We start from the raw sequence: 55642 nt of genomic DNA on the forward strand, positions 1-55642 counted from the left end.
CCGAGGATACCAGAGAATAGTGCGAGGCCTATGATGACGTACAGCCACTTCTCGACGACTTCACGGTCGATACCGTTGAGCTTGATCATCAGAAAGGCGAGAACCGAAGCCATGATCAGTTCCCAGACGCCCTCCACCCACAGATGGACGACCCACCACCAGTACATCTTGTCCAGCGCAAGGTTTGATGGATTGTAGAAGGAGAAAAGGAAGAAGATCGCCACGCCCCAGAGGCCGAAGAGCAGGATGTTTGTGATCGTCGTCTTGCGGCCCTTGAGCGCCGTCATCGTGACGTTGAAGAGGAAAATCAGCGCGACGACGACGATGCCGACCTTGATGGGGAAGGGCTGCTCGAGAAATTCGCGGCCCTCATGGATATGGAAGAGGTATCCGACGACCGCCACGCCCGCAGCGACGAAAAACAGCCAAAACTGCGCGATTGCCAGCTTGGGACTGTACAATTCCGTCTCGCATTCTTCGGGGAGAAGGAAATAGGTGGTTCCCATGAATCCCATCAGAAGCCAGACGATCAATGCGTTCGTGTGGATCATTCGGACGATGTTGAATGGCAGTGTCACCGAAAGGGTGTTCGGCAGCACGTAGATCGTGCCGGCCAGCACGCCGAACAGGAGTTGGGCCATGAAAAGGCCAAGAGCCCCGTAGAAATAGAGCATTGCGACGCTCTGTGTCTTATATCTCATGATTTTTCCTCTCGCGTCTCAGCCGGCCTGGTTCGGTGGCCAGTTCTGCGTCTTTGTCTTGCTGACCCATTCGAGGAAGTCGGCGAGATCGTTCACTTCTTGGTCCGTCAAGTTAGACTGGGGCATCTGCCTGCGGCCCTCGATGCCGGATGGCTGAGCTGCCATCCATGCATGCAGCGTCTCGCGGGCGCCGGCGGGATCCTTGTCCCCGCCCCAGCGGATCCACACGTTGGAAAGTTCGGGCGCGAAGTAGGCGCCTTCGCCATCGATCGTGTGGCAGTTGATGCAGGAATTTCGCTCCCAGATCCGCTTCCCGCGGGCGACGCCGTCCGTCAGCGTCGCCTCGTTGGTGGCAACGGTGCGGATGTAGTAGTGGCTGTGGGCCGTCAGTCCCACGAAGATTGCGAAGAAGAAGGCGGAACCGCCGTAAAAGACGTTGCGGGCCGCGGTTTTTGTCAGGCGTTCAGCCATCGATCACCCTTTCATGTCATTGGCGGAACCGCCGTGACGTCGTAGTTCGAGCCATCTGCTCGTGACCTCTGCATGCTTGAATTCGGGGGAGGGGTCTTTGTTAATTCGCAAGCACGCAGGCGAATGCGGTCGTGTCGCTGGTTATCGACGCTTCATTGCCAGACGGCGAGAGCCAGGGGCCTCGCGAGCGCAAGCAGCAGGATTGCCGCCGCCCAGGCAGTTAGAGCCGGACCAATGGGAGAGCGGCTTCTCCGAAGGTCCAAAAAGTCGAACACGACCAGTCTCACCTTCGCTACGATCATCGAGGCGATGAGGGCTGAGAGAAGATATTTGGGCATGGCTCCGGTCAAATATCGCGACGACGCGAAGACGCCGGCGGTCAGAAGCACGAGAAGTGCGAAGGTCTGCGTGAGCGCTGTCTTGTTCCGGCGAAATTTCATATCAGATACACCACGGGGAGCATCACCAGCCAAACGATATCGATGACATGCCAGAGCGTGCTGATGAGATGGGCGTTTTGCCGGTTGGGGAAACATGCCACGATCGTCAGGATCACGGATCCAAAGAAAACATGCGCGAGGTGGAACCCTGTCAGCAGCAGATAGAGCTGCGTGAAAGTGTCGGTCGCGACGATCGACATCCCCTCCACCTGGTATTCGTATAGTTTGATGACGACGAAGAGCAGGCCGCCCGCCGCGGCTCCGAAGAGTTGAAGTCTGCTTCGCGAGATCGGGTAGGCGGCGGAGGCCGCAAGCCAGCCGCTTGTCAGCAGAACTATGGTGTTCAATACAGGGATGCCCTGATGCAGATGCGCTCTTCCGGCTTCGAAATCGGCAGGATGGAGCCACCCTGCGGCAACGAATGCAGCGAGAAGTGCGCCGAATGCCACAAGCTCGCTCCAGGCGAGTATCCAAACGAGCAGGTCTCCCTCGTCGGTGTCCGCAACGTTCCCGGCCGGCTGTGATGTTGCTGTCGTGGTCATGGAAGAGCGGTATGTCCATCCGCCGCTTCCTTCTTTGCCGTAACGCAAATACGAACATTGTCGCCAACTGCTGAGAACCCAGAGTTGGTGGATCGTGACTGCCGGGGCTCCCGAAACCGATCGGTTTATTTGATCGATCGCAATGAAACGTCCGCCTAGCGCTCCTATGGTCGCCAGATTGGAGGCCCAATGACCGACGCACAGATTGGACTATCGATAGCGACTCCGGTGATCGTGGTGTTCGCGCTAGCGCTCTACCGCATGGGCGTTCTGCAACGCACGGGCGTTGTTTCCGCCGTTCTGGCCGCGGTCGCCATTGCGGCCAGCCTATTTATGCAGAGGTAGACATGCGACTTTCAGGCAATGGCATTCACGGCCTCGAAGGCTGCTATGACCAGCTTCTTTCTTGGTGCGATCTTCTGGAGGCGGTGGCCGACTTCCTGCCGTGCCACATCGATGATCGGTTTTGCGAAACGATCACGAAAGGATTGCTCACTTGTCTGAACAGCACCTACGATAGGGAGGAGCAGGAGATAGCTTCGCGCCTTTCTCTAATAATGACAGGCGAAGAGATGGCCGAAGAGATCGAACGTATGAAGATGAGCCGGGTGTTCGGCCGCAAGTCGGCGCAGGACGTGGTGGACGTACTTGTCGCATTGAAGAAGGGCAAGTGCCCGCTTTCGTGGGATGCTGTCGGGCACTTGCTGCGTTCGTTCTTCTGCCCGATGCGTAGTCACATCAAAGAGGAGCGACAACTCGTCGAACGAATCCGTAAAGCGCTCGAGGCCGCGGCATTAGCTCAACGGACCGACGTCGCCACCGAAGCCGCTTAATATCCGGGCTTTGAGTGCGTCAAACTGGACGATATCTCCCCGAGTACATGGGGACGCGATCGAAGCTCGGTCGCTGCCTCGGCTGCTGCCGTGCCTCTTTGGGAGCTAAAGGATCCCACCGCGAGTAATGCCAACCTGCCGGTGAATGCCTCGGCTACAGGCACAGAGCGCTCGGCGGGTCAGGGCGAGGAGAATTGGATCGTCATGATCGGCTCTTGCACACATCTGGGCCGCGTGCCGCTCGGTCAGGCGGGGGAATATGGCGGCTTGTTTTGTCCCTCCCACGGTTCGGTCTATGATACCGCTGGTCGCATCCGCAAGGGACCGGCGCCTCAGAATTTGGCGATCCCGCCATACGCGTTCGTGTCAAACACGGTTGTAAAGATCGGCTGAGGACGGATCCATGAGCGCGCATTCCAGCTATCAACCTTCGACCAAACTTGAGAAGTGGGTCGATTCACGACTTCCCCTTCCTCGGATGACGTATGACAGTTTCATCGCCTATCCGGTCCCGCGCAATCTGAACTATGCCTATATGCGGGCAAGTGATCGGTGGTGCGGCTCGTTCCTCATCAGGAGCGGGGCGCATCATAGACATGCTGTTCTCGCGAGTGACCGTTCCGTTGGTGAGGTTGCCAGAGCAAATCACAGCAGCGCGAGAACGGTACCAATATTTGCTAGAAAGTGAAACGGCTTCGGTGGCGAAGAGGACCGAGAAGCCGTGAACCGTCCAGATGGATTGATCGGCCCAAAGGAAGCGGCTTCCCCCGCATCCTCTGGGACATTTGATAGAGTTCCAGCACCAAACGCAAGCGATCCGCCGGCGGGTTGACCATCGGCGGATTCGACTTGGCAACTGGCGATCGCGGTATTGCTCGCAATCGAGACCTTGAGGTGCAGTCGGATTTTGGATTTAGAAGCGTCGGCCGTGCCCCCCGACCGACGCTTCCCCCCCATGTGAGGCTGCCCCGTACGAGCCTCACAGGTTCGTCTAAGTTCCAGTTCCTGTACGGGCTGGCGCAGGGGCCGCCCGCGTGAGTTTCGTTACGGAGTGGCCTTGGCGAGATCGGCATCCAGCCGCTTGCGAATCATCGGAGGAACCTGAGCAGTCTTGATTGCAGAGACGTTCGCCGGATTGTCGCCAACCTGAATCAGCGCGACCATGCCCATGCCGGCATGCGGCGTGCACTTCACGACATAATCGCCGGCTACGTCGAACTTCTGCTGGAATTGCTCGCTGGGCTTGGATTTGAACTCAGGGGCGCCGTCAGGAATCAGACCCTTATATGTTTCGACGTTGTGGCTCTTATCGGTGGGAACGAAGGTGACAGTATCGCCGGGAGCGATCTTGATGAAGCCGGGCTCAAATGCCATCGCACCGTCGGCACCCTTGTTGAGCAATTGAATCTGATGATCGGCGGCCATCAACGGAGCTGCCGATACAATGAGGGCAGCCGTTGTAGCGATAAGACCGACTTTGAAACGCATCTGGATATCTCCTATTCTATGGGGCCTCGTTGGCCTCGAGAACGTTTCTAAGAGATATGGACGGTGCGTTCTTTGACGCTCGTCAATTTGGGAAGGGATTTAAGTTTTTTGGAAATGATTCAAGAGTTTCGCGGGTCCGGAATTGTTCGAGGCTGCCTTAATCGCCCGTGGGCCGGCAAGCGTTGCGTCATGGTGACGGAGACGACTTCCAGTGCAACGAGCACATCGTTCCTGGCTGGCCTCGCAACCGCCAGGCCGAGACACACCCTCTAGTTCGGATCATTTCCCTTCGATAAGTTCCCGGACCCTGGACGCCAGCTCGCGCGCCGTATAGGGCTTCCGCAGCCACTGTGCCCCGGCAATGATATCCTTTTCGGCAAGCCCCGGTTCCGAATATCCCGAGGTGAAGAGGACGGCGATTTCCGGCCTGATCTCGCGGGCCTCTCGCGCCAACTCGTCACCCGTCATGCCGCCGGTCATTACGATATCGGTGAAGAGTAGTTCGATTTCCTCATTTTCCTTGAGGATATCGAGTGCGCGATGGCCGTTTTCTGCTTCAAGCACCGAATATCCCATGTCCGAAAGCCGCGCGACGGCGACACGACGGACACGAGGATCATCTTCGACGACGAGGACCAGTTCATGGCCGCCCCGTAGGGCGCTCTCGGCCTTTGTTGCTCCGCCAGCGTCGCCAATCCGGGTGCCGGTTACCGCTGGAAGGTAGATCCGGATCGTCGTGCCCCGTCCGACCTCGCTGTAGATCTGCAGGTGTCCGCCGGACTGCTTGACGAAGCCATAGACCATGCTGAGGCCGAGGCCGGTTCCCGATCCCACCTCTTTGGTCGTGAAGAACGGCTCCATGGCGCGCTTCTGCACATCTGCGCTCATGCCGATGCCCGTATCCGTCATAGAAATAAGCACAAAGTTGCCACTGCGGACTTCGGGATACATCTTTGCATAGTCCGCATCGAGGTGGACGCGTGAGACTTCGGTGGTAAGGCTGCCGCCTCGCGGCATCGCGTCACGCGCGTTGAGCGCAATGTTCAGGATTGCATTTTGAAGCTGCGACGGGTCAACAAGGACGTTGAAGTCCGATCCGGACAGAACCGTGGAGAGCTTGATGTTCTCGCCGAGCGTCCGGCGCAATAGGTCGGAGAAACCGGTGACGAGTTGGCTAAGATCGGCTGGCTTGGGGTTGAGAGGCTGGCGTCGACCGAAGGCTAGTAATTGCCCTGTCAGCTTCGCACCATCCGCGGCCGCCGCCTGTGCCTCCCGCAGAAGATCCTTGAGCCGGCCTTCCGGAAGCTTGTCCTCGATCATCTCCAAATTTCCGCTGATAACGGTCAGGAGATTATTGAAGTCGTGGGCGAGGCCGCCGGTCAATTGTCCGACCGCTTCCATCTTCTGGGCCTGACGGAGGTCTTCTTCGATTTTGAAGCGGCTGGTCAGATCGCGCACGAAACCGGTGAATATCCGCTCGCCATCAGCCGTCGCTTCACCGACATGCAGTTCCATCGGAAATTCCGTGCCATCCGCCCGCTGGCCTGTGACGACGCGCCCGTAACCGATGATTCGCTTCTCGCCCGTATCGAGGTAATGGCTGATATAGCCATCGTGCGCGGATCGGTAGGGATTCGGCATCAGATTGCTGACGTTGCGGCCGCAGATTTCCTCTGCCGACATTCCGAAGAGCTGTTCGGCAGCCTTGCTGAAGGAGATGACGATGCCCTTCTGATCTATGACGACCATGGCGTCTGGAACGGTGTCGAGGATCGATCTCAAATGCGCCTCGCGAGCGCGGACGTCCTGTTCCGCCTTTCTGAGAGCGCTGACGTCGCTGTTGGTCTGGATGACCGCCGGCTCTCCGTCCGGCAGGTTCACCAGCACGCACCGGCTGGCGATGAAGATATCGTGGCCGGCTTTGTGACGCTGGACGATCTCGCCGCGCCAAAACCCACGCGACCGGAGCTGGGCACGGATTGAGTCCACCGGTTCCGAAGGACGCGTCGCGAGCAGATCGTAGACGTTCTCTCCAACGGCTTCCTCACGGGTCCAGCCATAAAGATTTTCGCTGCCGATCGACCAATGCGTGATGGTTCCCTCAAGGCGGTAGACGATGATGTCGGCCCCGTCGAGCACATGCACCAGCGCATCCAGTTCCTGTGGCGATGCGGTACGAGGCGAAATGAGGCGATGAGGCATGGCCACGATGTTCTTCGAGACGTTAATGGACACTCATCCTATGACAGGTTTCCGTCGAGAAATCATCAGCATTGCCGGATAGTTGCTGAAGGCGCGAGAAGCTCAGGATTCTGAGGTCGTGCCGCCCTTCGGAGGCGACGACATTCCTCGATGCCAGCTTGCTGATGGTGCGCGATACGGTCTCAATGGTCATTCCAAGGTAGTCGGCGATGTCCTGCCGGTTCATCGGAATGTGAAGGAGACCCTTCTGTGTCGTCCCGCGGCGGTTTGCCATCGCTATGATAAAGCTGCAGAGGCGTTCCTCGGCATTCTTCTTGGAGAGCAGAACCATTTGGTCGTGTGCGGCCATGGTCTCGCGACACAGTAGGTTGATATATTCTGGCCGCAGCGATTCGGAGCGGGCGACTTCCTCGTGAAAGCTCTTGCGTGAAATCCGGCGAATCTTACAGTCGGTGACCGCTTCGGCGGTGAAGAGGAAATCGTCCTGCAGGAAGGCGCCGATCACATCGCCGGCGAAATGGAATCCGGTGACGGCCCGGCGCCCTTCGCCGATGATGCGATGCAGGCGAACCACGCCTTGCTGGATGTGGAAGAAATGCTTCACGGCATCGCCCTCCCAACAGAGCGCCTTGCCAGCTTCCATTGTCTCAGTCGGCGCGGTTTGAAAAACTGATGCAAGCGGCTGCTGGCCGATTGTAATCGCTTCGTTCGCGATTTCCGCATGGTCGAATGCTTGGTTTCTCTGCATAAGCATCGTTGCGTCCCTTTGTTTGACTGTGACCGCAATAGATGCTGGTCCCGTCACAAGAGAATGAGCGCCGTGTTCGAAAGCGTGCGAAAGTGTAACGGTTTGTAACAAGCCCGGAAGCTGGGGCCGCGCGCTTTTCGTTGATCTAAATCAAGGAGCTGCGGCACGCTTCATGGCAGTCCTTCCCCAGAGTGCGGGGAAGCCGGCCGACACGCGGTCGCCAGCGCACTGGGGATGACACCATGAACTATACCGTCGAGACGATGGCGGTCGCCATCGCAGCGTTCGCGACTCTGGTGATGGCAGGGCTCGCGCACGACCATCTATTCGCCGTCCATATGGGCATAATCTGCTTCTGCCTAACCATCGGAACAGTCCTGCTCATTAGACGGGTCGACTTTTCTCCGGCGGGCCAAGTGCCGAAGGTCGAGGCATCGGGCTATTTCGACGAGGTCGTGCGGTATGGCTTGATCGCAACCGTTTTCTGGGGCGTCGTCGGTTTCCTTGTCGGTCTCGTGATCGCGCTGCAACTGGCGTTTCCCAATCTGAACTTCGCGCCCTATCTGAATTTCGGAAGGCTCCGGCCGGTTCACACGTCGGCAGTGATCTTTGCGTTCGGTGGCAACGGTCTGATCATGACCTCTTTCTATGTCGTCCAGCGCACCTGTCGCGCGCGTCTCTTCGGTGGCAGCCTGCCCTGGTTCGTCTTCTGGGGATATCAGCTTTTCATCGTCATGGCGGCCACCGGCTACGTCCTTGGAATCACGCAGGCGCGCGAATATGCCGAGCCGGAATGGTACGAGGACATCTGGCTTACGATGGTCTGGGTCGCCTATCTGGTCGTGTTCCTGGGGACTATCCTGAAGCGCAAAGAGCCGCATATCTACGTCGCGAACTGGTTCTATCTCGGCTTCATCGTCACCATCGCGATGCTCCACGTCGTGAACAACCTCGCGGTTCCGGTCTCTTTCCTCGGCACGAAGAGCTACTCGGTTTTTTCCGGTGTCCAGGATGCGCTGACCCAGTGGTGGTACGGTCATAACGCCGTCGGGTTCTTCCTGACAGCCGGCTTCCTCGGCATGATGTACTACTTCATCCCCAAGCAAGCCAATCGGCCGATCTACTCGTATCGGCTCTCGATCATCCACTTCTGGGCTCTGATCTTCATGTACATCTGGGCCGGTCCGCACCATCTGCACTATACGGCGCTGCCCGACTGGGCTCAGACGCTCGGCATGGTCTTCTCGGTAATGCTCTGGATGCCGTCGTGGGGCGGCATGATCAACGGCCTTATGACACTCTCGGGCGCCTGGGACAAAATCCGGACCGATCCAATCATCCGCATGATGATCGTCGCGCTCGCCTTCTACGGAATGTCGACCTTCGAAGGTCCGATGATGTCGGTGAAGACAGTGAACTCGCTCAGCCACTACACTGAATGGACCATTGGTCACGTGCATTCCGGCGCGCTTGGATGGGTCGGCATGATCACCTTCGGCGCGATCTACTACCTGACGCCGAAGCTGTGGGGCCGGGAGCGCCTTTATAGCCTGCGCATGGTCAACTGGCACTTCTGGCTCGCCACTCTTGGCATCGTTATCTACGCCGCCGTCCTATGGGTCGCCGGCATCCAGCAGGGCCTGATGTGGCGCGAATACAATGCGCAGGGCTTCTTAGTCTACTCTTTCGCGGAAACCGTGGCCGCCATGTTCCCATACTACGTCCTGCGCGCCGTCGGCGGCGGCCTCTACCTGGCCGGGGGCCTGGTCATGGCATGGAACGTCTTCATGACGGTCCGCGGTCATCTGCGGAACGAAGCTGCTCTTCCGACCTCTTACGTGCCTCAGGCACAGCCCGCCGAGTGAGGTGAAAAAATGGCATCGATACTAGACAAACATCAGTTCCTCGAGAAGAACGCCACGCTGCTTCTGCTGGGCTCGCTCCTCGTGGTCAGCATAGGCGGCATCGTCGAGATCGCTCCGCTGTTCTATCTCCAGAACACGATCGAGAAGGTGGAGGGGATGCGCCCTTACACGCCCCTCGAACTCGCCGGCCGCAACATCTACATCCGCGAAGGATGCTATCTCTGCCATAGCCAGATGATCCGACCGTTCCGTGACGAGGTCGAGCGTTACGGGCACTATTCGCTTGCCGCGGAGTCGATGTACGACCACCCGTTCCAGTGGGGATCTAAGCGGACGGGACCGGATCTCGCCCGCGTCGGAGGCCGCTATTCAAACGAATGGCACGTCCAGCACCTCTCGAATCCCAGAGCGGTCGTGCCTGAGTCGATCATGCCGACTTACGCCTTCCTTCGGGATCAGGAGGTGACCGTCAAGGACGTTGGGATGGATCTGAAAGCCAACGAGGACGTGGGTGTCCCCTACACCGACGATATGATCGCCAATGCCGAGGCGGACATGAAGGCGCAGGCCGACCCGAATGCGGACACGGCCAGCCTCCTCAAGCGCTATCCCAAAGCGAAAACCGGCGACTTCGATGGCGATCCAACCAAGCTCACCGAGATGGATGCGCTTGTCGCCTACCTGCAGATGCTCGGCACGTTGGTCGACTTTTCGACCTACGACGACGCCACCGGCTACCGATGAGGTGAAGCAATGGAAACGTACAACGCAATGCGGCACTTTGCCGACAGTTGGGGTCTTCTGGCCATGACCGCTTTCTTTGTGGGCGCGATCCTCGTCACGCTGCGGCCCGGTGGCAAGAAGGCCGCGGACGCCGCCGCCAACATACCCTTGGAGGATGACTGAGATGTCGGGAAAGCATGTAGACGAACTCAGCGGCGTCGAAACCACCGGACACGAATGGGATGGAATCCGCGAACTCAACAACCCCATGCCGCGATGGTGGGTATGGACATTCTATGCAACCATCGTCTGGGCAATAGGATACGCAATACTCTATCCGTCCATCCCGATGATCGCGTCGGCCACGAAGGGATACCTGAATTTCTCGAGCCGTGCAGCGCTCCAGCAGGATCTCGATCAGGCCAAGACGGCTCAGATGAAGTTCCACGACATGATCGCGGCGAAGACCGTCCAGGAGATTGACACCGACCCGAAGCTCCGCGAATTCGCAGTCGCCGGCGGCGCGTCTGCCTTCAAGGTGAACTGCGCGCCCTGCCATGGTTCGGGCGCGAGCGGTGGGCCGGGCTTTCCCAATCTCAACGATGACGATTGGCTCTGGGGCGGAGATCTCGATTCGATACAGAAGACGATCTCACACGGCATTCGATACGACGCCGATTCGGACACGCACCTGTCCGAGATGCCGGCTTTCGGCGAAATGCTCGACAAGAACCAGATCCGCCAGGTCGCGGCCTATGTCTGGGGGTTGACGAATACGCCTTCGGATCCGGCTCTGGCTTCGGCTGGCAAGCAGGTATTCATGGATAACTGCGCTGCCTGTCACGGAGAGGATGCGAAGGGCAAGTTCGAAGTCGGGGCGCCGAATCTTGCCGACGCCATATGGCTCAAGGGCAAAGGGGAAGACGCAATCATCCGCCAGGTCACCGCACCGAAGCACGGGGTGATGCCCGCGTGGTCCGCCCGGCTTGGCGACACGACCGTCAAGGAATTGACCGTGTTCGTCCACTCGCTGGGCGGCGGAAAATAGGGGGATTACATGATCAATCGCGAACACAACCCGCTTTTGGCGCTTTACGGAACACCGCGCGCGGTCGTCCATTCGAGGGTGTCCGCCCGGGCAAAAGCGATGGCACCCTCTTGCGATCAGGACGATCCGGAGAAGATCGGAAATCCCGTCGTCAGTTTGACCTCGCTGAAAGATCATAAATCGGAAAGCCGCTAAATTTGAATGCGGGGAAGGCGCCGGAACTTCTTTCTCTGCAATCCTCAGGGTCACGCCTCGGTAACCAGGGCGTGGCCTCATTTTAAGAGGCGCGAGTCCGCCGGATCGATTTTGTTTGATGCCGGCCAAATACGAAGCCCGCCCGTGCTGCTAACCAGATCCCGCACGACTCCTTAAGGCTGCGTCTTGGTTCCCCGGGCGCAGCCTCTTTTTTGATCGTCTGTTTCTTGACCTGGATCAAGGATGGCCGCCTCGGACGCTGGCAAAAGAGGTGGAAGAACAGCGGACGATTCTCATGAACCTCTATACTGCACCAGATCCAAAGGAAGTCGAACGGGTCAACGCGGAGCCCGTCAACGCGCGCAGAAACAGGCGCCCGCTATACGCTGCACGCAAGAAGGTGTTTCCGAAGCGGGCCGAGGGTCGTTTCCGTCGATTCAAATGGATCGTGATGCTGATAACGCTCGGCATCTACTATCTCGCGCCCTGGATTCGGTGGGATCGCGGACCTTATGCGCCGGACCAGGCCATTCTGGTCGATCTCGCGTCGAAGCGCTTCTTCTTCTTTTTCATCGAGATATGGCCGCAGGAGTTCTACTACGTCGCCGGCCTGCTGGTGATGGCCGGCTTCGGCCTTTTTCTCGTCACCTCCGCTGTCGGGCGCGCCTGGTGCGGCTACGCCTGTCCGCAGACCGTCTGGGTCGACCTGTTTCTGGTCGTGGAGCGTGCGATCGAAGGGGATCGAAACGCCAGGATGAAGCTCGATGCCGGCCCCTGGAGCTTCGACAAGATCAGGAAGAGAGTTCTCAAGCATTCCATCTGGCTCGTTATCGGCGTTGCGACCGGCGGCGCATGGATATTCTATTTCGCCGACGCACCGACGCTTCTGCATAGCCTCCTGGCCGGCGAGGCTCCCGCGGTCGCCTATGCCACCGTCGCAATCCTGGCCTCGACGACCTATGTTCTCGGTGGTCTGATGCGCGAACAGGTCTGCACCTATATGTGCCCGTGGCCGCGCATTCAGGGGGCGATGCTCGACGAGAACTCGCTCGTCGTCACCTACAACGACTGGCGCGGCGAACAGCGCTCACGCCATACCAAAAAGGCGCAGGCGATGGGCGAAGCCGTCGGCGACTGCGTCGACTGCAACGCCTGCGTGGCCGTCTGTCCGATGGGAATCGACATCAGGGATGGCCAGCAGATGGAGTGCATCACCTGCGCCCTCTGCATCGACGCCTGCGACGGCGTCATGGACAAGCTCGGAAAGCCCCGTGGCCTTATCGCATATGCAACGCTTAGCGAATATTCGGCCAACATGGCCCTTGCAACGGACGACGGAAAGACCCCTGTCCAGCCGGCAAGGGTGAGGAATGCGGACGGCACGTTTGTCGATGTGGTTCGCCACTTCAACTGGCGGATCATTTTCCGCCCGAGAGTGGTCTTCTATGCAGTGGTCTGGTCTGCAATCGGCCTCGCCATGCTGGCCCATCTGTCAATGCGCGAGCGCCTGGAGCTCAACGTCCTCCACGATCGCAATCCGCAATACGTCCTCGAAAGCGACGGGTCGATCCGGAACGGTTACACGCTGCGAATTCTCAACATGCTCCCGAGGCTCAGAAAGATCGAGTTGAAGCTGATCGGGATGGAGGACGCGACCATGCGCATCCCTGAGTTCGGCGTAAAGGATACCCGCAGTTTCATTGTCGACGCCTCGCCCGACGTGGCCAACACCCTCAAAGTCTTCGTCACCCGCAAACAGACCGGAGTTGCCGTCAACGAATTCCTGTTCTCGGTCGAAGATGCCGACCATTCAGACAGAGCAACTTACCGCGCGGCATTCAACGCACCAGGAGAGGTCAAATGAGCATTCGCGCCCAAGGGTTCACCGGCAGACACATGCTGCTGACGACCGTCGCGTTCTTCGGCGTCATCATTACCGTCAATGTTACAATGGCATGGCTGGCATCGTCGACCTGGAGCGGCCTGGTGGTGAACGACACCTACCTCGCCAGCCAGGAATTCAACAAGAACGCTGCGGCGATGAAGGCGATGACCGCATCCGGCATCGCGGGCAGCCTTTCGATCAAGGGCCGGGAGATCCATTACGACATCCGCGATCGTAACGGATCGCCGACCGCAGTCGACGCCGTTACCGCCAACTTCAAGAGGCCCGTCGGAGACCATGAGGACTTCATCGTCGCTCTCAAAAAGCTCTCCGAGGGTCACTTTCTAGCTGATCACGACGTCGCCACCGGCGACTGGATCGTCGAGATCGTCGCGAAACGAGGAGAGACCCTCGTCATGCACCAGGCCGTCCGCATCGACACCGCTGAGACAGATCAATGACCTGCTGTACGATGAGTGCTGAGGCCGCGATGGCAATGAGCCGCAGCAATCTGAGCGCCGAGGAGATTACCCTTGCCAGCCAGCCATTGGGCGGAGGTTTGAGGCAGCTCGACCTCAGCGCGCCGGATGTGCATTGTGGTGGCTGCATCTCGACGATCGAGAAAACCTTGACGGCGCTTCCTTATGTGCGAAAGGCCAGGGTCAACCTCACCTCGAAGAGGGTGACCTGTGTCTACGCCGAGCAGACGGCGCAGGGGGCGACGGATCCTTCGGAAATCGTGGCCGCCGTCGAAGCTGCCGGTTATCGGGCCCATCTCTTCACGCCGTTTGCCCCCGAAAATGATGGCATGAAGAACCAGCTCCTGCTCGCTGTAGGCGTTTCGGGGTTCGCGGCCACGAATATCATGCTTCTGTCGGTATCGGTCTGGTCGGGAGCAGACGCGGCGACACGCGATCTGTTCCATTGGATCTCGGCGATGATCGCCGCTCCCGCGCTCATCTATGCCGGCCGGTTCTTTTTTCGATCGGCGTGGAACGCGCTGAGCCGCGGCCGCACCAACATGGACGTTCCAATCTCTCTTGCCGTAACGCTCTCTTATGCTGTCTCGGTTTGGGAGACCATCCACCATGGCGAACATGCCTGGTTCGATGCATCGGTCTCGTTGCTGTTCTTCCTGCTGATCGGAAGGACGCTGGATCACGTGATGCGCGAAAAGGCCCGTGCGGCGATCAATGGGCTGGCGAGGCTGGCGCCTCGCGGGGCGCTTCGAATCCTTCCGGATGGGACGAGAACCTATGTCGCCGTCGATGAAATCGCGGTCGGTGACGAAATTGCGGTTTTCGCGGGTGAGCGCGTTCCGGTGGACGGCGTCGTTGTCGAGGGTGAGGGCGACCTCGATCTCTCCATCGTCACTGGCGAAAGCCGTCCCGTCGCGGTTTCCGCGGGCGCAGATGTAAGATCGGGGGCGATGAACCTGACGGGCTCGCTGGTGATACGGGCGACGAAGCTGGCGAAAGAATCCCTGCTGGCCGAAATCATCGTGCTGATGGAGGCGGCCGAGGGCGGTCGAGCCCGCTACCGGCGCATAGCCGATCGAGCCGCCGCGCTTTATTCTCCAGCGGTGCATCTCCTCGCTTTGGTGTCTTTCCTGGCCTGGGGCTTTGCCGGAGGTGACTGGAAGCATGCCATGCTCGTCGCCGTCGCGGTACTGATCATCACCTGCCCCTGCGCCTTGGGACTTGCCGTACCGGTCGTTCAAGTCGTGGCGGCCGGGGAGCTTTTTCGCAAGGGCGTAATGGTCAAAGATGGCTCGGCACTCGAAAGGCTGGCGGAAGTCGACACCGTGGCATTCGACAAGACCGGTACGCTGACAATGGGGACGCCCCGCCTTGTGGCGCATGAGGCGGCCAGCGAGACATATGTCTTGTCGGCCTCCGCGCTTGCGGCTCATTCGCGGCACCCTCTCTCCCAGGCGCTAGCGCGAAGCTCGAGCCAGGTTCCGATGGAGTTCGACCGGATAGCGGAAGTCCCCGGCGGCGGCCTGGAGGGTTGGCGCGGCGACGATGTCTACAGACTTGGCAGTGCCTCGTTCGCATCCGGTGGCGCGTCTGCGGATCCGGCAATCGAGGGGCCGTTCTCAGAAGTCGTGTTTTCACGAAACGACGTGGTTCTTGCTCGGTTTTTCTTCGAGGACTCTCTAAGACCAGGGGCGCCTGAGGCGGTCGCCAGGCTCGAAGCCACAGGCTTCGGAACTGTCATCCTTTCCGGCGACCGGCAGAACGTGGTGGATCATGCCGCGCGAACGCTCCATATCGATCGGGCGATCGGCGGACTGACGCCTGCGCAAAAGGTTGAGGAGTGCAAGGCGCTTGGCGACGGCGGCTGCCGCGTTCTGATGGTCGGTGACGGCATCAACGATGCGCCGGCGCTGGCCGCCGCCCATGTTTCGATGGCGCCCGCCACCGCCTCGGACATCGGTCGCCAGGCGGCTGATCTGGTGTTTTTCAACGACCGGCTGGACGTGGTCCCCGAAGCCATACAAGTCGCGCAGCGAGCGGCGATGCTCATCCGGCAGAACTTTGCTTTGGCCATTGCCTACAACGTGCTTGCGGTTCCCATCGCGATCGCGGGCTTCGCCACGCCGCTGATTGCCGCGGTCGCAATGTCCTCATCGTCTCTGATCGTCGTGACCAACGCCCTGCGGCTTAGCGCGCTGGCAAACGCCCGCTGGTCGCAAATGCCAAGAGAGGGCGGCGGAAACCGGGAGGCCAAGCTCGCATGAATATGCTGATCTACTTGATCCCGATCGCGCTGTTCATGGGTGGCATGGGGTTGGCCGCGTTTCTCTGGTCGCTCAAAAGCGGTCAGTACGATGATCTGCAGGGCGCCGCATGGAGGATACTCGCGGATGACGAAACCGACCCACCGAAACCATAGCCGTCGTTTGGGGGGCAGTTCGATGCTTACAAATCCTCGCTCTGCGAGGGGTTGAACGAGCACGCCGTAGAAAGCCTTCTTTCGCTGGTGGAATTCTGGACGTTCGGTCCGAATGAATGCGTCGTCTCGGAAGGCGAGGACGCCCTCCATGTCTTCTACGTCGTGACCGGCATTGTGCGGCTGACGAGGGGTAAAGCGAGCGGTGGCGAGACCGACGTCGGCATCTGCGAACCTGGAGACGTCTTCGCCGAATATCTTATCCCGGGAGGTCGCTCGCATGCGCTCACCGCATGGGCGACGGACTCTGCCGAGGTCGCCGCGATCGATCTCTTCCAGCTTCGCGTTCTTATCGCGGAACATCCGGGCGTGCTGTTGAACTTGATGCGGATTGCCTCGCGGCATCTGGTGGAGGCCTTCGAGTGCATCGCGGGTGATCGGTCTCAGACGGCAGCCCAGCGGATGGCAAACTACTTCCTGCGGCATTGTCCGGGGTCCGCAACGCAGGCGGCGTTCCGCTTGCCGTATCGCAAGCGAATTCTTGCCGGAAAGCTCGGATTGGCACCGGAGGCTCTCTCGCGGGCATTCTCCGCGCTTTCGGACGTCGGCGTCGTCGTGGCGGGAAAAAACGTGCGGATCGACAACGTCGAAATGCTGCGCTCAATCTGCTGAGCTGCTCCAAATTTGGAATCTTTCGCTGCTCGACATCGGGCGGGTAGGGTAGGTTCGTCACCGAATATTTGATCCCGATCAATGTCGGCCCGCCGAGGGAAGATAAGGTGCGGACGAAGAAAGGCGCCTCCACCTATGATGATTTGGATACTATTCGCGGTCGTTACGACGGCAACAACGGCGGCATTGTTACATCCGCTATCCTCGGGCCGGATACCATCCATGGCGGTTTCAGTGGACGCGACCGCCGTCTATCGCGATCAATTGCAGGAACTCGAGAGGGAGTTTGGGCTCGGCCGGATTTCGGCGAACGAGTATGAAATCACGAAGGCGGAGACGGCCAGACGTCTTTTGAAGGCGGCCGAGCGCGATCGAGCCGAGGCGCCGACGACAGCGAGGTCGCACAGGTGGTGGAAGCTGATCGTCGTGGTCTTCCTGCCGCTTGTCAGCGTCGGTATCTACACCGCTCTAGGCTCGCCGGAGCTTCCATCCAAACCACTAGAGGAGCGGCTGAGAAATCCCGGCGAGGACACCCCGATTCTGGTCCGGAAGATCGAAGATCATCTGCGGCTCTTTCCCGATGATGGGAAAGGCTGGGACGTCGTCGCTCCAGTTTATTTGGAAATGGGCCGCGTCGACCAGGCTGAAACTGCCTATCGAAACGTCATTCGAATCCTTGGTCCCAATGTTGCGAGGCTTGATGGATTGTCGGAGACGACAATGGCTCTCGCCGGTGGAAAGGTGACTGCCGAAACCCGGACGATTCTCGCGCAGATCCTGCAACTTGAGCCGAACAATCCCCGTGCGCTCTTCTATCTCGCGCTTGCGTTGGAGCAGGACGGCAAGACGGCGGAGGCAAAGACGGCCTTCGAGGCGCTGGCGCAGCAATCGCCTCCCGATGCGCCCTGGATGGTTGCCGTCAATGACCATATCGCCAAGAACGGCGGCGCGGCCGCTATGGCGGCGGCAGGGTCGGCCAATACCAATGCGCCCGGAAACCCGACCAGCGAGCAGGTTGCCGCCGCCGATGCGATGAACGCTGGCGATCGTCAGCAGATGATCCGCGGCATGGTCGCGAGCCTCGACGCCAAGCTTAGGGAAGACCCGAAGAATTTCGAAGGATGGATGCGGCTGATCCGCTCCTATGCCGTGCTGAACGACAAGGATCGCGCCGCGGCTGCGCTAAAGCGCGGCTTGCAGTCCTTCCCAGCCGATGGCGACGAAGGCAAGCAGCTTCTGTCACTGGCGAAGGAGCTTGGATTGCCGACGGAGGTGACGCAGCAATGACCCGCAAGCAGAAACGTCTGGCCGTCATTGCCGGCGGTATGAGCTTCATCGCCGCCGCCGTGCTGCTCGTTCTCTTCGCGTTCAGCCAATCTGTCGCTTATTTCTATATGCCGGCCGACCTCGCCAAGAATCCGGTCAGCGCCGGCACGCTGATCCGCCTCGGCGGCCTCGTCGGTCAGGGCAGCCTGGTGCGCGGCCAGGGAACTCAGGTTCAGTTTTCCGTCACCGACGGCACCGATGCGATCAAAGTCAAATATAATGGTATCCTGCCGGATCTCTTTCGCGAGGGGCAGGGGGTGGTCACCGAAGGCAGATTCGAGCCCGGCAGCGACGTCTTTGTTGCCGACAGTGTGCTTGCCAAGCATGACGAGCGCTATATGCCGAAGGAAGTCGCCGACAAGCTGAAGGCGGACGGCGTCTGGAAAGGCGAGGAAGCAAGCCAATGATCATCGAGCTCGGACACTATGCGCTGGTGCTGGCGCTCGCGACCGCGATCATCGTCTCGATCATCCCGGTCATCGGCGCACGGCGGGGAGAATTGTCGATGATGGACATCGCGCCGGTCGGCGCCGTCGTCATGTTCGCGCTGGTTGCCTTTTCCTTCGGCGTTTTGACCTATGCCTATGTCGTCTCCGATTTTTCGGTACTGAACGTCTGGGAGAATTCCCATTCGCTGATGCCGCTGATCTTCAAGATTTCCGGCGTCTGGGGCAATCACGAAGGATCGATGATGCTCTGGCTGCTAATCCTGGTGCTATTCAGCGCCCTAGTGGCGCTGTTCGGGCGCAATCTACCGGATACGTTGCGCGCCAACGTGCTCGCGGTGCAGTCCTGGATTTCGGCCGCCTTTCTGATCTTCATCCTTTTGACCTCCAATCCGTTTCTCCGTCTCAATCCGGCGCCTGCCGAAGGCAAGGACCTCAATCCGGTGCTGCAGGATATCGGCCTGGCGATCCATCCGCCGCTGCTTTATCTCGGCTATGTCGGCTTCTCGGTCTGCTTTTCCTTCGCCGTCGCCGCTTTGCTCGAGGGCCGTATCGATGCCGCCTGGGCGCGCTGGGTTCGCCCCTGGACGCTGGCGGCCTGGACCTTTCTGACGCTCGGCATCGCCATGGGCTCTTACTGGGCCTATTACGAACTCGGCTGGGGCGGCTGGTGGTTCTGGGACCCGGTGGAGAACGCCTCCTTCATGCCGTGGCTTGCCGGCACGGCACTCCTGCATTCGGCGCTCGTCATGGAAAAGCGCGATGCTCTGAAGATCTGGACGGTGCTGCTGGCGATCCTGACCTTTTCGCTGTCGCTGATGGGCACCTTCCTGGTGCGCTCCGGCGTGCTGACTTCTGTGCATGCCTTTGCCAGTGATCCGACGCGCGGCGTCTTCATCCTGTGCATCCTGTTGTTCTTCATCGGCGGCGCCCTGACGCTGTTTGCCTTCCGCGCTCCGCGGCTTGCCGCCGGCGGCCTGTTCGCGCCGATCTCGCGTGAGGGATCGCTGGTGCTGAACAACCTCATCCTGACGGTTGCCTGCGGCACGGTGCTGACGGGCACGCTTTATCCGCTGGCGCTGGAGACGCTGACCGGCGACAAGATTTCCGTCGGGCCGCCCTTCTTCAACATGACATTCGGACTGCTGATGACGCCGATCCTGATTGCGGTTCCCTTCGGGCCGCTGCTTGCCTGGAAGCGCGGCGATCTGCTCGGCGTGCTGCAGCGGCTCTATGTCGCCGCCGGCCTTGCCCTGGTCGCAGGTCTGGTCCTGTTCTACATGCGCCATGGCGGACCGGTGCTTGCCGTCTTCGGCCTGGCCGCCGGCTTCTTCCTGCTCTTCGGCGCCGTCACCGATCTCTGGTATCGCACGGGGATCGGCAAGGTGGCAGGGCATGTCGCGTGGCGGCGTCTGACCGGTCTGCCGCGTTCGGCGTTCGGGACGGCGCTCGCCCATGCCGGGCTCGGCATCACCGTGCTCGGCATCGTCGCGGTCACGACATTCCAGTTGGAAAACATCACTGAGATGAAGCCGGGCGGCACGGCCGAGCTTGGTGGGTATACGCTGCGCTTCGACGGAATCCAGCCGGGTGTCGGTCCGAACTACACCGAGGATCGCGCCCAGTTTACGGTCAGCCGCGGCGGCGTCACTGTTGCCAATGTCTCATCCGCCAAGCGGCTCTTCACCGCCGGCCGCACCGCCACGACCGAGGCCGGCATTCTGACGCTCGGCCTTAACCAGCTTTACGTCTCGCTCGGCGATCCCAGCAAGGATGGCGGCATTGTGGTGCGCATCTGGTGGAAGCCGTTCATCATCTGCATCTGGGGCGGCGCCATCGTCATGGCACTGGGCGGCTTCGTCTCGCTCAGCGACCGCCGCCTGCGCATCGGCGCGCCGAGCCGCAGGGCAACTCCGGTCCGTCCGGCAATGGAGGCGGCGGAGTGAGCGGGTATAGCGACATCCCCTTCTCCCCTCGGGGAGAAGGTGCCCGAAGGGCGGATGAGGGGGGCTCTCCACACGGCAACAGCGTCTATAACGCCCCCTCAACCCGCGCTGCGCGCGACCTTCTCCCCGCCGGGGAGAAGGTAAAAGCGCTTATGCGCCTGCTCATCCTCTTCGTCCTCTTGCTAGCTCCGATCTCAGCCTTTGCCGTCAATCCCGATGAGGTGCTGCCCGACAAGACCCTCGAAACAAGGGCGCGGACGATCTCGGCCGAATTGCGCTGCATGGTTTGCCAGAACCAGTCGATCGACGATTCCAATGCCGATCTTGCCCGCGATCTGCGCCTGCTGGTACGCAAGCGCCTCCTCAACGGCGATACCGATCAGCAGGTGCTCGATTATATCGTATCACGCTACGGCGAGTTTGTTTTGCTCAAGCCGCGACTGGAATGGACCACGCTTCTGCTTTGGGCATCGCCGATCTTGCTTCTCGGATGTTCGATGGTGCCCGTCGTCGTCGCGCGATCGACACGGAGGCGGATTCCGCCACATGCCAAGCTCACGGACGACGAACGCTCGAAGCTTGAGAAATTACTGGCCGAGGCTGGCGACCGCTACGCCGGTTGATCGAGATCAAAGCGTCGACGCCGCCTCCCGCTAGAGTAAGCAAACACAGTCTATGACGCGCGAGGAGACGGGGCATGCTGGCCAAAGATATAATGACCCGGAATGTGGTTTCGATCAGCCCGGCGGTCAGCGTGCGCCGAGCGGCTGCGATATTAATCCAGAACAATGTGAGCGGCCTCCCCGTCGTTGATGACGAGGGTCGCATCTGCGGGATGCTGACGGAGGGCGACCTGCTGCTACGGCGCGAGATTCGAGCGATGCCTCGGATGGCGCGGTCGCCTGACGCGATTTCGGAGACCGATCTTCAACGATATATCGGCAGCCATGGATGGTGCGTGGCCGATGTCATGTCGCAGGACGTGATTGTTGCTCGGCCCGACAGCGAGGTATCCGAGATCGCGGAAAGCCTGCAGGCGCATCGGATCAAGCGTTTGCCGATCGTCCAAGATGGCCGTCTGGTCGGGATCGTCAGCCGGCGCGATATTCTCGGCCTGATCTTAGATGCCCCGGCAACGACGCTGCCTCGGGACGATGAAGCCGTCAGGATCGCGGTGCGCACCCGCCTAAGATCGGAGCTCGGTCTTACACCGCAGAAGGTGCAGGTTTCCGTCAAGGGTGGGGAGGTGACCCTTGATGGCCATGTCGAGTCGGAACTGGCGAGGAAAGCTGTTCACACGCTAATCGAAAGCGTAGGGATCGGCGTCTATCACGACCGGCTTGCCGTCGGAAGTCTCTCTACCACCGAAGTTCGGTAACGCGCACACCGCTGCCAAAGCACTAATGAAAATTCGGCATTCAGATCAACGGGAATCGAAGCGTCTTCGGCGATTGGCCGCTCCCGGACCTAGCGGGTATCGGAAGCGACATGCGGGGTTCGGAAACAGGGTCGCATTCTATCGATCTCTAGGAGACTGCTTACTGCGGATCCTGACGAGCGCCTCGACCTGACGGCGATAGCTGTTGCCGTCCAGCCAGATTTTAAGAGCGATTGCCGTCGTGACGAGGAACGCGATGAAATAAGCCGCGGACACGTATTGAAGCTGATCCATTTCAGTTCTCCCTATGCATTGGCAGCTCTTGCTGCGAGCCTGTGTTGAGAGATTAGTTTTCTGCGCCAGATCTCGTTTCGGATCGATGCAATGTGAAGCGTTGCAAACAGAGCGGCGAAGGCGAACCCCATAATCAGCAGGGGACGGAGAAATTCGACGTCCATCGCCGAACCGTCCAGTCTCAGCACGCTCGCCGGCTGGTGCAGCGTGTTCCACCAGTTCACCGAAAACTTGATGATGGGGATATTTATGAAACCAACGATGATGATGACCGACGTCAGCCGCGGGGCCTGAGTCGACTCGTCGATCGCATGGTTGATGGCCAGTATCCCGAGGTACATTATAAACAGGATGAACATGGAGGTCAGGCGCGCGTCCCACACCCACCAGGTGCCCCACATCGGCTTGCCCCAGATCGCGCCTGTGACGAGAGAGATGAAGGTGAACGCGGCCCCGAGCGGTGCCGCAGATCGCGCCGCAACGTCGGCAAGAGCGTGCCGCCAGACCAGGAAACCGGTCGCGTTCGCCGTCATCACGGTATAGCAGAGAAGAGCCACCCAAGCGGCAGGGACGTGGACGTACATGATCCTGACGGTCTGACCCTGTTGATAGTCGACATCGGATGTGAAGCTGAAATAGAGGCCGACTGCGAAGCATAAAACGGTCACGATAAGCAGCGTTGGGAGGACGCGATCTGCGAATCCAGGAACTTCGAAGGCTGAGCGAGGCCGGTGATGGCGTTTCTTGTGCGGAGGAAAGTGCTCATGGGCCGGAGCCTTAACCTGAACGGTCCGGCGGATAATTGATCCTTGTCAAAGAACGAAAATGCCGAAGGAGTTTCAAGACTTGACGCAGATCAAATAGCTCTCGGTCGGACTGGTGTATCGCACTTTCGATAGAAGGGAGCCAAGCATGGATTTCGAAGCATTTTTCAAAGGTGAACTGGACGGTCTTCGTCAGGAAGGCCGGTATCGTGTGTTCGCCGATCTGGAGCGTCAGCGCGGTAACTTTCCGCGCGCGACCTGGCATACGCCGGAAGGCTCCAAGGACGTGACGGTCTGGTGCTCGAACGACTATCTCGGCATGGGCCAGCATCCGAAGGTGATCGAAGCCATGAAAGAGGCGATCGATCACTGTGGCGCGGGTGCGGGAGGCACCCGGAATATTTCCGGCACCAGCCACTACCATGTTCTGCTCGAGCAGGAGCTCGCCGATCTGCACGGCAAGGAATCAGCGCTGATCTTCACCTCCGGCTATATATCCAACTGGGCGACGCTCGGCACGCTCGGCGCCAAGATCCCCGGCCTGATCATCTTCTCCGACGCGCTGAACCATGCCTCGATGATCGAGGGAATCCGCTACGCCAAGTGCGACAAGGTCATCTGGAAGCACAACGACCTGCATGATCTCGAAGCCAAGCTGAAGGCCGCCGATCCGAAGGCGCCGAAGCTGATCGCTTTCGAGAGCGTCTATTCGATGGATGGCGACATCGCGCCGGTCAAGGAGATCTGCGATCTCGCCGATAAGTATGGCGCCATGACCTATCTCGACGAGGTGCATGCCGTCGGCATGTACGGTCCGCGCGGCGGCGGCATTGCCGAGCGCGAAGGGCTGATGGACCGGCTGACGGTGATCGAGGGCACGCTCGGCAAGGCGTTCGGCGTCATGGGCGGCTATATCGCCGCCTCGGCCGCACTTTGCGATTTCATCCGTTCGTTCGCCTCCGGTTTCATCTTCACGACCTCGCTGCCGCCGGCCTTGGCGGCGGGCGCCGTCGCCTCGATCCGGCATCTGAAGGTCAGCCAGTTCGAACGCGCCCGCCATCAGGACCGGGTGCGCAGGCTGCGCACCCAGCTTGATGCCTCCGGCATTCCGCATATGCCGAACCCGAGCCATGTCGTGCCGGTTTTGGTCGGCGATGCCGCCAAGTGCAAGTGGATATCGGATCTGCTGCTCGACATGGGCGTCTACGTCCAGCCGATCAACTATCCGACCGTACCGAAGAAGACCGAACGCCTGCGCATCACGCCGACGCCGCTGCATTCGGATGCCGATATCGAGCATCTGGTCGGTGCGCTGCATGCGCTCTGGTCGCGCTGTGCGCTGGCCCGCGTAGCCGCGTAGGGGCGAATGTGTACCAAGCCCCGAACGCGGCTCGTAATTGACAATAATCAACGACACCATCGGCAATCCGACGGACAAGAGCATCATGAAAATCTTAGGAGATCACGGCGTTGATGATAGCTCAGCACGACCGACAGCCTGCACAACTATCCCAGGGCCCTGCGCGTGAAGACGACGAAGGCAAACAACATCCTTCATCAAGAAAACAGACTGCCACGCGCCTCGTACTCCTCCTTCCTTTCTTGCGCCGCCATGGTTTTCTTTCAGCCTCTGCTCTCTTGGCCCTGACGGCTGCGGCGCTCATTCGCTCGCCCTTCCGATGGCTGTTCGAGCTTGACCGCATCTGTAACATTGAGAAATTCGATCCTCTGTATCGGTGCTCTGGGCATGATGCCGCGCACGATTCTCTTGCGAGTGCCTCGGCTTACGCTGCCGAAATCATTGCCGCAAAGCGCACGCTGCAGTCGTTCAATGGCGAAGATGCCGCCCACCAGAAATATGCTGGAGACGTAGAGTTCTCCTACCGCGAGGCAATTGCGGCCGCTCGCGCAAGGGCATGTCTGACCGGCGTCGCGATCAGCAGAGTCACTCGGCGAAAGGGCGGGGACTCTCGTTTTGGACTTCCGAAGCGAGGCGCAACGGGGTGAGACGTCCCGTCGTGCGGCAGTCACGTCAGCCTAGGAAGGGCGTGAATATTGATTTTAGAAACACGTCGGGCGGCAGTCCGCCGAGCAATTGCCATACGGCATTTTTTTAGCAAGAATTGATCTAACATTCGGTGGGAGGAGCCTGATGTACGAGCAATCTGCGCATGCGGATGAGGTCTATGCATCCGCGCAGTCTGTTGCTGCAAGTTCGACGATCGTCGCTTCGTGGCGGCGCTGCATGACGATGCACCGACTGGCACCCGAGGAGAAGCGGTTGCCTATTCGTCTGAGCGAGCAGGAATTTCAATTGGCACGCCAACGGTCGGAAAGGCTGGTGGTGGAAGCCGCCGATGAGCTCGGCCGGCTTTTCTCGACGGTCGGTAAGGCCGGCTGCTGTCTGCTGCTGACCGATCGTGACGGCATTGCGCTGGAACGGCGCGGTACGGCGGGCGACGATAAGGAGTTCCAAAATCTCGGCCTCTGGACCGGTTCTGTATGGACCGAGGCGAGCATCGGCACCAATGGCATCGGCACGGCGCTTGCCGACGATCGGGCTGTGACGATCGTCCGTGATCAGCACTTTTTCTGTTCCAACATCAATCTGAGCTGCACCACAGCGCCGATCCGCGACCATCGTGGTCAGATGGCCGGCGCGCTGGACGTTTCGACGTGCCGCGAGGACATTAACGACATGACGCTCTCCATCATCTACCAGACGGTTCGCGAGGCGGCGATGCGCATCGAACTCAATCTTTTCCGGAGCGCCTTTTCCGCAGCTCGCTTCGTTATGGTTCCGACCGATAGCGGTTCGACCTCGGCGCTTCTTGCGGTCGATCGGAACGACATGGTGCTTGGTGCGACGAGAGCCGCCCGCGTGGCGTTAAAACTCGACGACAACAGAATTTCCGCTGGCGTTCCCGCCGCCGATGCATTGCGGGAAAGCCATCCGGGCGATGAAGAAGCTCTTCAAGAGGCCGAACGTGCGGCTCTTCTCAGGGCGCTTTCGCGCACCAATGGCAATGTGACGCAGGCCGCGCTGGCGCTCGGCATGAACCGAGCCACGCTTCATCGTAAGATGAGGAAGCTGGACATGCATTGACTGAACGAAACTGTCGCAGAGTTGCGACACTTTGCACTGCGGAATGGACTGTGCCCCCTCAAAGGAGCCATTCGTGGCCGACGAACTCCGTCAATGTATGCATTCGTGCTAACAAGTCGGACCGATCTGCTCCCTGCGTGCGCCTCTAGACCAAAGCAAAGCGATTAAACCACAATCTTTCCTCACAACGATTCCCATCCCATCAAGTCAATAGCTCGCACCACATGCTCGTAAGACAGGGTACTCACCGTAACGAAAAGATCGATCGCGGCCTTGCGGCCTCGCTTGCCGCCATCGCCGGCGCTCTGAACGCATCGGCTTTCTATGCCGTCGGCTTCTTCTCCGCCAACATGACGGGCAACGTTTCCACGCTCTCCGATCATCTGGCCGTTGGCCAGTGGCTCTCTGCGCTGTTCTATAGCGGCATCGTAGTGGCGTTCATACTTGGCTCGGCGGTATCGACGCTGATCGTCAATGAAGGCCGTCGTCGTAGCGTCCATGCCATTTACGCCTACAGCATCCTGACCGAAGCAGCGCTGCTTGCCCTTCTCGGCTGTGCGGATCTCTGGTTGCTGGCCGCCTGGCGTGTGCCGGTTCTCGTTCTCGGCCTTGCGTTCCTGATGGGCGTGCAGAATGCCGTCGTTACCCGCATCTCCGATGCCCGCGTGCGCACCACGCATGTATCCGGCATGGCCACCGATCTCGGAATCGAACTCGGAATCGCCTTCGACATTCTACGTGGACATGAGCCCGAGGCGGAGGCGCGACACAATCTGAGCAAGCTCCGGCTGCATTTCTACACAATTGTCGCCTTCTTGACCGGCGGCATTCTAGGCGTCCTCATTTATCGCGCCGTCGGCGGCTATCTTCTCATTCTCGCCGCGACGTTGTTGACAATGATCGCTTTGGATGCCATTCGGCGGGCGAAGGGGGCAGCATCCGCTGTGGGGACTTTTCAATCCGACCTGCACCCCTGACTTTCGCACCGTTTTTTATTCAAACTCCACAGGTGAAATTGAACCCAAGAAATCGCGTTGCGGTTCCATAATAGTTCTTATCGATCACAACCTGCAATTGTTGATGCATTCTATTTTCAAGTGCGACATGCCAATGATTACAATGGCTTCACTTTGGAGATTTTGGCGTGTCCCGATGCTATACGCAGCTTGCTCTCGCCGACCGACGACGCCTGCATCAGCTGGTGGCGGCAAAAGTTCCCGTCAACAAAATGGCACGTCAGCTTGGCCGCCATCGCTCGACGATTTACCGCGAGATCAAGCGCAATACGTTTCATGATCGTGAACTGCCGGACTACGACGGCTACTACAGCACGGTAGCTCACGATATCTCCAAGGAACGGCGACGCCGGCTGAGAAAGCTGGGGCGGCACCCGAATTTACGCACGGAGATTATCAACCAGTTGGAGGCACGCTGGTCTCCGGAGCAGATCGCCGGGCGCCTGTTGTTGGAGGGGCACAGCCTCGTCCGCGCCTGTAAAGAGACAATCTATCGCTTCATTTACAGCAAGGAAGATTATGGGCTTGGCCTCTGTCAGTATTTACCGGAAGCGCGTCGCAAACGTCGTCCACTGCGCTCTAGGTGTGGGGCCTCAATAGGTTGTCCTCGGAGAGGCCGAGTCGGCTGATGGGCGTGTTGGACTTTAAGCTGCCATGCGGGCGATGCCAATTGTAGCGATGGAGCCAGATCCGCCATGCCGCATCTGGCACGAACCCAGACCGCAACTGGAGCGTGGCTACGAGGACTGATCGCGCGCGCTCATCCAAACATCGTTATCGTCGCATTGGCGGCAAAGATGGCGCGCATCATTTGGGCAGTGTTGCAGAAACGTGTGATGTTCGAACACACAGCCGCCGTGTCGTAGTCGAGGCGTTGCTGCCTCGCGAGTATCTGCGGGTGGAATGAGGAAAATGGCCTGACAGTTAGACGACGCCTTGAAAACCCGATCAAAAAGATGGCGGACGCTCGCCGGAGCGTTTATGAGGATCAAGGCGTGCGGAGCTCCATCTTGGCCAAGGCATGCCTTGAGACCGGATACGTTGGTGCAGATTGATCAGGCTCTTTCAGACCACTTGCAGACGGGCGAGCCATACGTTTTTGAAGCGATAGCCGTTTCGAATGAACCAACGGGAGATCGACGCCGGGTCGACATGCGTGCCCTTGGCGGCCAATTCCGCGGCAAGCTCGGGCATGGTCAGATCGTCTTTCTCATCAATTCGGCGCAGCAGAAAGCCCCGGTGTGGATCGAGTTTGGAATGGCGCCGCCCGCCGCCGGGCTTGGGATCAAGCCGGCCGGAGCTGCGCCAAATCTTCATCAGCTTCACGACGAAAGAAACCGATACGCCAAAATGGGCGGCCGCCGCATGCCGCGAATGGCCGGCATCAACATAGCGGGAGACACGCTCCCGAAGATCACGCGAATAGGCTTTCGGCATCGCAAATCACCTCCGGCCGAAAGTGAATCACGAAACCCACCGCAACGGAATCCCTGACCGATTCAACCTGAAAATCCGCCGCTCTAAGAATACTGCAGGAAGCGGAGGTGGCCGATGAGGCCCAGTTCATTATTGCCACCCACTCACCCATCATCATGTCATATCCAAATGCGATGTTGTTGCACATGACGAATGAAGGTTTGTCGCAAATTGATTACCGCATGACCGATCATTTCGCGTTAATGAGCGAGTTCTTCTCTGATCCGGAAGCCTTCTTGGACGAGAGATTGGCCAAGGTAACCTAGTACTACAGTTGCGTTTGATTCCTGGCTCTGTAGTGAGCGAGGGTTGCGGACGCTTGATGCATGCGTCGCCAGAGCGACCATGCCAAGATCAGGCGAACTCTGATTGGGGGCGGCAGTAAGAGCCGTTTGATCATATAGCGGATCTCTGCGACGCTAGGCAGGAGCGCCAGGGTGTTGGTCAGGCGGCGATTGGCGGGTTTGGACTCGTTTCGTTCGGTTTGCCAGCAGCGGTACGGCGTAGGTCGGCGCCGAGCTTGGCGAGGAATGCAGCGGCCGCCATGACGAGCGTCATGTGCCGGTTCCAGGCATGCCAGGATCGCGCCTCGCAATGATCCAGGCCGAGGTCGTCCTTCGCACGCTGGAAGCATTCTTCTACCGTCCAACGCAGCCCGGCAGCGCCAGCCAACTCGCTCAGTTCCGTACCGGCAGGCGCAAAGACAAAATAATAGGCGCGCGCATCGGGTTCGCGTCGGCTGCGGCGGATCAGAAGCCAGCGCTCCCATTGTGCATCAGGACGAGAGCTGAGAGGAATACGGGCCCAATCATAAAGCCGAAGGCCTTTGGCGCCTTCGCCTGCTGGATGACTTGACCAGGCCTCCGCCTCTAATTCCGCGGCCATCGTCTCCGGATCAGTTTGCTCGAAGCATTGCTCGCGCACGAAGCGCAGGCAATGGTTGGAGCGAACTGCTAGAACATAAGGCTGGCCACGGCTTTCCAGCATCCGGCGTAGCTTCGATCCGAACCATAGAGCGCATCGGCCAATACCCAGGCACAAGGCACGCCGGCATCCAGCGCATCGGCTATGAGCTTGGCAGCGATGGTCGGTTTGGTCGCGAAGGTCTGGGACTGGGGGACGTGAGCCGAAGTACGGCGCGCTTCATCTTCAGCCCACCCCTTCGGCAGATAAAGCTGCCGATCGATCAGGGTCTGACCGTAGCGGCTTGCATAGGCAAGGAAAACACCGACCTGACAGTTCTCAATCCGGCCGGCCGTGCCGGAATATTGTCGCGCGACACCCACCGAATGAACGCCTTTCTTCAGGAAGCCGGTCTCATCGACCACAAGAACGCCGTCCGCGTCACCTAGAGACTCCATTGCATAAGCGCGCACCGCATCGCGCAATGCGTCAGCATCCCAATGGCTGCGCCCCAGCAGCGACTGCATCCGATAAGGGCGATCCAGTCCTGCCTGTTCAGCCATCAACCAGCCGGTCTTGCGCTCTGCTCCCGACAATAACCCATCCAGAAAGGCACCACACGATACGCGCAATTCGCGGCGACCAAACACCGGACCCAACCGCACCTTCAAGGCATCGAGCTCACGCTGCCACGCCAGCATGGACCCGGACCAACCCGCTACCGACATTCGATTCCCTCCCGTCAAATGCGGGAAATGAATCATGATTTCAAATCAAACGCAACTGTAGTACTAGCCCGGTTGCTAGCGATATGCACCTTTGTCGACACCCGACTGGATCCATGAATCAATTGCATCCTTGGGGTACCCGAGTAACATACCGATAATACGATCGATCCCTTCGTCGGGTTTTCTCAAGTTCTCGTTCTGGGCCGTAAGCGCAATTTTCATCGCGGGAATTCTCCACGCTTCCGCCGCAAGTGCGTAAAGAACATAGGTGATCTGATACTTTGAGTCAGAACCTACCGGGACCGGAGCGTCAAACTCCTCCATCATGATCCGACCATTTTCGACGTGAGGGGCAAAGTCGTCGATTGGCAAAATATCTTTATCATCCATGGCGCGGCAAAAATAGAACATTGCCAATGGCTTCTTCGCCTCAAGCATGAGGTTCAATTCATTTCCAGTGTGCTCTTCCATCATTCATCGCAATCTGGAGCCGGACCGTAGGGCCATTTTTTCTCTCTCATAAGGCATTGATAACATACGCCCGGATAATCAGGATTGATACCGGGTGGACGCATCGGCGCGCCACAAGACTGATTTATCCCGACGCAAATGATAACAGGAGGGCGTTTTTTGGCTTTCCCTTCAACATCGATAAAATCGAGCGGGTCACTATCGACGTACGTATAAGTTCAAAGAAGTGACCACTCCAACAGGGTCACGTGTAATCCAGCGGCCAGACGTCGGATCATATTCACGAAACCAAGTAGAGCTAAGACCTGAGGACGCGCTGTTCATCATTTTCGCGAAACCGAAGTCTGTTATGAAGGGCGTAGTCTGTCCTGGAACTCCCCAAGGGTCGTAATCATAAGCGGGTGCGTCGTTTTCGCTTGAGAAAACCCGCCTCACTGATCCGATTTGGTCGACTCCATAATAAAGGGCCAGATTGGCGGCATCAAATCTGTATTCGCCTTCATCAAAGTAGTTTCGAGTTGGTGAGTAGGACGCATCTCGGCGTTGGCAAGGTGAGGCGCCGCACCAAATATATTTGGAAACGACCGCCGCACCTCCCGAGCCGGGGATTTCATCGATTTCGATGCGGCGGCCAAGGCCGTCATATGTGTAATGTGTTTGCTTTCCGGGTTGAGAGGCGTAGGCGATACCGGCTAGACGATTGTCTGCATCCCAGACATAGGTCCGTGCGCCATCAGATAGTAAATTTCCGTTCGCGTCGTAGCTGAAAGCTTGCCCAGAAACTTGGGTGATCTCGTTGAGATTGTTAAAGGAGATATTTTGAGCGGTAGGATTGGGTTCAGCCACCACCGTGTCGCTCGTCTGAGTTATGCCCGAAATGAAGTTCTCCGGCGTCGTCTCAAACGTGAAGTTGGTAAATTGTCCGGCCGTTATACCGAGGCTCAATGATGTTGACTCAACGGATTCCGTTTTTGGTCAAATCATGATTCAACATGGCGGAAGGAGATTTCGCCATGGGAACAGCACTGAAGATCCGCGAGGACTATACGGCTGATGAATTGCGTCGGCTGGCGAGGCAGAGCCGGGATGCAGATTGGTCCCGCCGGTTGCTTGCCTTGTCGGTCATTTACGAGGGCGGTTCGCGGAGCCAGGCGGCGTCGATTGGCGGGGTGGGTTTGCAGATCATCCGCGATTGGGTTGAGCGTTTCAATCTGCACGGTCCTGATGGTCTGAAGACAGGCAAGGCGACGGGGCGGGAGCCCTTGCTCGATGACAAGCAGCGCAAGGCGCTTGCCGAGGCGGTCGAGAAAGGTCCTGTTCCCTATCTCGATGGCGTCGTGCGCTGGAGGCTCGTTGATCTGGTGCAATGGCTTTGGCAGGAGCATCGTGTCTTGGTGAGCCGCCAGACGCTGGGGCGCGAGTTGAATGCCATGGGCTATCGCAAACTCACCGCACGTCCCAAGCACCATGCACAAGACCCGCAAGCGATCGAGGAATTTAAAAAAACTTCCCCGCCGCAGTGGCGGAAATCGCTGCCGGAGCCGCTAAAGGAAAACGAATAGAAATCTGGTTCCAGGACGAAGCCCGCATCGGCCAGAAGAACAAGATCACCCGTCGCTGGGCCAAGCGCGGAACACGGCCCTCAGCGCCGCACGACCAGCGCACGAGATCGGCCTATATCTTCGGTGCGATTTGCCCGAAGCTCGGCAAGGCCGCCGCACTCGTCATGCCGTGGTGCGACACCTATGCCATGAACCAGCATCTGATGGAAATCTCCCGCCATGTCGCCGAAGACGCCCACGCTATCCTCATCATGGATCAGGCGGGCTGGCACATGTCCAACAATCTCACCGTGCCCGAAAACGTCACCATCTTGCCGCTGCCGCCAAAGTCGCCCGAACTCAACCCGGTTGAAAACCTCTGGCAGTTCATGCGCGAAAACTGGCTCTCCAACCGCGTCTTCAAATCTTACGAGGACATCGTCGATCACTGCTGCGATGCTTGGCACAAGCTCCAACGCCAGCCTTGGCGCGTCATGTCAATCGGCCACAGAAAATGGGCCGATGAGTTCTAATCATTGAGCGTTGGTATTAGCCCTGTATTTGCTACGCCCGACGGCCGCCGATCATGGGCGTTATCAAGATAGCTCCAGGTCGTCTTCAGGGTAGAGGTGGCGGGCAGCAACTGCCGCACAGTCAGCTGCTGCGTCTGCCCGAGATAGCTGAGCTGGAAGGCGCCGAGATCGCTCGAGTGGTTGGTGACGCGCCCGATGGCATCGTACGTGAACGTCTCCGGCCCGCTCCCGGAAATCTGGCGGCTTGCCGATCGGCCCAGGGCGTCGTAGCCGTATGCGATCGTGTGCGAGCACCCCGTGGCGCCTGTCGCCGTAAAGCATTCCTGGGCAAGCTGCTGCGCACCGTCGACGAAAGACGGGTTGTAGGCATAGCTGGTGACCCCAACGCCGTCGGTCATCGAGGCAAGCCTGGAGAAATAAGGATCGTAGGTAAACGTCACGTTCGGCGTCGGATTGACGGCGTTGAGTCAGGCCGGTCAAATTGTCGTCGATGGCATAGGTGTATTGCTTCGTCTGTCCGAGAGCATCGAGGGCGCTTTTCAAGCGGCTCGTTGTGGTCTCGTAGGTGTAGGTAACAAACCTCGCCGATCGTGTTGAAGCCCAGCACGCGAAGACCGTCGACGATAGCCGGATTAAGCCGCAAGGCCGCGATCGGCAAACGGCCCATCGTCTTGGCCTGCGCCCCTCGCGGAACGACAGAAGTCGGCTGTCCGAGAAACCGCGCGCAGGCGTGTGCCGCGCCCCAGGTGTCGGCGACCGCCGCCCGCGCGGCAATGCCCGAATGGAAGAAGCGATTGACCATGCCGGACAGCATCAGGTCCTCACCGCCATGCAGGTGATCGGCACCGGTCGTGTCGATGACCAGGCCATCAGGTGGATCGGCGGCAACGATCGGCGCATAGCGCTGCAGCGCCCAGAGCGCCAGACGTTGAAGCGCCTCAGCATCTGCAGCCGGGTCGGCGTCCATTGCCACGAGGCCAGTCACCAGCGCCTGCGCCTTCGTCGCCGGCATGCCAACCCACAAGCCAGCCGCGCGCGCAGCCTTGTCGGCGGCGAGCACAACGCGCCGGCGCTGCTCACGACCGACGAGAACGAGCGGCGTCTCAGGCGGAGGCGCGGCCTCGCCAAGTTTCCGCCGAAGACGATCCGTGGACCAGGTCGGAAGGAAGAGCGATACGACCCTTGGCATCGGGGGCTTCCACTTCAAAATCTGCACTTTCGCCGGCACGGCAACGAATAAGCTCGAGCAGCCAACGCCCGACGCCCGGAACTGGCAAGGGGGAGGATGGGAGCACGGAGACACGCCACCGGGTGGCGGACGCCGTCGGCTGCCCGAAATCGGATGCTTCGGTCTGACGCCGCCAACGGCGGACGGCGATGCCGATCATGCCGGAATTTTCCGCCGATAGCTGCAGGCGACGCGACGCGGTCACCGACAGGCGCGCGAGTTGCCGACCACGGCGCCGAGGCCGCCATGACGCAATCCCTCCTCCATGCAAGCGAGTAGCGCATTTTCATCGCCCGCCTCGACATAGATGACCCGTCCTGGCGACAGGCTCACTTGGGCGAGCGCCGGCGCAAAGAGATCGGCACGCGTCATGCACCAGAGCACCGGCCCCGAGTGCGTGCGGCGACCGCCGCGGCAAACAGCGCTGTGGCGGCTCCATCGACCGCGCCATTGCCGCCGCCGGCGATCTCGTGCAGCGCGCCGAGCGCCAGCCCTCCCTGTGGCAATCGGCCATCGATTTCGGGAACACCGAAGGGCAACACCAGCCGCCGCCGAATCTCCCCACCTTCCAGCCGCTCGATACGCTCGCGCAGCTCGGCGATGACGGGGTTGACGGCGTGCTCATGCATCACGAAATGGCGCCTCCTTGGGCTTTGCAACGGTCGAAACGGCCGCACAGTCTGCTGGCGAAGTCATGCCGTAGGTGCTGAAGCCACATCCAATCACCCCCGACACCGACGGTGGTGGTTTAGCATCCGGCCGAGGCTGCATCTCGGATATGCCGTCGAACGCAATACGGGACGACTGATCAATTGATTTTTTGGTCCCGTAAACGCACTCGCGAGTTCATTTGCCGGCGATGGCATACCTTCCTGTCGGTGTTTTTGACGGCGTAGGTGTCCCGTGCGTGCGGAACTTCCTCCTGTGGATTCAAACGGGCCTGCTTCCGCCTCCTTGGCATTTCTATCAGTCCTCGTGTGCCAAGTGCTTGCTTTTATCGGCTGGTATGAAGTTGCTGGGCTTCGTTGCTTAATCTGTCGGATTGTTGGGGCGTCGACACATTCTTCGCCTTCTCCAGAATTCTCGCTCCTCTTCTTCCGTGATGACGTCATCGGTTTCCGGAGCCGATGGTTCCTCTTCTTTGGGATAACCTCCCTCCAGGAAACTCTCCGCCTGGAGATAAGCGTAGGCTTGAGGTCGCAGTTCTACCTTCAGGATGTGCACAGCAATCTCGCCGGAATACTCCGAAATCGGCTCAGCATAAGCATAGGTTGCCCAGGGGAAAAGCTTGATCATGACTTCATGAAGACTATGCGCACGAAGGTGATAATCAATCCGCACATCCGGCTCTTCCTTCTGGCCTCCGCCGACATAGATGCGGAGATTACAAAAGATCGCAGTTGTGTCACCCCACTCGTCCCACACAAAAAACGTCGTCTGATCCTGCATTTCCTGCATCAGCACGCGATCAAGCGCAAAGGCCGTGCGCATCAGCAACTCTGGATCGGTTGTTATGGCCTCATCGAAGCAGAGCCTTGCCGAGGCATCGAGCATATTGGTCGCCGGAATGACGATCGACCATTCTGACTCCGTTACCACGCACAACGACTTCTCAACCTGTTGCCAGAGCATTAGGTCACTTTCATAATCGACGATTACCACCCAAAGCGGCAACGCATGCCTTGTCCAATAGTCGAGGTGTTTCTTCTCTCCGCGATAGGTATGATCGCCATGCCGCTTACTTGTCGACGATACGGATCTGATTTGCAGCGGCAAGAACCGACCTGTCGGCCAGCCGTCATCGAGGATTTCGGCGCGCGCATCAATGCCGGTGTCGGAACTTGATAACCTACGGAAAGCCCATTTGAAATCCCGAACAAAAACCTTCTCGACAGCGTCGATGGCAAGGCGGACGGCGGGATCCATCTCATGGTCATCCGGCTTCTTGCCGAGCGGCGGTCGCACTGGCGGCGTTGGCGGAAAAATCCAGCGACGAACGGCCGCAAGGAGCGCGCCCGCCGCCGCGACCAGAGCACCTATTACGATCAATCCAGCCTGGAGAAGTCGAACCATTGAAGCTCGCCGTTACGAAGCGCGGCCTCCCGTGTTCACATGTTCAAGTAAGGCAAGAAGACCTCTGAGAATGTCCGTCGGCGACGGCGGACAGCCCGGAATATGGAAGTCGACGGGTATGACTTTCGAAACTCCGCCGATAACGGCGTAGCTGCCCGCGAAGCAGCCGCCGTCGCGGGCACAGCCGCCGAGGGCAACGACCCATTTCGGAGCGGGCGTGGCGTTATACGTCCGTTCCAAGGCTTCGCGCATGTTCTTCGTCACCGGCCCGGTCACAAGCAGTACATCGGCATGACGCGGTGAGGCGACGAAGCGAATCCCGAAGCGCTCTATGTCGTAGAAGGCATTGCTCAGCGCATGCATCTCCAACTCGCAGCCATTGCAGGAACCCGCATCGACCGCGCGGATCGACAGACTGCGGCCGAGCCGCCGGCGGGACGCGGTGTCGATGGCAGCGGCGAGTTCCTCCATCGCCGCATCGGCAGGTGGTGGTGCCGGTTCCGTCAGCGGCAGGCGGATCAGGTTTTCGAAGAGGAGCTTTCGCATGCGACCTTGCCCTCAAAGATCATGACCGGAATAGGAACAATTGAACGACTTGTTGCAGAGCGGGAAGTCGGCAACGATATTGCCTTCGATCGCAGCCTCCAGCAGCGGCCACTGAAACCAGGATGGATCGCGCAGATGGCAGCGTTCGATCCTGCCATCCGGCGCAAGCCGCAGCCAGACCAGTACGTCACCACGAAAACCCTCGGCAAGCGCCATGCCTTCCCGATATCCACCGATGGAAGGGATTGCGCTGAGGATCGGACCTTCGGGAAGGCGGTCGAGGACCTGCTCGATGAGCAACAGGCTCTGCTCGACCTCGCGAATACGGATCCAGACGCGGGCGTTGACATCGCCGTCGTTAAGCACCGGAACGTCGAAGACCAGACTATCATAGGGCGGGTAGTGCAAGACCTGCCGGGCGTCGAAACCGCGTCCGGAAGCTCGCCCGACATAGCCACCTGCCCCGTACTCGCGTGCCAGTTCGGCGCGCAGCCTGCCTGTGCCGACCGTCCGGTCCTGCAGCGAGGCGGTGTTGTCATAGAGCTCCACCAGGGCGGGGAACCAGCGACGGATCTCGGCAAGCAAGCTTCGCAGGCCGATGACTCCCTCACTATTCAGATCGCCGGTGACGCCACCGGGCACGATACGGTCGCGCATCAGCCGGTGGCCGAAGGCGGCATCCGCCGCGCGCAACACACGCTCGCGCAGCACACCGCAATGGGCCAGCATCAGTGGAAATGCGGCGTCGTTGCCGATGGCGCCGATATCGCCGAGATGATTAGCGAGCCGTTCCAATTCAGCCATCAGCGCGCGCAGCCAGACCGCCCGGGGCGGAACGACGAGCCCGAGCGCAGCCTCGACGGCCTCCGAAAAGGCATAGGTATAGGCGACCGTGCTGTCGCCGGAGGTTCTGCCGGCGAGCTTCGCTCCGCGGATCAAATCCGCACCGGCCATCAGCGCCTCGATCCCCTTGTGGACATAGCCGAGCCGTTCCTCGAGTCGCACGACCGTCTCGCCGTTAGCCGTGAAACGGAAATGTCCCGGCTCGATGATGCCAGCATGCACCGGGCCAACCGGGATCTGGTGCAGGCTTTCGCCCTCCGCACGCAGGAAGGCGTAGGGACTGACCTCCGACGAAGGAACACCACCCTCTTTGAGAGGGTGGTGCAGGCCCCAGCGGCCGTGATCGAGCCATGGCCGGCCGTCCGGCAAATCCCGCGGTTCAAGCCCGGTCAGGTCGCGGATTGCCCGCTCCAGCCGCAACGCCGGCGGATGCAATTGCGCCACAGACGGATATCCGCCGCCTTTCAGCCCTTCAAGGCTGATAACGCCGATCATACCGGCCAGCTCATCGAGCAAGGCCATATGAACGGCATTGGCCTCGCCCCATTGACCGAGCAGAGTCAGGCGTCCTTCCGACAGAGCCAATGCGGCCGATGTCCATGCAGCCGCATCGACGGCGGCGCGCGGCCACAGAGCATGATGCGGAACCGAACGGCCCTTCTCGAGGATGTCACTCAGCGTCGGCATCTTCCCCCCGCATCATCGAAGAAGGTTGGCGATATGCTGGAACCACGTAACCAGCTCCGACGGTAGATAGACGCCGGCGACGAGCACCAGCGCGAGATGAGCATACATCGGTATATAGGAAGCCTCTGCTGGCATGATGCTGCCGCGCGGCTGCCCGAAGACGGCCCCTGTCAGGCGCAGCAGCAGCGCGCCGAACGCGACCAGCAATCCGAAGACGAGCGGAATGGCAAGCAGCGGTTGCTTCGCGAAAGCCGAGCTGACGATCAGGAACTCGCTCATAAATATCCCCGCCGGCGGCAGGCCGGCGATGGCGACGACGCCGGTCAGCAGGCCCCAGCCGAGCCCCGGATGCGTCTCAGTCAAGCCGCGGATGGCGGAGAGCCTTTGCGTTCCCTTAACCTGAGCGATATGGCCGACGGCAAAGAAGATCGCCGATTTGGTCAGCGAATGCATGACCATATGCAAGAGCCCGGCGAAATTGGCGATTGGTCCGCCGAGGCCAAAGGCGAAGACGATGATGCCCATGTGCTCGATCGAGGAATAGGCGAACAGGCGTTTGATATCGCGGCGGCGATAGAGCATGAAGGCCGCGAAGATTAGCGAGGCGAGCCCCATTGTCATCATCAACGGTCCAGGCGCAAGAGCTTCGGGATTGGCCGATAGCAGCATCTTGAAGCGCAAGACTGCGTAGAGCGCGACATTGAGGAGCAGGCCGGACAGGACCGCCGAGATCGGCGTCGGCCCCTCGGCATGCGCGTCCGGCAGCCAGGCATGCAACGGCGCAAGACCGACCTTGGTGCCATAGCCAAGCAGCAGAAAGACGAAAGCGACATTGAGAAGCGCCGGATCGAAGGCAGAGGCGTGATCGATCAGGATGGTCCAGACCATGGCGTTATAGCCTTCACCGACGACCGGCTGCGCCGCCAAGTACACGAGGATAGTGCCGAACAGCGCAAACGCGATGCCGACGCTTCCCAGAATGAAGTATTTCCAGGCGGCTTCGAGAGCCTCGTGGGTGCGGTAGATGCCGACCATCAGCACGGTGGTGAGCGTTGCAAGCTCGACCGCGACCCACATCAGACCGATATTGTTCGATACGAATGCCAGATTCATGCCGAACATCATGATCTGATACATGGCGTGGTAGAAACGAAGGTTCGCAGGCGTCAGCCGCCCGGTATCCAATTCATGCGCGATGTAGCTGGCACTGAATATGCTGGTAGTAAAGCCCACGAAGCTGTTGAGGACGATGAAGACGATGTTGAGATCGTCGATGAGCAGATATTGTCCCGGCGTCGGCCGCGCGGCCACGAATAGGGACAGGGCAGCGAGCAGGGTCAACAGGCTCGCGAATACGTTCAACCGTGCCGTCATGCGATAGCCGGGCAAAAGCGCCAAGAACACGGCCGCAGCGATCGGTATCACCAGGACGGCCGTCACCGCGTCGAATGCCAGGACGGAGGAGAATATATTCATTTCCGCCGTCTCCCCTTGAAATCATCAAGCGCGCGGATATCGACCGTATCGAAGCGTTCGCGGATGCGAAACAGAAAAACGCCGATGACAATGAAGGCGATCAGGATCGAGAAGGCGACGCTGATCTCTACGACCAGCGGCATGCCCTTGGCGCCGGTCGCGGCAAGCACCAGCCCGTTCTCAAGCGACATGAAGCCGACGACCTGACTGACGGCATTGCGGCGCGTGACCATGATTAGCAATCCGAGCAGCAGAACCGATAATGCGAAGGCGAGGTCCTCCCGCGCCAAAGGATCGGCCGTTGGTGTCACCCGAAGCATCACCACCGTCGCCAAAGCGACGAGACCGATGCCGGCGAGCATGGTGAGGCCGATGCCGACGACGGTTTCGATCTCGCGGTGGATACCGAGTTGGCGGATCATGCGATGGAGCACCACGGGAATGACGATGGCCTTGAAGACGAGGGCAATCGCCGCCGTGACATAAAGGTGTGGGGCATCCTGGACGAAGGCCTGCCAGGCCACCGACAGGGTCAATATCAATGAGTGCAGTGCGAAGACGTTGAGCAGCGCGTAGAGACGGTCCTGATAGAGCATCATCATGCTGACCAAGACCAGACCGCCGGCAAGCATGTGAGCTATGTCGAAGACCGGACTGTTCATCACAGGCTCCTCGATACGAACCGCAGCAAGGTTGCGAGCAGGCCGAGCATGAGCGCCGCGCCCAGGAACTCGGGCACCCGGAAAACCCGCATCTTGGCGGTCGCGGTCTCGAACAGGGCAAGGAGCGCGCCACCGACCACAAGCTTGGCGAGATAAGCAAATATGCCCGCCAGATAGGCAACAAGCCCCTCCCCCTCTACGGCGAGTTTCCACGGGACGAACATGCAGGCGATCAGGGACATGTAGAGCAGCAGCTTCAGGGATGCCGCCAGGTCGATCATCGCGAGGTGCCGTCCGGAATACTCCAGCACCATGGCTTCATGCACCATGGTCAACTCCAAATGCGTTGCTGGATTGTCAACTGGGATACGGGCATTTTCGGCGATCGCGACCATCACGAGGGCGATCAAGGCGATTGCCAGCGAGACGCGCAGGCCTACCTGCGGGGAGGCCATGAAGGCGGCGATGGTCGAGAGCTGGGTCGAGCCTGCGATCAAGGCCAGCGTGAAGATGATCAGCAGCATGGACGGCTCTGCCAGCGTTGCTATCTCCGCTTCGCGGCTCGATCCGATACCGCCAAAGCTGGTACCGACGTCCAAACCGGCGAGCGCCAGAAAGAAACGCGCGCTGCCAAGCAGCGCAATGATGGCAATCAGATCCGCCGTCCAACTGAAAATCAGGCCGGTGGCGAAAGTCGGGGTGACAGCGGCTGCGACCCAGGTTGCGGCGAAGATCAGATAGGGCATCACCCGGAATAGCCATGACGCGTTTTCGGCCAGTACCACTTCCTTGCGCAGGAGCCGCAGAATGTCGCGGTAGGGCTGGATCATGGAAGGTCCCTGCCGACGCAGCAATCGCGCCTTGATCAGACGGATGAAACCGGTCAGCAGCGGCGCAAGCAGCACGACAAGCGCCATCTGAAAGGTCTGGATGAGAAGAGCTGAGATCACGACCATAGCGCCAGCACCAACAGCAGGAAAACGAGCGCGAGGAAAACCAGGCTAAGATAGCGCCGGATCGTCAGGAATTGCAGATGGTTGAGCTTTTCGGCGGCAAGGCTGACGGCGCCAGTAATCGGCAGGTAGAGCCCTTCCCAGATGAGATCGTGTGTCTCGACGGCAAAACGCGCCGGCCGAAGATCCCCCGGCGGTGGCATGTCAACCCTCTCGCGGGCGCGGAAGATCAGCGTCCCGAAAACGCGCCGTATGGGCTGAGCGAAGCTGTCCGCCGTATATTGCGTTGCCGGGCTGATTTCCGGAAAGCCGCAATCCCAGGCGGGTGCCCGACGCAGCCCACGCGAGGCGAAGCGGTGGATGAGATAGGCCGTCAACGATGCTGAGAAGAGGGTGAACAGGAATACCAGAAGGCCATTGTAGGAGCTGCGGCTTTCGGCAATCGGCACGATCGACAGCCATGGAATATCCGTCTGCACCGGCATCCGCTCCCCGATCAGCGACAACGTTATCGGCCCAAGCCCATCGATGACGATGCCCGGCAGGATGCCCGCCAGAAGGCACAGCGCCGCCAGGACAGACATGGCCGCAAGCGAGAAGCGATCGACCTCCACCGCCTGCTCGGCCATAGTACTACGGGGACGGCCGAGAAAGGTCACGCCGTATGCCTTGACGAAACAGGCAGCCGTAAGCGCTGCCGATAAAGCCAGCATGCCACCCGCCGCCGGCACGAGGATCTTCAAGCCCCACTGCGGCACAGCGGGGCTTTGCAGGATGGCCTGGAACGCCAGCCACTCGGAAACAAAGCCGTTGAATGGCGGCAGGGCCGAGATCGCGACGCAGCCGAAGAGGAAGACGACGCTGGTGACGGGCATGCGATGGATGAGGCCGCCGAGCTTGTCCATGTTCCGCTCACCCGTCGCCGTCAGCACCGCGCCGGCGCCGAAGAAGAGCAGGCTCTTGAAGAAGGAATGGTTGAGGACATGGAACAGCGAGGCAGTCAGCGCCAATGCCGCCGCCAGCGCCATACCGTTCGCCTTGAAGGCAAGCGCCAGCCCGAGGCTGACGAAGATCACCCCGATATTTTCGATGGTGCTGTAGGCAAGCAGGCGCTTCAGATCGCTTTCCATCAGCGCCTGCAGGATGCCGAGGACGGCGGTCCCGCTACCGATGATCAGCACGACGATACCCGACCACCAGGTCGGCATGCCGACCAGGTCGAAGACGACGCGGATGAAACCATAGACCGCGACCTTCGTCATGACACCGCTCATCAAGGCGGAAACATGGCTGGGGGCAGCCGGATGCGCCAGGGGCAGCCAGAGATGCAACGGCACGAGACCAGCCTTGGAGCCAGCGCCAAGCAGCAGCAGAATGAGCGCGAGACCGGCCACGAACGGCGTGTGCGCGGATAGCCGCATGGCTGCAAAGCTGTAATCGCTGGTAGATCCAGCAAGCAGGCCGAAGGCAAGCAAAAGGGCCAGCGTGCCGAAGCTTGCCATGACGATGTAGACGTAGCCCGCCTTCCGGTTGCCGGCATCGCGATGGTGGGCCATCACCAGTGCCCAGGAAGCAAGCGACATGAACTCCCAGGAAATGAGGAAGGTGAAGGCATCGTCTGCCAGTATCACCAGGTTCATGCCAGCGAGAAAGGCCGGAAAAAACGGCAGCACGCGATGCGGCGAATGTTCGTGACGGCCGTAGCCAAGGGCGTAGAGAGCCGAAAGGACACCGCCGAGATTGACAACCATCAGGAAGAAGGCGGCAAGCGTGTCAAGCCGAAAATGGCTTCCGAGCCACGGCAGGCCGAAAGGAAGAACCATCGCCGGCGCTTCGGCGGAAGGAAGGCCCGCGACAAGATAAGCAAGCGCGGCCGCAAAGGCGATGGCAGAAAAGACCAGGCTCGCCCCGTAGACAACCTGCAAAGACCAGATCGAACGGATCAGCGGCACCGCCAGAACCCCCGTCCCAAGCAATACAGCCACGCATAACAACAGGACGGAAACCGGTGTCACGATTGCCCCCTGCCTGCATGCGGAGGCGCAGATGACTCGACCGTGCCGCCCTCGAAGGGCTTCATCTTCGACCTGAGCCTGACCCCTCGCCCGCCGTCCAAACTTGTCGCGCCCTCGTTGATCACCTCGATGCCCGCACCATCAAGTGCAGCCAGAAGACGCATCAGCGAGTCGACATTGCCGCGCACCACGTCGGCGCTCGCCTCCATTCGCTGGATCGTTGGAACAGAGATTCCCGCCAATTCGGCCAGTTGGCGCTGGTCGATACCGAGAAGGGCCCGGGCGGCCCGCATCTGAGCGGCAGTAATCACGATTCAACCACCATCGCTTATCTTGCACAGACTCTGATAATTAAGGTCTATGATGTGCCTATTGATGTCTGAAATCAATATTCTAAAGTGTCGGCCTCTCTGGCCGCGGCAGCGAAAGAACGGCAATATCCGAGCCGATAGTTGTTGGCAAACAACCGAGACTTTGTAACGCCTGGCAGCACCTGCTATGCAATTCCGCGTGACGGGTCGTGGCCGCTCGGAAGCGCCTTAAAGTCGCACTCGAATTGGACGGGCTTCATTGAGAAATCCCCAAGGCCATTTCACCAACAGGGGCAGCGTGGATAAGGCGCCATTCTCCAAGCGACCCTGCGCGTTCCGTGCCTTCGCGCGCGACTTCGTCCGGGAGCGGGGAACGGCGCGCAATTTGGCTTCTATGATCCGTGCTTCCAGCCAATGGCAGACGCGGATTTAGTTGTAAGAATTATGGACCGGCATTTCCGCCGATTTCGCCATTTCCACACAATTTCGACCGGCGGCCTTCGCAAGGTAAAGTGCCTTATCTGCGGCCTCCAGTATCTGCTTGAAATTGGTGGAAGGCTGGTGGGAACAGGCAATGCCGAGACTGACAGTGACATTGATCCGTTCATGATCAGCCACTAAGACTGTGGCTTCGACGTTGCTGCGAATTTTCTCCGCGACAATGGCGGCGAACTTTTCGCTGGTGTTCGGTAAGAGCAGCACGATTTCCTCACCCCCGTACCTGGCGGCTACATCTGTTTTCCGGATCGTCTGCCGTATGACGTCAGCTACTCGGGCCAGAACGGTATCACCGAAAGAATGGCCCCAGCTGTCGTTGATCTTTTTGAAATGATCGATGTCGATCATGATGATCGAAAAGGGAATACGATTTGTCTCGGCAATCTTGCTGCAGCGGTCTCCCTCGCGCTGGAGAACACGACGATTTGGAAGCTTCGTTAGCGGATCAACGCTGGCCTCATTCTCAAGGGCGCGTTGAATTCGAATGCGATAGCGCTCGCGCTCCAGCAGTTCCGACAGCAACACAACGCCCAAGAGATTGGCAATTGTGACTGGCACAGTTGCTGAAAAGAAGAGCTCGCGTGCAACGTCGGCAGGCAGAAATGCGAGAACAATCAGGGACGACATAGTCGCGACACCAAACAGGACCGAACGTCTCCAGCCTTGGCCGATCCAATGCTGCGGTAGCCGCGTCAAACCATATCCCGTTAAAGCGACAGCCACTATGCCGACGGTCCCACCCTCTGCTCCAATTCCGCCGAGCAACAGGCGAAAAACCCCCATCATCGTTGCGGCCACCAAGGTCGCGATGGGTCCGCCGTAGATTGGTACAAGAACAAGCAATATGGAGCGACCATCATGGAAGACACCCGGCATCCAGTGGATTGGGTCCCCCATCGACAGGACTCCGCCCAACCCGAACAAAAGTCCCACAGCAAGGGACCTAAGAGCACGGCCCTCGACAGTGCGGATCACCCACGAATATGCATAAACTATAATGGCCGCCTGGCCCAAGATGCGCACGATTGACGATATATGAATTTCAAGTCCCATGGTCATCTCTGCTCTATTAACGAGCCGCCGCGAGCGATACCCTATTCAAAAATTCTTAGCGCACGGACGCGGGGCTCGCGGCCGGCAAACTAAATATTGATATCCAACGCCGTCTTTCATCAGAAGGTTGTCCGTTATTTGGCGGAGCAATGTCACCGATGCAGACCGGTCGCAAGGCCATCCGCGATGGTGGCACCGCCAGCGCGCTGAGAGCCAGAAATTGACCCTGATTAATGTCCGCTCGGTAGCACGTGCGATTGTCCCTCGTCCTCCCAGGGAACAGGACCATGGACAATCCAACCAAGAATGTCGCGTTAGAGCATCGTGCCTCCGTCTTCAATGGCAAGAGGTCGCAACCGCAGTAGGAATGACCGTCGGAGTGACGTTCCACCATGATGGAGCAATGGCATGATTGACGCATCTCAATGCGCATTCGCCATTTTCCGTCTTTCTAGGAGACTACGATCTTGTCGACGAAATGCGACCCAGACGTGCTCCATATAGAATTTAAGCGTCTCGGCCACAGGCTAGGATGGTGCCAATGGAAATTCGATCACCCCGTCCCCTCTCTCGCATCCCAACAAGCGGATTGAGTCGCCCTTATCGCGGGCTGCACTATCATGAGCCACTCATGGCTGGCGGCAATGTGCCGATGCCCTCGCGTCTTTACGGCTTTGTGCTGAGTTTCGGCGCTTGGCACCAGATGCGCCTCCTTGCTCTGTCGATACTCGCCTTTGCAGCCGGCACCGCCCCGCTGGAGGTACAGCGGCGCCTGATCAATACGGCGGTTGAGGGAGGTTCCTACCGGTTAGTGGCAGCGTTAGCGGCCGCCTATCTTGGCATGGCGCTCGTAGAAGGAGTGTGCAAACTCGGGCTCAATCTTTACCGCAACTGGCTCGGCGAATCGGCCATCCTCTGGCTGCGCAAGCTGATCTTCCGCACTGCCGAAGGCGATAGCAGCGAGGGTGAGCGATTGATGGCGGAAGGCGTGCCGCTCTCCATCATCCTTGCCGAGGCTGAACCCGTCGGCGGTTTCATCGGCACAAGCCTGTCTGAGCCCATGCTGCAGATCGGCATTCTTGCCACCGTCGCCGGCTACCTTTTGTATTTGCAGCCTGTAATGGCCGTTGCCGTCGCCATCGTCTTCGTGCCCCAAGCACTTTTTGTTCCGTCCATGCAATCAGCCATCAATCGCCGCGTCGAAGAGCGGATCAAGACGATGCGCGACATCAGCGAAACAGTCATCGAAGAGGGCATGACCTTTGGTACCGAGAAACCGCAGGACGACCGCATGTTTGACGTCTTTGGCGATAACATGAGCATCTACAAACTGAAGTTTTCCATGAACTTCTTGATGAATATATTGGTTCAGATTGGCTATGCCGGCATATTCGCGCTGGGGGGCTATTACGTCGTCAACGGGAGTCTCGAGATAGGCACAGTCGTAGCCTTCATCTCAGGCCTGGCCAAGATCAACGCCCCTTGGGGCGATCTCGTGGACTGGTATCGCGATCTTCGGGTCACACAGGTCAAGTATCAGCTGATCCGCTCGGCGGCAGAAATCACGCTTAACTCGCATACGGCGCCAGGCGAGCAGTAGCCCGTCCGGCTAGCCCGTGTTGACGTTCTGGATCATATCCAGGGCGGTAGCTCGTCGACTTCTATTGATAGGATGGTCGAAAATGCGTGTGAAGAAGCAGCGAGGATAGGCCTCAGTGTAACATCTTGCGAACCATCGGGTTTGTTCCACAGCTCCGCCTTAACAACGGTCAGGCCAGAGGCGTAGGCCGGAACTGCAAGGCTAAGGAAGACCGGAATTGCAGCGAGCGCAATCGGCGATGATCTGATCATTGACATAGTCCCCTTTCATGGTCGGCGCTAAGCGAAAAAGACGCATAAAGCATACCGAACGGGTGAGGACACGCGTTGACTTGGATCAAGGGCCTGGTTTTGATATCGGCTCCGCTGCAAAAATTATTCGAGCCGTAAAATCGAAGAAAAATATTCCTTCTCTTGATCTCAAACAGCGTGAAACAGCCGCCCCAGCAACGATGAACTTGGCCGCAAGCGGATAAAAGGAGTGGCAGGGGCCGAAGGACACCATTCGCCCTTACTTAAACCCGCAGGCAAAATGCAATTTGTGCGATCAGATCGACAAACCGCAGCAGCAATTTGGCACGATCCAGCGATGCGCCCACATGTGATGCTCTGGCGAGCTGCCGGTCGGCGCGCCGTACATTCCAGCTTGAAGGCGGAATTCGCCGCTTCAACCATGCGCATCAGTCATGCCGATCGAAATGCTTCTCCAGGTTCTGCAGGCTTTCGTCCATTGCGAATGCGCCTGACAGATATGGAATTCCGATGTGGCCATAGACAATGGAAAGCTGGCGCGCAGCCGTTTTCTGGTCGATACCGGCGATCTGCTGGCTGTAGATAGCGGCAACAAGACCGGTTCGGTCCGCTCCAGATTGACAATGTATGAGGATAGGCTTTGGCGCCGAACGCAGAATGCTGACCAGTTGATCGGCCCTGTCCGGCGTCAATATTTTCGAAGCAGACATCTTGAAGTCGATATGTTCGATGCCCAATCGTTGCGCCGTATCGATCTCTTGATCGTACCAAGCCCGTTTTTTGTTCTCGCCGCGCAAGTTGACAATCGAGCGGATGCCGTTGTCGCGCACGTACGATTCGAGCTCCGACGGTGAGAGCCGCGCAGAGCGATAGAGCTCTCCAGGGATTACCGGGTGAAAATTGTCGGTTAGCTGCAGCGCGGCAACGTAAGTGCCAATCGCCAGAACTGGCAGGGCAAGCGTTGCCGCCAGAGCGCCTGCGATTTTCATCCTGCGTGACCGTCTCGACAGCCACCTCCCCGCTTTTCCTTTCCCCTTTTGTGGGGCATCAGCATCTGTCGACGGTACCGGACGATCGCCAATCGTATCGCCTGATCGGTCTGGAAGAGCACTCACCTCCGATACGTGATTACAAGTTCGGAGCAAATTTCTGATACGTGCACTCAGCGTGCAAAGGCTGAACGGCTTGACAAGACAGTCAGCCGCGCCGAGCCGGAGGCTTCTTTGCCTGTCGGCAACTTGATCGTCAGCGGAGATGATGATCGCGGGCGTGGCGGGCAATCGCGCCGACAAATGCGTCAGCAGCTCCAAGCCACAGCCGTCAGGCAGACCGGGGTCGAGCAGGATCAAGGAATAACACGCTGCATCCACGGCGCGTTTCGCGGCTTGCAGATCGGCTACCCAATCGACATCCCAGCCGTCGGCCGCGACATGATAGTAACGCATCCCCCAAGATTGCATCATCCTCGACGAGCAATATTCGCATGGTTGCTCCCATATCCGGACCTGCAGGCTGGATGCTATGAATTGCTGACACACGCCTGAATTGGATATTTCAAAATACTAAAATATTGGTTTAGTGGCACCCATGCGGGGAGCTGCAGCGTCAGAAGCGGGTTCTATCCCCGGCGATAAAGAACCATTCCAGCATGATGCAGGACGTCATCGACAAAATCCCCGTCAGCGGTAAAACCGGTGTCATCCCAATAGTCGATGTGACTTCCGGACACTTCGTATCGCCCCTGATACGCGCTTGCGCGTGACCCGCGGGCTTCATCGTAACGTCCGTTTGGGAGCAGTTCATGCCGGATACGGCCGTCTGCGGTCTGCCACATGCCGACATAGGGATGAGACGACGTGGCGCGGGCGGTCATTGTTGCGTCCCCGTCCTGCCCAGGAACCGCTCAATGCTTTCGGGTTTGACGATCCATGCGTAGTTCAGCTCATGACGGATTTTCCATTTGCCGCCGGTGCATTCCCAGCCGAGCTGCGAGCGGCCGTCGAAGGCGATGATTTTGCCATCCAAACGATCGATACGACCGGCAAAACCAAGCGTCGTTGAAGCGACGGTGTCGCCGACAATCGCGTCTTGGCCACCGGTTAATCCGTGGTGAACCGACCGCGTGGCGTTTTGCAGCGCTTCCCAGTTTGCGCCATAGCGCGCGGGATCGCGAAAGAGCTGCGTGTCGCCGGGTGCGAAATTGTCATAGAAAACCCCCTTGGTGCTTTCCAAGTCGTAGTACCGGCTCAGCTTTTGGGAGAACACGAAATTTGGGTCGCCTTCTTTGCGCTCCCAGCCTTTCATGATCCAATCGGCATGCAGCGTCAGGGGAGCATCGCCACCTTCCCGGGGGCATGACTCGTCCTGTGCCACCGCGGCTCCGGCGCTGGCGCCAAAGGCCAAAGCGGCGGCGAATATGATGTTGAGGCGTGTCATTGGGCTACCTTCCTTTTTATGACCAGGTTCCTCTCGGTTGTGCCGCCAAGTCAGGTTGTCGGGGCACGAGGAATAGATAGACAAATGAGATTGTCGCTTGTATCTCCTTTGCGCTAACGGAATTGGTTAGCAAGATTCGACAATGACGATCGATCTAAATCTTCTGCCTGTCTTTCTCGCCGTCGCCGAAGCGGGGAATTTCAGGGCGGCCGCCGACCGCCTCGGCGTCACGCGCTCTGCAGTCAGCCAGGGGATTCGTCGGCTTGAAGATGTCTGCGGCATCGCGCTCGTCAGCCGTACCACACGCAGCGTCCGTCTTACCGAAGCAGGCAACCGTTTCCGTGAAGCACTGTCCCGGCCAATGGCTGACGTAAAATCCGCATTCGAAGAGGTGATAGGCGACAGCAGGCCGAGTGGCTTGCTTCGGATCGCAGTCACGTCGATTGCGGAACAGTTTCTCTCCGGATCGTTGATCGCTTCCTTCGCCGACGCCCATCCTGGTATCACGATCGACGTCACGGTCACCGACGAGATATTCGACATCGTTGCCGGAGGCTTCGATGCGGGAGTGCGGCTCGGCGACGTGATCGAGCAGGACATGGTGGCGGTTCCTCTGACGCAGGAAGAGCGAGAAGTGGTGGTTGCTGCGCCAGGCTATTTCGAGCGCCACGGCATCCCTGCCCATCCTCGGGAACTGGTGCATCATCGTTGCATCGGATGGCGACCGTCGCCAAGCGCGGCTCCATATCGGTGGGAGTTCGAGCAGGACGGTATAGCCTTCGACGTTGCCGTCGAGCCGCAGGTGACGACAAACGACTTGCGTCTGATGATCCGCACCGCGCTCGCCGGCGGCGGCATCACATTTGCATTGGAAGAGACATTTCGTCCCTATATTGATCGTGGCGAGTTGGTCACCGCGTTGGACGACTTCCTGCCGCCTTTTCCCGGATTCTTCCTCTATTTCCCCAACCGACGGAACATGGCGCCCAAACTGCGCGCGCTCGTCGACCATGTTCGAGAGCATAGACGGTTTGGAGCGGGCACAGCCTAAGGCGCACAGGGTCATTTGGGATCGAGAATAGCGTTCTTGGATGCGTGACGAACTACGCGGCTGCACAGCATCACCCGGCCGCTTCGGAGACTTTCCGGCATGAGAACGAGAGGACCATGGTCAGCGTTGGTGCCGAAGGCGCCTACTATGGGAATGCGGTATATGGCGATCTGGACGTCCGGAACAATTTCCTTTTGCAGATTGGCGGCCTCCCGCTACAGCCAGACATATTGTGGAGTTTTCCCAGTTGGGCCGTTGGCGCCGCAAAATCGACAGGAGCCGGCCACACGCGTGAGCTCTTGGAGCCTAAAATTATCGAAAATTTTGCAACATCACTCGGCTGGAGTGCCAACGATCGCAAGGTCTACACAGCTATCGGACGCGAATGCGCGGACAGCTTAAAATGGCGTCTTTCGCAAATATCGGTCGAGCAGCGGCCCGAGCACGAACTCGGCCGGCGAGGCCTAGCGAAACGAGCCGAACAAGCAGCAGCTATCAGGAAAGCTGCGCCTCCGACAGAACAATTCCGCTTATTCGGTTGCCGGGTTCCTACTGAGCAATGGCAAATCAGCGAGGAAGAATGAACCATCTTCTTCTTGCAAGCCTGAGGTATCTTGCGGTCGCTCCTGACCCCTATTCAGCCAGGCGGGCGCATGCATTGCCGCAGACTAGGCTGAGCCTTGCGGATCGGGCGTGCGACCAAGCCTCGTTGAGGCCCGCTGATATCTGTGAGGTGGATGAAAATCCCCGAGTCCAATATGCAATCTCCACAATGGTGCCCGCGATTCAAAATTGTAGCTAGTCGGCGTCTTCCACATATTGGGAAGAGCCCAACTAGCTGCCAAGCGCCATGCAATATTAAGTTATCGATCATCTCGAAATCCCCGAGAGCCGTGCCATCCGGGCCGCGTTTGCGGCCGGTCTCGTCTGTTGCAATTTGACCATCGTAGTAGTTGGCAGCCGCGCGAAATGATTATCGGCAATATTCGTGTAGGCTGCCACCAGTTTGCCCTGCGCGCGCATTTGATCGAGCTCGAAGGCGGTGCCAGTGTCGGCGGCGATCCCGCGAAACGGTGTCAGATTGGCGATGATGCCCTACTGCACGTCAACTCGACGGTTCCGAGACGGAAATTGACCCTCGTCAATGCCGGGTTCGCCTCGCGTGCGATTGTTTCTGCTCCCTCCTCCTCGAGAACAGGACCATGGACAATCCAGCCCATAATGTCGCGCCAGAGCATCGTGTCGCAGATTTTCCGCCTCCCTATTGGGCAAAATCCGTTGCGGCGCTCTTTGCCGAATACAAATCCCAGCCTACCGGCCTGTCCGCGGCGGAAGCGGCGGCACGGCTGCAGATCTACGGCTCGAATGCGCTGCGAGCCGACGGTCGCGCAAATGCGTTGCACATTTTGTTGAAGCAGTTTCTCAGCCCCCTGGTTTTGATTCTCATCTTTGCGGCCATTGTCGCCGCAGGCGTGGGAGAAATGCATGACGCCCTGATCATAGGCTGTATCGTCGGGGCGAGCTGTCTTCTTGGATTTTCGCAGGAATTTTCCGCCTCTCGTGCCGTCGAATCCCTTCGACGCGGCATTTCCTTGACCGCGGCGGTCATCCGCGACGGCAAGGAGCAGACGATACCGGCAGACCAGCTCGTGCCCGGCGACATCATCAAATTGTCAGCGGGCAGTTTGGTGCCTGCGGATTCCGTTCTTCTGTCGGCGCAAGATCTCAACGTGACCGAAGCGGCGCTGACCGGGGAGACGTTTCCCGTCGCCAAATCCCCGGGCGTATCCAAGCCCGACACACCGATTGATGAACGCCTGAACTGCGTATTCACCGGCACATCAATTAGAAGCGGCATCGCTACCGCGCTTGCCGTGAAGACGGGCAACAGCACGGAATTCGCTTCGATTGCCGAGGCCGTTACGCGTGAAGTTCCCGAAACGGATTTCGCTCGGGGCATTCGCAGCTTCGGTTATCTGATGACCAGGATCATGTTGGTCATCGTCTTCGTCGTCTTCATTGCCAACCTTCTCCTGCATCGTCCACTCGTGGATTCATTGCTATTTTCGCTGGCACTCGCCGTGGGGCTGACACCAGAGCTGTTGCCTGCAATCATCAGCGTAACGCTTGCGCGCGGCGCCCGCGTCATGGCGCGACAGGGCGTGATCATCCGCCGTCTTGAAGCCATGGAAAATCTTGGCAGCATGGATCTGCTTTGTACGGACAAGACCGGGACGTTAACGGAGGGAACGATCCACCTCGACAGATGTATCGACGTAACTGGTCAACTCTCTGACAGGGTGAAATTGCTCGCCATTCTTAACGCCGGCCTGCAGGCGGGTCTCAAAAATCCGCTCGACGATTCCATCCTTGCGGAAAAAGCGGATGTTGAGTTGTCAGCCTACCGGAAACTGGGGGAAATTCCTTATGATTTCGCCCGAAAGCGGCTCTCAGTCGTCATCGCTGAGCTAGGTGGCGCTCAACTGATCTGCAAGGGCGCAGTTGCCACCCTCTTGGACATTTGCACAACTGCAAGAGCAGGCGACTTCGCCAAACCGATCAATGCGGAATTTCGAGCCGAAATTGAAGAACGCTATCAGCGGTGGAGCGAGGACGGAATTCGCGTCATTGCAGTGGCGACGCGCCCATTCGACCAACAAAAGACGGTGCCCGACAAGGGAGATGAAATCGGCCTTTGCCTGGAAGGGTTTCTCTTGTTTCTCGATCCCGCCAAGGCTGGCGTGAAAGAGGCTCTTAAAGGACTTCGCAAAAGGGGGATCGGCATCAAAATCATCTCGGGAGACAATCGTTATGTCGTTGCGCATCTGGCAAAGATGGTGGGGTTGAAGGGCGAGCGTGTATTAAGCGGCCGCGAGATCACCTCGATGAGCAATGAAGCGCTTTTCGCCAGTGCTGCCAAGACAGATCTTTTTGTCGAGATCGATCCCAATCAAAAAGAGCGAATTGTCAAAGCGCTGCGCAGGGCTAACCACGTCGTCGGCTATCTGGGCGATGGCATCAACGATGCACCTGCTCTCCATGAAGCTGATGTGGGTATCTCGGTCGATAGTGCCGTAGATGTTGCGCGGGAAGCGGCCGACATTATCCTGCTGCGCCGGGACCTCGATGTCCTGATGCGTGGCGTCGACGATGGACGACGGACGTTTGCGAACACGTTAAAATATATATCGATCGCCACCAGCGCCAATGTCGGCAACATGATCAGCATGGCGATCGCCTCACTGCTGCTGCCGTTCCTGCCGTTGCTAGCCAAACAAATTCTGCTCAACAATCTCTTGGCGGACATACCATCGATGACGATCGCCACCGACAGGGTCGATCCAATCGAGATGCAGCGGCCGAAGCGCTGGAACATCGCCGACATTCAACGCTTTATGCTGTATTTCGGGCCGATCAGCTCCCTCTTCGATTTCGTGACCTTCGGTTTCCTTCTCTTTGTCGGAGTGAGCGTTGATGCGTTTCGCACAGGATGGTTCGTTGAATCGGTCACGTCGCAGATCGCAACGATGCTGATCATCCGCACGATCTTCCCAAGCTGGAAGAGTAGACCAAGTCGCCTGCTTGTCGCTACAACGGCTGCCATTGGTCTCGCCGCCATCAGTCTGCCTTATCTGCCTTTCGCGGGGATCTTCGGTTTTGTGCCGTTGCCTTTCAAGATGGTTATCGCTTTGCTTTCCGTCACAGTCGCTTTCGCAGTCGCCCTCGAAGTTGCAAAAAGCTTGTTCTTCCGGCGCGAGCGAAGACATTCCTCGCTACACGGCAGGGAATTGCGATAGGTCAAGGCCCATTTTACGCTGCATGTCACGATGGAGCGACTGGCTGAAGCATAGGCTTGCATCGGCGAGGCGCTGACGAAGGATGAACAAGCGCATGACGCGAGGCAACCGGTTTCGGCTATGCCTCTTAATTCCAACAGGAGCTTGGATCTTGCCGCGGCACATACTGATCATAGAAGCACATCCGGATGGCCATGATCGCCATTTGTGCGGCGCGCTCGCTGACGCGTACGCAACAGGCGCTGCAAACGCAGGTTTTATGCTACGCAGGTTGGATATTGCCAGACTGAATTTCCCTTTGCTCCGTTCGCGCGACGAATTTGAAAACGGAGTAGTTCCCGAGGGCCTTGCCGCTGCCGCCGAGGCGATCCAGTGGGCCGAACATATCGTCATCGTCTTTCCGCTTTGGCTTGGAACCATGCCGGCGCTCCTCAAGGCCTTCTTGGAGCAAGTATTTCGGCCAGGCGTCGCTTTTCAATATCGCAACCGCGGCGTTGCGAAGCGGCTGCTTGTCGGTTGCTCAGCGCGGCTAATCGTAACGATGGGAATGCCGACACCCATCTATCGGTTCTGGTTCGGGGGTCATGGAGTCAGCGGGCTGAGACGCAGCATCCTTAATCTTGCCGGAGTTCGACCCGTGAAGCAGAGCTTATTCGGAATGGTAGAACAGGTGGACGAGGCGGCGCGAAAGCGTTGGCTTACAAAAGTGGAAGCCCTCGGGCGCCGCGGAGTATAGCAACATCTTTTCACTCGCCTCTCTGTCTCGGCATCAATGAGACGACGAAAATCTCACGCAGGGCGGCCCGCAACTTTGACGCCGATCAACGCGCGGGTCTCGACTAGGCGATATTCATATGTCGGTTGTCCGGCGAATTTCCGGCTTACGAGAGCAACGTGCGAGCCGATCGATTTTAGGCGAAGCGAACGCCCGTCTTCTGGATCGAGCCCATTTCATGGAGATAGCTATGCTTGTCCGCGATATCATGACGTCAACACCGGTCACGGTAAAGGCATCCTCGCCGATTGCCGAAGCCGCCAGTCTCATGCTGGACAACCGGATAAGCGGTCTTCCGGTCGTTGATGACGACGGAACCCTTATCGGCATCGTCAGCGAAGGCGACTTCCTGCGGCGCGGTGAACTCGATACTGAACGTCGACGCTCCTGCTTCCTCGAATTCCTTACCAGTCCCGGTAAGCTTGCTGACGAATATGTGCATGCCCATGGCCGCAAGGTGGAAGAGGTCATGACTTCCAGCGTCACGACCGTTTCGCCGCAGCAGCCGATAGCAGATGCCGTCAAGCTGATGGAACGCGATGACATAAAGCGGCTGCCCGTCGTCGAAGACGATCAGCTAATAGGCATTGTCGCCCGCTCCGACCTCATGCGCGCGCTCTTCAGCATCTTGATGGCCAAGCCCGCGCTAAATGGCGATGCCCAGATCGAGGCGGCGATCCAGACAGAGTTGGCAAAACATAGCTGGAGCGGCAATGGATTCATCTCTGTCGCCGTCAAAGATGGCGTTGCT

Annotated in this window: 55 protein-coding genes and 9 pseudogenes (2 of these 64 running past the window's edge); 33 read left to right on the forward strand and 31 right to left on the reverse strand. The window is 58.9% G+C overall.

Features of this window, described 5'->3' with window-relative positions:
* The 4 genes from QA646_RS29665 to QA646_RS29680 all read right to left on the reverse strand — a co-directional run.
* Positions 1-701, reverse strand: partial view of a cbb3-type cytochrome c oxidase subunit I gene (locus QA646_RS29665; protein WP_283061169.1) — the 5' portion only. It extends 640 nt beyond the left edge of the window; 701 of the gene's 1341 nt are visible here — the first part of the coding sequence; its start codon is at positions 699-701; the stop codon falls past the left edge of the window.
* Positions 702-719: 18 nt separating this feature from the next.
* The gene (locus tag QA646_RS29670) at positions 720-1172 is read right to left on the reverse strand and encodes a cytochrome c (protein WP_283061170.1); all 453 of its coding nucleotides are present in this window, start codon (positions 1170-1172) and stop codon (positions 720-722) included.
* Positions 1173-1324: 152 nt separating this feature from the next.
* On the reverse strand, positions 1325-1612 hold the full coding sequence (locus QA646_RS29675) for a cytochrome C oxidase subunit IV family protein (RefSeq protein ID WP_283061171.1): 288 nt from the start codon (positions 1610-1612) through the stop codon (positions 1325-1327).
* Complete coding sequence (locus QA646_RS29680) at positions 1609-2154, reverse strand: cytochrome c oxidase subunit 3 (protein ID WP_283061172.1); 546 nt, start codon at positions 2152-2154, stop codon at positions 1609-1611. Before QA646_RS29680 ends, QA646_RS29675 begins: the two co-directional genes overlap by 4 nt.
* 189 nt (positions 2155-2343) lie before the next feature.
* Here QA646_RS29680 and QA646_RS29685 point away from each other — a divergent pair, with 189 nt between their 5' ends.
* The 4 genes and pseudogenes from QA646_RS29685 to QA646_RS29700 all read left to right on the forward strand — a co-directional run.
* Positions 2344-2499 (forward strand): hypothetical protein, encoded by a 156-nt coding sequence (locus tag QA646_RS29685; RefSeq protein WP_283061173.1) that lies wholly within the window; start codon positions 2344-2346, stop codon positions 2497-2499.
* Positions 2500-2501: 2 nt separating this feature from the next.
* Positions 2502-2987, forward strand: a complete 486-nt coding sequence (locus QA646_RS29690; RefSeq protein ID WP_283061174.1) for a hypothetical protein — start codon at positions 2502-2504, stop codon at positions 2985-2987.
* 81 nt (positions 2988-3068) lie between these two features.
* Positions 3069-3380 (forward strand): annotated as a pseudogene (gene petA, locus QA646_RS29695) (ubiquinol-cytochrome c reductase iron-sulfur subunit); the annotation flags it as partial.
* A gap of 10 nt (positions 3381-3390) precedes the next feature.
* Positions 3391-3522, forward strand: a pseudogene (locus tag QA646_RS29700) (cytochrome b); the annotation flags it as partial.
* A gap of 509 nt (positions 3523-4031) precedes the next feature.
* Here the strand turns inward: QA646_RS29700 and QA646_RS29705 are convergent.
* The 3 genes from QA646_RS29705 to QA646_RS29715 form a co-directional block, all read right to left on the reverse strand.
* Positions 4032-4475 carry a pseudoazurin gene (locus QA646_RS29705; RefSeq protein ID WP_283061175.1) on the reverse strand — a complete coding sequence of 148 codons (444 nt, stop codon included), beginning with the start codon at positions 4473-4475 and terminating at the stop codon, positions 4032-4034.
* A 279-nt stretch (positions 4476-4754) separates the two neighbouring features.
* A complete protein-coding gene (locus QA646_RS29710; protein ID WP_283061237.1) occupies positions 4755-6677 on the reverse strand; it encodes a PAS domain-containing sensor histidine kinase in 1923 nt (640 codons plus the stop codon).
* Between the two features lie 22 nt (positions 6678-6699).
* Positions 6700-7431 carry a helix-turn-helix domain-containing protein gene (locus QA646_RS29715; RefSeq protein WP_283061176.1) on the reverse strand — a complete coding sequence of 244 codons (732 nt, stop codon included), beginning with the start codon at positions 7429-7431 and terminating at the stop codon, positions 6700-6702.
* Positions 7432-7667: 236 nt separating this feature from the next.
* On the opposite strand from QA646_RS29715, the gene ccoN reads away from it, so the two are divergent.
* The 15 genes from ccoN to QA646_RS29790 all read left to right on the forward strand — a co-directional run bounded on the left by ccoN (position 7668) and on the right by QA646_RS29790 (position 21804).
* Positions 7668-9290, forward strand: a complete 1623-nt coding sequence (ccoN, locus tag QA646_RS29720) for a cytochrome-c oxidase, cbb3-type subunit I (RefSeq protein WP_283061177.1) — start codon at positions 7668-7670, stop codon at positions 9288-9290.
* Between the two features lie 9 nt (positions 9291-9299).
* Positions 9300-10034 carry a cytochrome-c oxidase, cbb3-type subunit II gene (ccoO, locus tag QA646_RS29725; protein ID WP_283061178.1) on the forward strand — a complete coding sequence of 245 codons (735 nt, stop codon included), beginning with the start codon at positions 9300-9302 and terminating at the stop codon, positions 10032-10034.
* 9 nt (positions 10035-10043) lie between these two features.
* Positions 10044-10196, forward strand: a complete 153-nt coding sequence (locus QA646_RS29730) for a cbb3-type cytochrome c oxidase subunit 3 (protein ID WP_283061179.1) — start codon at positions 10044-10046, stop codon at positions 10194-10196.
* A 1-nt stretch (position 10197) separates the two neighbouring features.
* Positions 10198-11061 carry a cytochrome-c oxidase, cbb3-type subunit III gene (gene ccoP / locus QA646_RS29735; protein ID WP_283061180.1) on the forward strand — a complete coding sequence of 288 codons (864 nt, stop codon included), beginning with the start codon at positions 10198-10200 and terminating at the stop codon, positions 11059-11061.
* A 9-nt stretch (positions 11062-11070) separates the two neighbouring features.
* Positions 11071-11256 carry a hypothetical protein gene (locus QA646_RS29740; RefSeq protein WP_283061181.1) on the forward strand — a complete coding sequence of 62 codons (186 nt, stop codon included), beginning with the start codon at positions 11071-11073 and terminating at the stop codon, positions 11254-11256.
* Positions 11257-11551: 295 nt separating this feature from the next.
* Positions 11552-13120, forward strand: coding sequence for a cytochrome c oxidase accessory protein CcoG (gene ccoG, locus QA646_RS29745; RefSeq protein WP_283061182.1), 1569 nt, complete (start codon positions 11552-11554; stop codon positions 13118-13120).
* Positions 13117-13602 carry a FixH family protein gene (locus QA646_RS29750; protein ID WP_283061183.1) on the forward strand — a complete coding sequence of 162 codons (486 nt, stop codon included), beginning with the start codon at positions 13117-13119 and terminating at the stop codon, positions 13600-13602. Before ccoG ends, QA646_RS29750 begins: the two co-directional genes overlap by 4 nt.
* Positions 13599-15884: a cation-translocating P-type ATPase gene (locus QA646_RS29755; protein ID WP_283061184.1), complete on the forward strand. Its 2286-nt coding sequence runs from the start codon at positions 13599-13601 to the stop codon at positions 15882-15884. The genes QA646_RS29750 and QA646_RS29755 overlap by 4 nt, the downstream gene beginning before the upstream one ends.
* The gene (ccoS, locus tag QA646_RS29760; RefSeq protein ID WP_283061185.1) at positions 15881-16039 is read left to right on the forward strand and encodes a cbb3-type cytochrome oxidase assembly protein CcoS; all 159 of its coding nucleotides are present in this window, start codon (positions 15881-15883) and stop codon (positions 16037-16039) included. Before QA646_RS29755 ends, ccoS begins: the two co-directional genes overlap by 4 nt.
* 51 nt (positions 16040-16090) lie before the next feature.
* Positions 16091-16708, forward strand: a complete 618-nt coding sequence (locus QA646_RS29765) for a Crp/Fnr family transcriptional regulator (RefSeq protein WP_283061186.1) — start codon at positions 16091-16093, stop codon at positions 16706-16708.
* Positions 16709-16843: 135 nt separating this feature from the next.
* A complete protein-coding gene (gene ccmI / locus QA646_RS29770) occupies positions 16844-17995 on the forward strand; it encodes a c-type cytochrome biogenesis protein CcmI (protein ID WP_283061188.1) in 1152 nt (383 codons plus the stop codon).
* Positions 17992-18441, forward strand: coding sequence for a cytochrome c maturation protein CcmE (ccmE, locus tag QA646_RS29775; protein WP_028750825.1), 450 nt, complete (start codon positions 17992-17994; stop codon positions 18439-18441). The genes ccmI and ccmE overlap by 4 nt, the downstream gene beginning before the upstream one ends.
* On the forward strand, positions 18438-20426 hold the full coding sequence (locus QA646_RS29780) for a heme lyase CcmF/NrfE family subunit (RefSeq protein ID WP_283061190.1): 1989 nt from the start codon (positions 18438-18440) through the stop codon (positions 20424-20426). The genes ccmE and QA646_RS29780 overlap by 4 nt, the downstream gene beginning before the upstream one ends.
* A gap of 152 nt (positions 20427-20578) precedes the next feature.
* On the forward strand, positions 20579-21049 hold the full coding sequence (locus tag QA646_RS29785; protein WP_283061238.1) for a cytochrome c-type biogenesis protein: 471 nt from the start codon (positions 20579-20581) through the stop codon (positions 21047-21049).
* 74 nt (positions 21050-21123) lie between these two features.
* Positions 21124-21804, forward strand: coding sequence for a CBS domain-containing protein (locus QA646_RS29790; RefSeq protein WP_283061191.1), 681 nt, complete (start codon positions 21124-21126; stop codon positions 21802-21804).
* 138 nt (positions 21805-21942) lie between these two features.
* On the opposite strand, the gene QA646_RS29795 is transcribed toward QA646_RS29790, so the two are convergent.
* Both QA646_RS29795 and QA646_RS29800 read right to left on the reverse strand, forming a co-directional pair.
* Complete coding sequence (locus tag QA646_RS29795; protein ID WP_283061192.1) at positions 21943-22098, reverse strand: heme exporter protein CcmD; 156 nt, start codon at positions 22096-22098, stop codon at positions 21943-21945.
* An 11-nt stretch (positions 22099-22109) separates the two neighbouring features.
* Positions 22110-22864 (reverse strand): annotated as a pseudogene (locus QA646_RS29800) (heme ABC transporter permease).
* Positions 22865-23010: 146 nt separating this feature from the next.
* Here QA646_RS29800 and hemA point away from each other — a divergent pair.
* From hemA to QA646_RS29825, 5 genes and pseudogenes are all read left to right on the forward strand, one after another.
* Positions 23011-24222: a 5-aminolevulinate synthase gene (gene hemA, locus QA646_RS29805; RefSeq protein ID WP_283061194.1), complete on the forward strand. Its 1212-nt coding sequence runs from the start codon at positions 23011-23013 to the stop codon at positions 24220-24222.
* Between the two features lie 322 nt (positions 24223-24544).
* Positions 24545-24809: pseudogene (locus QA646_RS30610) on the forward strand (ABC transporter); the annotation flags it as partial.
* A 205-nt stretch (positions 24810-25014) separates the two neighbouring features.
* Positions 25015-25968, forward strand: coding sequence for a helix-turn-helix domain-containing protein (locus QA646_RS29815; RefSeq protein ID WP_283061196.1), 954 nt, complete (start codon positions 25015-25017; stop codon positions 25966-25968).
* A 224-nt stretch (positions 25969-26192) separates the two neighbouring features.
* A complete protein-coding gene (locus QA646_RS29820; protein ID WP_283061197.1) occupies positions 26193-26945 on the forward strand; it encodes a YoaK family protein in 753 nt (250 codons plus the stop codon).
* A gap of 167 nt (positions 26946-27112) precedes the next feature.
* Positions 27113-27565, forward strand: a pseudogene (locus tag QA646_RS29825) (helix-turn-helix domain-containing protein); the annotation flags it as partial.
* On the opposite strand, the pseudogene QA646_RS29830 reads toward QA646_RS29825, so the two are convergent.
* Together QA646_RS29830 and QA646_RS29835 are read right to left on the reverse strand one after the other, a co-directional pair.
* Positions 27564-27671: pseudogene (locus QA646_RS29830) on the reverse strand (IS481 family transposase); the annotation flags it as partial. The pseudogenes QA646_RS29825 and QA646_RS29830 sit on opposite strands and share 2 nt — an antisense overlap.
* Positions 27672-28049: 378 nt before the next feature.
* Positions 28050-28421, reverse strand: a complete 372-nt coding sequence (locus QA646_RS29835; protein WP_283061198.1) for a helix-turn-helix domain-containing protein — start codon at positions 28419-28421, stop codon at positions 28050-28052.
* 107 nt (positions 28422-28528) lie between these two features.
* Between QA646_RS29835 and QA646_RS29840 the strand changes: the two genes are divergently transcribed.
* Entirely contained in the window at positions 28529-28726 is a 198-nt protein-coding gene (locus tag QA646_RS29840; protein ID WP_283061200.1) for a hypothetical protein, read from the forward strand.
* Positions 28727-28904: 178 nt separating this feature from the next.
* Here QA646_RS29840 and QA646_RS29845 read toward each other — a convergent pair whose 3' ends face one another.
* From QA646_RS29845 to QA646_RS29860, 4 genes are all read right to left on the reverse strand, one after another.
* The gene (locus QA646_RS29845; RefSeq protein ID WP_283061202.1) at positions 28905-29447 is read right to left on the reverse strand and encodes a transposase; all 543 of its coding nucleotides are present in this window, start codon (positions 29445-29447) and stop codon (positions 28905-28907) included.
* Complete coding sequence (locus tag QA646_RS29850; protein WP_283061203.1) at positions 29414-30091, reverse strand: IS701 family transposase; 678 nt, start codon at positions 30089-30091, stop codon at positions 29414-29416. Before QA646_RS29850 ends, QA646_RS29845 begins: the two co-directional genes overlap by 34 nt.
* 75 nt (positions 30092-30166) lie before the next feature.
* Entirely contained in the window at positions 30167-30565 is a 399-nt protein-coding gene (locus tag QA646_RS29855; protein ID WP_283061204.1) for a hypothetical protein, read from the reverse strand.
* Positions 30566-30760: 195 nt separating this feature from the next.
* Positions 30761-31507 carry an RHS repeat-associated core domain-containing protein gene (locus QA646_RS29860; protein ID WP_283061205.1) on the reverse strand — a complete coding sequence of 249 codons (747 nt, stop codon included), beginning with the start codon at positions 31505-31507 and terminating at the stop codon, positions 30761-30763.
* Positions 31508-31575: 68 nt separating this feature from the next.
* On the opposite strand from QA646_RS29860, the gene QA646_RS29865 reads away from it, so the two are divergent.
* Positions 31576-32636 (forward strand): IS630 family transposase gene (locus QA646_RS29865; RefSeq protein WP_283055739.1). Its coding sequence is split into 2 segments (ribosomal slippage): positions 31576-32068 and positions 32068-32636, totalling 1062 coding nucleotides; the frame shifts between segments, so codons are not numbered across the junction.
* On the opposite strand, the gene QA646_RS29870 is transcribed toward QA646_RS29865, so the two are convergent.
* The 4 genes and pseudogenes from QA646_RS29870 to QA646_RS29885 form a co-directional block, all read right to left on the reverse strand.
* Positions 32633-33076, reverse strand: a complete 444-nt coding sequence (locus QA646_RS29870; RefSeq protein WP_283061206.1) for a hypothetical protein — start codon at positions 33074-33076, stop codon at positions 32633-32635. The genes QA646_RS29865 and QA646_RS29870 overlap by 4 nt on opposite strands.
* A 137-nt stretch (positions 33077-33213) precedes the next feature.
* Positions 33214-33825 (reverse strand): annotated as a pseudogene (locus QA646_RS29875) (DNA polymerase Y family protein); the annotation flags it as partial.
* Positions 33740-34493: pseudogene (locus tag QA646_RS29880) on the reverse strand (ImuA family protein). The pseudogenes QA646_RS29875 and QA646_RS29880, both read right to left, overlap by 86 nt.
* A 400-nt stretch (positions 34494-34893) precedes the next feature.
* On the reverse strand, positions 34894-35790 hold the full coding sequence (locus tag QA646_RS29885) for a DUF4365 domain-containing protein (protein ID WP_283061207.1): 897 nt from the start codon (positions 35788-35790) through the stop codon (positions 34894-34896).
* A 3-nt stretch (positions 35791-35793) separates the two neighbouring features.
* Here QA646_RS29885 and QA646_RS29890 point away from each other — a divergent pair, with 3 nt between their 5' ends.
* Positions 35794-35940, forward strand: coding sequence for a hypothetical protein (locus tag QA646_RS29890; RefSeq protein WP_283061208.1), 147 nt, complete (start codon positions 35794-35796; stop codon positions 35938-35940).
* Between the two features lie 9 nt (positions 35941-35949).
* On the opposite strand, the gene QA646_RS29895 is transcribed toward QA646_RS29890, so the two are convergent.
* From QA646_RS29895 to QA646_RS29930, 8 genes are all read right to left on the reverse strand, one after another.
* Positions 35950-36483: an NADH-quinone oxidoreductase subunit B family protein gene (locus QA646_RS29895; RefSeq protein ID WP_283061209.1), complete on the reverse strand. Its 534-nt coding sequence runs from the start codon at positions 36481-36483 to the stop codon at positions 35950-35952.
* Positions 36484-36495: 12 nt separating this feature from the next.
* Positions 36496-38013: an NADH-quinone oxidoreductase subunit C gene (locus QA646_RS29900; protein ID WP_283061210.1), complete on the reverse strand. Its 1518-nt coding sequence runs from the start codon at positions 38011-38013 to the stop codon at positions 36496-36498.
* A gap of 12 nt (positions 38014-38025) precedes the next feature.
* Complete coding sequence (locus tag QA646_RS29905) at positions 38026-39489, reverse strand: hydrogenase 4 subunit F (RefSeq protein WP_283061211.1); 1464 nt, start codon at positions 39487-39489, stop codon at positions 38026-38028.
* A complete protein-coding gene (locus QA646_RS29910; RefSeq protein ID WP_283061212.1) occupies positions 39486-40151 on the reverse strand; it encodes a hydrogenase-4 component E in 666 nt (221 codons plus the stop codon). The genes QA646_RS29905 and QA646_RS29910 overlap by 4 nt, the downstream gene beginning before the upstream one ends.
* Positions 40151-41107, reverse strand: coding sequence for an NADH-quinone oxidoreductase subunit H (locus QA646_RS29915; protein WP_283061213.1), 957 nt, complete (start codon positions 41105-41107; stop codon positions 40151-40153). Before QA646_RS29915 ends, QA646_RS29910 begins: the two co-directional genes overlap by 1 nt.
* A complete protein-coding gene (hyfB, locus tag QA646_RS29920) occupies positions 41098-43119 on the reverse strand; it encodes a hydrogenase 4 subunit B (protein ID WP_283061214.1) in 2022 nt (673 codons plus the stop codon). Before hyfB ends, QA646_RS29915 begins: the two co-directional genes overlap by 10 nt.
* Positions 43116-43430: a helix-turn-helix transcriptional regulator gene (locus QA646_RS29925; RefSeq protein WP_283061216.1), complete on the reverse strand. Its 315-nt coding sequence runs from the start codon at positions 43428-43430 to the stop codon at positions 43116-43118. The genes hyfB and QA646_RS29925 overlap by 4 nt, the downstream gene beginning before the upstream one ends.
* 429 nt (positions 43431-43859) lie before the next feature.
* Positions 43860-44981: a diguanylate cyclase gene (locus QA646_RS29930; RefSeq protein ID WP_283061218.1), complete on the reverse strand. Its 1122-nt coding sequence runs from the start codon at positions 44979-44981 to the stop codon at positions 43860-43862.
* A gap of 631 nt (positions 44982-45612) precedes the next feature.
* Here QA646_RS29930 and QA646_RS29935 point away from each other — a divergent pair.
* On the forward strand, positions 45613-46581 hold the full coding sequence (locus QA646_RS29935; RefSeq protein ID WP_283061219.1) for an ABC transporter ATP-binding protein: 969 nt from the start codon (positions 45613-45615) through the stop codon (positions 46579-46581).
* 679 nt (positions 46582-47260) lie between these two features.
* Here the strand turns inward: QA646_RS29935 and QA646_RS30615 are convergent.
* From QA646_RS30615 to QA646_RS29955, 3 genes are all read right to left on the reverse strand, one after another.
* Positions 47261-48295, reverse strand: coding sequence for a response regulator (locus QA646_RS30615; RefSeq protein WP_349254286.1), 1035 nt, complete (start codon positions 48293-48295; stop codon positions 47261-47263).
* A gap of 155 nt (positions 48296-48450) precedes the next feature.
* Complete coding sequence (locus QA646_RS29950; protein WP_283061220.1) at positions 48451-48705, reverse strand: Atu4866 domain-containing protein; 255 nt, start codon at positions 48703-48705, stop codon at positions 48451-48453.
* Positions 48702-49268, reverse strand: a complete 567-nt coding sequence (locus QA646_RS29955) for a hypothetical protein (protein ID WP_283061222.1) — start codon at positions 49266-49268, stop codon at positions 48702-48704. The genes QA646_RS29950 and QA646_RS29955 overlap by 4 nt, the downstream gene beginning before the upstream one ends.
* Before the next feature lie 142 nt (positions 49269-49410).
* On the opposite strand from QA646_RS29955, the gene QA646_RS29960 reads away from it, so the two are divergent.
* Positions 49411-50319: a LysR family transcriptional regulator gene (locus tag QA646_RS29960; protein WP_283061223.1), complete on the forward strand. Its 909-nt coding sequence runs from the start codon at positions 49411-49413 to the stop codon at positions 50317-50319.
* Between the two features lie 116 nt (positions 50320-50435).
* On the forward strand, positions 50436-50903 hold the full coding sequence (locus QA646_RS29965) for a hypothetical protein (protein ID WP_283061224.1): 468 nt from the start codon (positions 50436-50438) through the stop codon (positions 50901-50903).
* A gap of 263 nt (positions 50904-51166) precedes the next feature.
* Here the strand turns inward: QA646_RS29965 and QA646_RS29970 are convergent.
* Positions 51167-51411 (reverse strand): annotated as a pseudogene (locus QA646_RS29970) (nucleoside 2-deoxyribosyltransferase); the annotation flags it as partial.
* Positions 51412-51521: 110 nt separating this feature from the next.
* On the opposite strand from QA646_RS29970, the gene mgtA reads away from it, so the two are divergent.
* The 3 genes from mgtA to QA646_RS29985 all read left to right on the forward strand — a co-directional run.
* A complete protein-coding gene (gene mgtA, locus QA646_RS29975; RefSeq protein WP_283061225.1) occupies positions 51522-54116 on the forward strand; it encodes a magnesium-translocating P-type ATPase in 2595 nt (864 codons plus the stop codon).
* Between the two features lie 82 nt (positions 54117-54198).
* Positions 54199-54852: an NAD(P)H-dependent oxidoreductase gene (locus QA646_RS29980; protein WP_349254287.1), complete on the forward strand. Its 654-nt coding sequence runs from the start codon at positions 54199-54201 to the stop codon at positions 54850-54852.
* Between the two features lie 229 nt (positions 54853-55081).
* A protein-coding gene (locus QA646_RS29985) for a CBS domain-containing protein (protein ID WP_283061226.1) crosses the window boundary here: on the forward strand, positions 55082-55642 show its 5' portion. It continues 141 nt past the right edge of the window; the window shows 561 of its 702 coding nt (coding positions 1-561); the start codon lies at positions 55082-55084; its stop codon lies beyond the right edge, outside the window.

It is taken from the genome of Rhizobium sp. CB3090 (assembly GCF_029714285.1).
Classification (GTDB): Bacteria; Pseudomonadota; Alphaproteobacteria; order Rhizobiales; family Rhizobiaceae; genus Rhizobium.

Excerpts from the sequence above, each read along its gene's own strand:
- QA646_RS29670 (WP_283061170.1), bottom strand. The coding sequence starts at position 1,172 with ATGGCTGAACGCCTGACAAAAACCGCGGCCCGCAACGTCTTTTACGGC.
- QA646_RS29675 (WP_283061171.1), bottom strand. The coding sequence starts at position 1,612 with ATGAAATTTCGCCGGAACAAGACAGCGCTCACGCAGACCTTCGCACTT.
- QA646_RS29680 (WP_283061172.1), bottom strand. The coding sequence starts at position 2,154 with ATGACCACGACAGCAACATCACAGCCGGCCGGGAACGTTGCGGACACC.
- QA646_RS29685 (WP_283061173.1), top strand. The coding sequence starts at position 2,344 with ATGACCGACGCACAGATTGGACTATCGATAGCGACTCCGGTGATCGTG.
- QA646_RS29690 (WP_283061174.1), top strand. The coding sequence starts at position 2,502 with ATGCGACTTTCAGGCAATGGCATTCACGGCCTCGAAGGCTGCTATGAC.
- QA646_RS29705 (WP_283061175.1), bottom strand. The coding sequence starts at position 4,475 with ATGCGTTTCAAAGTCGGTCTTATCGCTACAACGGCTGCCCTCATTGTA.
- QA646_RS29710 (WP_283061237.1), bottom strand. The coding sequence starts at position 6,677 with ATGCCTCATCGCCTCATTTCGCCTCGTACCGCATCGCCACAGGAACTG.
- QA646_RS29715 (WP_283061176.1), bottom strand. The coding sequence starts at position 7,431 with ATGCTTATGCAGAGAAACCAAGCATTCGACCATGCGGAAATCGCGAAC.
- ccoN (WP_283061177.1), top strand. The coding sequence starts at position 7,668 with ATGAACTATACCGTCGAGACGATGGCGGTCGCCATCGCAGCGTTCGCG.
- ccoO (WP_283061178.1), top strand. The coding sequence starts at position 9,300 with ATGGCATCGATACTAGACAAACATCAGTTCCTCGAGAAGAACGCCACG.
- QA646_RS29730 (WP_283061179.1), top strand. The coding sequence starts at position 10,044 with ATGGAAACGTACAACGCAATGCGGCACTTTGCCGACAGTTGGGGTCTT.
- ccoP (WP_283061180.1), top strand. The coding sequence starts at position 10,198 with ATGTCGGGAAAGCATGTAGACGAACTCAGCGGCGTCGAAACCACCGGA.
- QA646_RS29740 (WP_283061181.1), top strand. The coding sequence starts at position 11,071 with ATGATCAATCGCGAACACAACCCGCTTTTGGCGCTTTACGGAACACCG.
- ccoG (WP_283061182.1), top strand. The coding sequence starts at position 11,552 with ATGAACCTCTATACTGCACCAGATCCAAAGGAAGTCGAACGGGTCAAC.
- QA646_RS29750 (WP_283061183.1), top strand. The coding sequence starts at position 13,117 with ATGAGCATTCGCGCCCAAGGGTTCACCGGCAGACACATGCTGCTGACG.
- QA646_RS29755 (WP_283061184.1), top strand. The coding sequence starts at position 13,599 with ATGACCTGCTGTACGATGAGTGCTGAGGCCGCGATGGCAATGAGCCGC.
- ccoS (WP_283061185.1), top strand. The coding sequence starts at position 15,881 with ATGAATATGCTGATCTACTTGATCCCGATCGCGCTGTTCATGGGTGGC.
- ccmI (WP_283061188.1), top strand. The coding sequence starts at position 16,844 with ATGATGATTTGGATACTATTCGCGGTCGTTACGACGGCAACAACGGCG.
- ccmE (WP_028750825.1), top strand. The coding sequence starts at position 17,992 with ATGACCCGCAAGCAGAAACGTCTGGCCGTCATTGCCGGCGGTATGAGC.
- QA646_RS29780 (WP_283061190.1), top strand. The coding sequence starts at position 18,438 with ATGATCATCGAGCTCGGACACTATGCGCTGGTGCTGGCGCTCGCGACC.
- QA646_RS29785 (WP_283061238.1), top strand. The coding sequence starts at position 20,579 with ATGCGCCTGCTCATCCTCTTCGTCCTCTTGCTAGCTCCGATCTCAGCC.
- QA646_RS29790 (WP_283061191.1), top strand. The coding sequence starts at position 21,124 with ATGCTGGCCAAAGATATAATGACCCGGAATGTGGTTTCGATCAGCCCG.
- QA646_RS29795 (WP_283061192.1), bottom strand. The coding sequence starts at position 22,098 with ATGGATCAGCTTCAATACGTGTCCGCGGCTTATTTCATCGCGTTCCTC.
- hemA (WP_283061194.1), top strand. The coding sequence starts at position 23,011 with ATGGATTTCGAAGCATTTTTCAAAGGTGAACTGGACGGTCTTCGTCAG.
- QA646_RS29815 (WP_283061196.1), top strand. The coding sequence starts at position 25,015 with ATGTACGAGCAATCTGCGCATGCGGATGAGGTCTATGCATCCGCGCAG.
- QA646_RS29820 (WP_283061197.1), top strand. The coding sequence starts at position 26,193 with ATGCTCGTAAGACAGGGTACTCACCGTAACGAAAAGATCGATCGCGGC.
- QA646_RS29835 (WP_283061198.1), bottom strand. The coding sequence starts at position 28,421 with ATGCCGAAAGCCTATTCGCGTGATCTTCGGGAGCGTGTCTCCCGCTAT.
- QA646_RS29845 (WP_283061202.1), bottom strand. The coding sequence starts at position 29,447 with ATGCTGGAAAGCCGTGGCCAGCCTTATGTTCTAGCAGTTCGCTCCAAC.
- QA646_RS29850 (WP_283061203.1), bottom strand. The coding sequence starts at position 30,091 with ATGTCGGTAGCGGGTTGGTCCGGGTCCATGCTGGCGTGGCAGCGTGAG.
- QA646_RS29855 (WP_283061204.1), bottom strand. The coding sequence starts at position 30,565 with ATGATGGAAGAGCACACTGGAAATGAATTGAACCTCATGCTTGAGGCG.
- QA646_RS29885 (WP_283061207.1), bottom strand. The coding sequence starts at position 35,790 with ATGGATCCCGCCGTCCGCCTTGCCATCGACGCTGTCGAGAAGGTTTTT.
- QA646_RS29890 (WP_283061208.1), top strand. The coding sequence starts at position 35,794 with ATGGTCATCCGGCTTCTTGCCGAGCGGCGGTCGCACTGGCGGCGTTGG.
- QA646_RS29895 (WP_283061209.1), bottom strand. The coding sequence starts at position 36,483 with ATGCGAAAGCTCCTCTTCGAAAACCTGATCCGCCTGCCGCTGACGGAA.
- QA646_RS29900 (WP_283061210.1), bottom strand. The coding sequence starts at position 38,013 with ATGCCGACGCTGAGTGACATCCTCGAGAAGGGCCGTTCGGTTCCGCAT.
- QA646_RS29905 (WP_283061211.1), bottom strand. The coding sequence starts at position 39,489 with ATGAATATATTCTCCTCCGTCCTGGCATTCGACGCGGTGACGGCCGTC.
- QA646_RS29910 (WP_283061212.1), bottom strand. The coding sequence starts at position 40,151 with ATGAACAGTCCGGTCTTCGACATAGCTCACATGCTTGCCGGCGGTCTG.
- QA646_RS29915 (WP_283061213.1), bottom strand. The coding sequence starts at position 41,107 with ATGGTCGTGATCTCAGCTCTTCTCATCCAGACCTTTCAGATGGCGCTT.
- QA646_RS29930 (WP_283061218.1), bottom strand. The coding sequence starts at position 44,981 with ATGGGACTTGAAATTCATATATCGTCAATCGTGCGCATCTTGGGCCAG.
- QA646_RS29935 (WP_283061219.1), top strand. The coding sequence starts at position 45,613 with ATGGCTGGCGGCAATGTGCCGATGCCCTCGCGTCTTTACGGCTTTGTG.
- QA646_RS30615 (WP_349254286.1), bottom strand. The coding sequence starts at position 48,295 with ATGATGCAATCTTGGGGGATGCGTTACTATCATGTCGCGGCCGACGGC.
- QA646_RS29950 (WP_283061220.1), bottom strand. The coding sequence starts at position 48,705 with ATGACCGCCCGCGCCACGTCGTCTCATCCCTATGTCGGCATGTGGCAG.
- QA646_RS29955 (WP_283061222.1), bottom strand. The coding sequence starts at position 49,268 with ATGACACGCCTCAACATCATATTCGCCGCCGCTTTGGCCTTTGGCGCC.
- QA646_RS29960 (WP_283061223.1), top strand. The coding sequence starts at position 49,411 with ATGACGATCGATCTAAATCTTCTGCCTGTCTTTCTCGCCGTCGCCGAA.
- QA646_RS29965 (WP_283061224.1), top strand. The coding sequence starts at position 50,436 with ATGGTCAGCGTTGGTGCCGAAGGCGCCTACTATGGGAATGCGGTATAT.
- mgtA (WP_283061225.1), top strand. The coding sequence starts at position 51,522 with ATGGACAATCCAGCCCATAATGTCGCGCCAGAGCATCGTGTCGCAGAT.
- QA646_RS29980 (WP_349254287.1), top strand. The coding sequence starts at position 54,199 with ATGAACAAGCGCATGACGCGAGGCAACCGGTTTCGGCTATGCCTCTTA.